The organism is Gammaproteobacteria bacterium, assembly GCA_016705365.1.
Lineage (GTDB): Bacteria > Pseudomonadota > Gammaproteobacteria > Pseudomonadales > UBA5518 > UBA5518.
The window spans coordinates 1-55,776 of record JADIYI010000005.1; the positions used below are offsets into that span (position 1 = coordinate 1).

The window sequence follows — 55,776 nt, forward strand, 5'->3', positions numbered from 1 at the left end:
CCCTTTATTATTCATTGAATCCCGTCAGGAACTGCTCCAACAGGGATGCCGAGTAGGCAAAAGCGTCCTCTCGATGCCTTACCCCCTTGGACATATCAACTTTCAACCGATCGATGGTGCCTTTGCGCTGGGTTATTGCGCGGACTTTGCTTCGGAGAAAAGGGGAGAAAAGGGGACACATTTATTTACGTATTTACGGAGAAAACAAACCGGAAAAATAAATCTGTCCCCTTTTATTACGTTTTTGCCAAAGCCAGACGCTAACTCGTTGATTGCAAATGATGTTTATGGGGATACATCAGAGTTCATCCCATTTTTGTTGGCCTCCGGCCAACGGGAAGCTCGAATTTCAATCCGACTGATTTCCAACAATTAGTTGTGAATTTGACCCATATGGGTCATGACACAAGTCCTGTTGCTGCGTTAGCGTGGCATCAGCGGGTAAACAAGTCGTATCGCTCGCCATGCAAGGGGATATCAAGATGAACAACCAGTCGGCCGTGCGCGCCCTGGTTCTTGGGTTTGGTATGGCGTTTATGCCGTCGCTGGTGATGGCAGACGTCATTTATACGAGTTTTGGCAGTTTGCCCCAAGGCGTGCCGCCGGCAACGTTTGGCGGATCCGGCAATCCCCGCCGATGCGATTGCGGCGACCAGCGTGATAGTCGACGGTAACAAGACGGTGACGGTTGCGCTGTCCGCCACCCCGCGCTACTCGAATCCGGCGCTGACCAATAACGGAGCCGGAACGTTCTACGCGCAAACCGGCAGCAATACGGGCGGCAACAACGAAAGTGCAACCACCGGTGCGCTCTGGAACTTCAGTTATTACGTTAACGTGTCTGGTCCCGGCGCCGATCTCGGGGATTATGCGTTCACCCTCTATTACGACTTCAATCCAGCGCCTGCAACGTTGCCTGGCGCCATGGGCAGCATCAACCTGAATGGCGGGATCATGGGTGCGGGCGGCAATCCATCCTCGATGACCAATGTGCAGGGTTCGGAGAATTTGTTGTTCAGTTATCTTCAAACCAACGTTTCGGGTATCGTCACGCCGCCACCGTCGGGATCTTTCAATCCGCTGGCGAACGGCGAGTACAGCTTCATTCTGCGTGCGGACAATGCATTCGGTACCTTGGGCAGGGTTGGAATCAACGTCAACGCGGTACCATTGCCCGCAGCCGCTTGGCTGTTCGGCTCCGCATTGCTTGGCCTCGGCTGGGCAAAGCGATCGCGCCGCCAGCAGCAGGAAGTCCTCTGCGCCTGAATCCCCGTCCTGATCCGGCCCCTGAAAAGGGGACTGAAAAGGGGACAGATTTATTTTCTCCGTAAATAAATCCCCTTTTATTCATGAGCGGCAACGTAAGCGGTTCCAGCGGACGGTCCTCGCGCTGCGCGCTCGGCCCGCCGCTGAACCACGGCGTTCGGCGTCAAAGAACCTGCAGATAGGCCGTTGACATGCTGTAGCCACATGACTACAGTCCAGTATGGAGATCCGCAAGACCGATACCTTTGTCACCTGGCTCGATAGTCTTCGCGACTTGCGTGCTCGAGCAAGAGTTCAGGCGCGGATTGAGAGACTGGCAGGTGGTAACCCGGGTGATATGAAGCCCGTCGGCGAGGGCGTGTCTGAATTGCGGATCGACTATGGGCCGGGATACCGGGTGTATTTCCTGCGCCAACGGCGCGAACTGGTGATACTGCTGGCGGGCGGTGATAAATCTACGCAGGCTGCAGATATTCGGACCGCGATACGTTTGGCCCGTGAACTGTTGTAGTGAGGGCAACTTATGGGTAAGAGCAAGACTTCCAAGTACGACGTCGCCGAGCATCTTCGGACCCCCGAGGAAATGGCTGCATACCTCGAAGCCTGCATGGAGGAAGCGGACGGGGATGCAACATTTATCGCAAAAGCGCTTGGAGACATCGCCCGTGCCAGGGGTATGTCGCAAGTTGCTCGGGATGCCGGACTTTCTCGTGAAAGTCTGTACAAGGCTTTGTCTGGGGACCGTGCTCCAACCTTCGACACAATTCTGAAGGTCGTCAACGCGCTTGGTCTAAAACTGCATGCCGAGGCGGTGGAGCATTGACACCGAACCAATCGCGGCAGCAGACGTCAGTCTCGTCGCTTCGCTCCTCGGCCGCCGCGGTTTGAAAAGGGGACAGATTTATTTACGAAAAAAATAAATCCGGGAAAAATAAATCCGTCCCCTTTTATTCGAAGCACTGGAAAACTATGCCCGTTTCGGGTATGGTTTGGAGGTCAAGATGACACGCATCCTCAAGCGGAAGGACTTTGCACGGTGGCAGGTGAGTGAGAGCTTGCCTGATGCCGCCTTGTGCAAAGCGGTTCAGGAAATGGAAAGCGGTCTGATTGACGCGGACTTGGGTGGCTTCCTCTACAAGAAGCGGGTTGCCCGCTCCGGCGGCGGCAAGAGCGGCGGCTATCGCACGCTGCTGTCGGCCCGGATCGGTGGCCGCTACGTGTTCCTGCATGGGTTCCCCAAGAGCGACAAGTCGAACATCACGCAGGACGAGAAGAAGGCGCTGCAATTCGCCGGCAAGGTGTTCCTGGAACTGTCCACCGAGGCTTTGTCGAAGGCGCTGCAGTCGGGCGTGTTATTGGAGGTGCATTGTGAGCAAAATCATTGAATCCCTGCGTGGCGACCTGGCTGCGCTCCGCGAAGCAGGAGCGATCAGCAAGGTGACGATGCGCGAGTTCGACGCGATCTGTCCGCCGCCGGTGCGGGAGTTCAGCGCTACCGACATCAAACGTCTACGCGAAACCTTGAAGTTCAGCCAGCCGGTGTTCGCTCTTCATTTACACACGTCGGCCTCGACCGTGCGCAAGTGGGAGCAAGGCGAAACCCATCCCACCGGGCCGGCGCTCAAGCTGCTCAACGTCATCGCCGACAAGGGCCTGCAGGCCATCATCTGACGCTTGGTGAGCGAGACTGGCATTGGCGACGCGAATCGACCCTTTCAGCTCACAGCATCTTGAAGCTGCGTGCCGCGTGCTCGCCGATACCGTAAAAGGGGACGGATTTATTATGCGTAAAAGGGGACGGATTTATTTATGGAGAACGTGAAAAGGGGACGTGAAAAGGGGACGGATTTATTTATGGAGAAGGAGACAATAAATCCGTCCCCTTTTATGCCTTTTATGCCTTTTATGCCTTTTATGCCTTTTATGGTCCTTACGCCGCCAGTTCAACCCGCACGGTACGGCCAAGACGGGCCTCAAGAGTAATGAGCATCTCAAGGCTGAATTTCTCCCACTTGCCGCGCACAAGATCCGACACCCGCGACTGGCATGCCAAGACGCTTCGCTGCTTCGGCCTGGGTCAGCTTCTCTTTCTCGATGTACGTGTGAAAAGGGGACTGTGAAAAGGGGACAGATTTATTTTCGGTTTGAAAAGGGGACAGATTTATTTACGAAAAAAATAAATCCGGGAAAAATAAATCCGTCCCCTTTTATTCCTTTTATTCGTCCCCTTTTATTCGCTAGTGAGTCCGAATGATTGGTTAGGGCGCCTGCGGATCTTGCAGGCGCGATAGGGCAACATCGTAAACTTCGTTGCGATCACGCTTGCCTACAGCGATTACTATCACGGTTATGGTTTTGTCTTCAACCGAATAGACCAGGCGGTAACCGGCTTGGCGCAACTTGATCTTGTAGATATTTGTGGCACCGGAAAGGGCGGCGCTGGGTACGTGCGGGTTCTTGAGGCGTTCGGCGAGTTTCTTCTTGAACTGTTCTTGAACGGTGTGCCCGAGTTTCTTCCATTCCTTCAGTGCGGAGGTTTTGAAGGCGAGCTCATAGGTCATCGATCGACACCCTGACAGACTTCTCTTGTTGGCGCTTCTTCACCAGCTTGAGCAGTTCCAGGTCGTCAACCATTTCCATCATGGCTTCGTAGGCGTTAGCCGGTACGCAGTAGAAGGCTGGCTCATTGCGGTTAAGCACCACGACAGGCATACCATTGCCGCTGGCCACGACCTTCATGGGGTTGGCCTTGAGTTCCGAGATACTGGCGGCGGTCTCGGCAAGTAGTTGATGTGTCATGGGGTCGGCCTATGGCGGGACTCTGAAGACCAGATAATAGGTCTCTTAAGTAGTCTCATGCAATGCCTGAAAAGGGGACTGCCTGAAAAGGGGACAGATTTATTTTCTCTCGGTGGGGTATATGCTTGGATCGGCTGGCTGGAATTATTGATGTTCACAGGGAGGGCCGAGCGATGCCAAGGATGGCGCGAGTCGTGTTACCCAATGGTCCGCACCATGTGGTACAGCGTGGTCACAATCGGCAGGTGGTATTTGCCGCCGAGGAGGACTATCAGCGGTACCTGGAGGATCTGCGCGAGTTGAAGGAACGGTTTGGTGTTCGGGTTTATGCGTACTGCCTGATGACCAATCACGTGCATCTGTTGCTCGCGCCGGGAGAGTGCACCGCCGGGCTGTCGCAGCTCATGAAAGCTCTGGCTGCACGCGCTACCCGGTATCGGGTGAAAAGGGGACGGATTTATTTATGGAGAAGGAGAAAATAAATCTGTCCCCTTTTATGGTCCTTACGCCGCCAGTTCAACCCGCACGGTACGGCCAAGACGGGCCTCAAGAGTAATGAGCATCTCAAGGCTGAATTTCTCCCACTTGCCGCGCACAAGATCCGACACCCGCGACTGCGCAATGCCAAGACGCTTCGCTGCTTCGGCCTGGGTCAGCTTCTCTTTCTCGATGTACGCGCGCAGATCACCCATGAGTTTGGCGCGCATTTCCAGAATTGCGGCCTCGGCCGGTTCAAAGCCGAGATCCAGGAAGACGTTACCGCTTCCCTTTTTGCTTTGCTTTTTCATATACCTCGACCTCTTTGTAGCGTGCTTGGGCAAGCTCAATGTCAGCCTGCCGGGTTTTCTGCGCCTTCTTTTCGAAGGCATGCAGAGAATATCCGGAAAAGGGGACGGATTTATTTTCTCCGTAAATAAATCCGTCCCCTTTTATTCCTTCATGTGGATGAGCCAGAACCTGACCAATTCTGACGGCGCTTGGTCGCATCCCGAAACCCTCAATTTGCCAACGACAAATGCCGTCCTCGCGACAGATCAATAGCTTGGGACGGCGCACCGAATGACTCGCGTTGCATCCCTGTATACTCGGGGGTATCGTGCCAATGCGATCAGGACGCGAACATCGTTAGAGTACGGACTCACTGGAAAGAGCGGGGATCGGGAGATGATGAAATGCTACAGACCATAGAGGTCGAGATCGACAAGGATGGACATATCCTGCCCTTGGCTCCCGTTGGCCGGCTTCCTGCTGGCCGCGGGTTGTTGACGTTGTTGACCCCACCTGCGGACGAAACCGCTTTGCTTGCCGAAGCGTCTTTGGCCGAGGATTGGCTCAGACCGGAGGAGGACGAGGCATGGGAGCATTTGCAGCCGGGCAGGTAGTCGTTCTTCCGTTTCCGTTCTCTGATCTTTCGCGCAACAAGTTTCGTCCTGCACTTTTGCTCGGGCACTCGGGCAAGGGCGATTGGATCGCCTGCCAGATAACCAGCAATCCCTACGCAGACAGATTTGCAGTGACTATCGAGGAGGCGGATTTTCTTGACGGAAATCTTGCGCGCATCAGTTTTGCCCGCCCGGGCAAGTTGTTTACGGAAAAGGGGACCGGAAAAGGGGACAGATTTATTTACAAGGTAGAGGGGACGAGAAAATAAATCTGTCCCCTTTTATTAGTCCCCTTTTATTACGCGTCAGTTGCCAGACCTGCGATACGCCGGGTCGTTGTCCCACAGGCGTGTAGGCGTGTTCAGCAGTGTGCGACGGGTTTCGTCGCAGCTGCCGTCACCACGACAATCGCGCTTTTCAGTGACGTTGACGCCGAAGCTGATTGGCGTTGTCTGGTAGCTCATCCACCATTCGAGCTCGGCTTTCTCGCGATCCTTGCTGGGTATCTGCGACAGCCATCGGTAGCTGATGTTCTGGTTCTGTCGATAGGCGATCGGAATCGTGAAGCGTTGCCCTGCGTCCATGTGCTCGATGTGCACGTGGGTGGTTTCCAGCAGATCACCGCTGTTGCTGACCGAGAGCGTAAAATCGTCGGCGGCGTTGGGGCCAGCATTGCGTATGGTGATTTCGAAGTAGGGCTCGGAAGTGTAGCTCCTGCACCACTTGCTTTCTCGACGCTGCTGTTCGGCCAGCTTGTCCGCGGTTTCCAGCAGCGCCTGCCTGGTGCGCTGGCGGATTTCCTCGCGAGCTTCACCGACCGCCATCTCGGCCAGTGCGCCGGATGCTGGTATCGGAATCTGTTCGGCCATCTGGGTGGCCAGGTAGTCGGCACCGCCACTCATGAGCTGGTCGACGTTGGGGATGGAGGGCGGCACGCCGGCCGCCGCCATGGCCGCATCCAGCGCGATGGAAATCACCGACTCGGGCACGAACGGCAGCAGTGCGGCGACCACCGACACGGCAATTTTCTTGATATCTCTGTACGCGTCGGACGCCCAGTTGACCAGGTCCACCACGGCACCGGGCGCTTCGCTGATCACATCGAGGGCGTCCTTGCCTTCGTCGCGCGGTATCGGCGTACAGCCACGCGGCCATTGCTCGATACGCACGGTCGGAACATAGCGGAATTCGACCAGGCGAATGTCGAAGTGCTGGCTCGACACCGTGTTGAAGGTGCTCATGTCGGTATCGGGATCCGGCTCTTCGGCCATGATCAGCTGCAGCGGCAAAGACGGTTTGCCGACGATGGCCTTGCGCTGCGTGTCATACGGAATCACCCGCACGTAGAAACTGGCGGGTGGCAGCGGTGTCGCCAGCTCGATGCTTTGGCGGACACCGGCATGCAGCTGCACCGGTCGGGCCGGTTCAGTGCGTTGCATCGATGGCGCGGTCTGCAGTCGATGCAGCGTCGGCTTGTCACCATTTTCGGGCTGCTCGCGCAGCTGCTTCTGCGGTGCATTGCGCACGCCGGTGCCTTGCAGCGCTGGCCGCTGATAGAACGTATCGACTTTGAGGGTGAATACGCGGTCATCCGTATGGCCGCTGGCGACCAGGCCGACCGGTTTGTCGAGCGGGCCGTAGAACGGCGCGCGGCTGACCTGCCACAGCAGGTGCCGAATGTGCGGCTCGCGCCCGAGATTGGTTTTGAGCTCGACCTCGGTAACTTTGCCGGGCGGGAGGTATTTGCGATCCGATTTGTTCGGGATGTCGCCGCGACTGTAAAAGCGGAGCGTCGCCTGGGGAACTGCGGCCTGCAGCATGCCGGGCGCAACGCTTTGATTGAGACGCAGCGACTGCTTTGGCGGTTCACCCGCGGCTGCAACGAACGTCAGCAGCCACAGCAGCAGAACCAACCGTGGTCTGGCGACGGCGATCTCCGGCCATCGACGACGACGAGCCAGGAGAGATGGCGCCACACAGCGAGAGTGCCTGCAGGCGAAATCATGGCCACACCGAGCCGTGTCGCAATGACGTGCTGCATCGTGCCCGTACATGGCAAGGCCCTCATTTGTGATGTGCGTATCGCGGCTAAACAGCCAATTGATAGCGATTCAGTCGACAACCAGCTGCTGCGCCGTGCGTAAGTATAGGAAACACATGCAGACGCAGCTGCACACTAATTGGTTGGGTGCCGGGGCGGCGCCTGCTCGAACTCGGCCCGAGCGCGCAGCAGCAAAAGGGGAAGCAGCAGCAAAAGCAGCCAGCAAAAGGGCAAAAAGGGGACGGATTTATTTACCGGAGCAAAAAGGGAACGGATTTATTTACAAGGAAGAGGGGGCGAGAAAATAAATCTGTCCCCTTTTTTGCTTTTTTGGAACGTTATGGCTCACAGACCACACACTTGAGGCCCAGATGCTCGGCGAATGGATCGAAGTCGCGATCGTGATGAAGCAACTCGTATCCGCTGAGGATGCAACGCGTGGCGATTATCGTATCAATCGTCTTGCGCACCGTAATCCCGAGTGCCCGCAGCCTGCGGAAGTTCCGGGCTGCCTCGATAGCCACGTCTGCACCGCCGAGTACCACGAGCTCGATCGCGGCAAGCTGTTGGCGAACGTCATTGAACTCCTTGTCGCCGGGGCATCCCTGCAACACTTCGGTCAAGATCAGGTCCCCGATGGCCAATGGAACTGTGCCAAGAAGCGAATCCAGCTTGTTGGCAGGTGGTGTGGAAGTGCCGCGCAGATAATCGATCCACACACTGGAATCAACAAGGATCACGCGTCACGCCTCATTGCATCCAGATCGCCTTGCCATTCGATTTTTCCCCGAAGACGCTTGATTTGACCCTGGCGTTGAAGACGCACCAACGTTCGCAGCCCAAGCTCGACGGCCTCTCGTTTCGTGCGGGCGCCTGATGCTTTGAGCGCATCTGCCATGAGCTTGTCGTCGATAACAATATTCGTGCGCATGTGCATACTCCAAATAAACATACACATTCTATTCTTGGACGTCGCGCTGTTCAATATGCGACCCGAAAGGCGGCACGGAAAAGGGGACCGGAAAAGGGGACAGATTTATTTACGACCGGAAAAGGGGACCGGAAAAGGGGACAGATTTATTTACCGGAAAAGCGGAAAAGGGGACATATTTATTTACGGAAAAAATAAATCTGTCCCCTTTTATTGGTCCCCTTTTATTCGCATAGTCACGCTTGTCGTTAATCACGCGGAACGTTACTATTCTGCATGATCAAATCTTTCCGCTGTCCTGACACAAAGGCCCTTGCCAGAGGCAACCGTGTCAAACAGTTTGTAAACATCTAATCTGTTGCCAGACGGAAGCTTCGGCAGATAGAGATTGCGTCCCGAATGGATGACCTGAAGTTGCCTCCGGGGAATCGGCTGGAAGTTCTCAAGGGAAAAAGAGCCGGTCAATACAGTATTCGCGTCAATGATCAATGGCGAGTCGGTTTTCGATGGACCAACAGTCTGTTTTCGATGGACGGGGTCAGGCGCTGAAGCCGTCGAGATCGTTGATTACCACTGAGGTGAACATCATGAGCAAGCTTGATCCAATCACTCCCGGGGAACTCCTCGTTGAGGAATTCCTGACGCCCATGGGTATCAGCCAGTACCGCCTGGCCAAGGAAATAAATGTGCCCGCGCAGCGCATCAGCGCAATCGTCTCGGGCAGGCGCGCTGTCACTGCTGATACCGATTTGAGGCTATGCCGATTCTTCGGGCTATCCAGTGGCTACTGGCTGCGTGCTCAGGCTGCGCACGATACGGAGGTCGCCGAGCGCGAGCTTGGCGCAGCGCTGAAGCAGATAAAGCCATGGGCAAGAAATGCAGCGGAACAAAGCGGTGCAACCGACTCCACTTCGCGGCGCGAATGATCGACCCAGGCAGCCGAGGGGACCGGCAGGAAAAGGGGACAGATTTATTTTCCGGGGCAAAGGAAAAAGTTTTTCCCCCGCCGCCCGGACCCGCCCGCGGCCCGGTCCCCCCCCCTCCAAACCAATCCGCCGGGGGGGGGGGGGCTCTTGGGGCCGGGCGCGCGGCCCCCGGCGGCCGGGGGGGGGGGGGGGTGTCTCGGGCAGGGCGGCCAGGGGGGGGGGACGGTGCCGCCAGTTTCCAGGGCGAGGACTCATGGTTGGGAAAAGGGGACAGATTTATTTTTTTCGCCGCAAATAAATAAATCTGTCCCCTTTTTGCGGTCCCCTTTTTGCGGTCCCCTTTTTGCGGGAGACAAGTACCGTGCATCGATTCACTACTCTTTCCATCGCGATTCGTGGCCTGCTGCTGACGGGCGCGAGCCTGTGCACTCTGCCTGCGTTCGCCGGTTACGATGTCATCTCGAGCGACGAGACCAGGCTCACCTTCAACCTTGACGCTGTTGCCGCCAGTTTCCAGGGCGAGGACTCATGGTTCGGCGAGTCGAAGTCGTTCAACGGCGAACCCACCAACAGTTGGGGTGAGTTCGGCGTGGAACCGCGCCTTACGCTCGAGACGGGCCTCGGTGGCGGCACCTTGTTCGGGCAGCTCAGCACGGTCTACACCGCGACGCACAGCGACGATGCCTCCGGTCTCACGATCGGCACGGGCGATTCCGAGGACCTGAATCTGGAGCAGAGCCACGTGGGCTGGAAGACCGGGCAGTGGCTGGACGGCTACACCACCTCCTTCAGTATGGGCCGGCAGGACTACCAGATCGGCTCCGGCATGCTGATCGCGGACGGCACCAGCGATGGCGGCGGCGAGTACGGCGGCTGGTACATCGACATGCGCAAGGCATTCATCGAAACCGGGATCGCGCGCATCGAGGGCAAGGGCCTGCTGCTGGAAGGCTTTCGCATCGAGTACCGTCCGCGCCGTGGCGGTACCCGCGCCCATGCCGACGGCGGCAACGCGGAATACACTTTCTTCGAGACCACCAGGCTCGGTGCCACGTACCTGGTCGTCGATGCCCAGACCCCGGGCGTGGACGATCTGCAGGTGTGGGACGGCCGCCTGGACTGGAACGGCAAGGGTGCGCTGGAGGGCTTCGGGCTGCGTGGCGAATACGCGCACGAGGACAGCAAGCAGATCGAGGCCGACGGCTGGTTCGCCGAAGCGAGCTACCAGGCGAAAGAATTGTGCTGGACACCCACTTTCAGCTACCGCTATGCACACTTCGACGGTGACGATCCCGCGACTGCGAAGGATGAGCAGTTCCAGGAGATCGCCTACGGCTTCGACGACTACGGCACCTGGTTCCAGGGCGAAATCACGGGTAACTACCCGCTGGCGAACGGCAACCTGGACAGTCACCGCTTGCGCGTGAAGCTGCAGCCCGGCGCAAGGGTCACATTGAATGTGATGTACTACGACTTCACCCTGGACCAGGAGCAGATCCGGGGCGATCCGGTCAGAAGTGACGACTGGGGCCAGGAGATCGATTTCACCGTCGACTGGGCCGTCACGGACAGCGTAGCCGTCATCGGCGTGCTCGGAAACCTGATGCCGGGCGATGCCGCGAAGCAATGGACCGGCGGCGACAAGGACTGGCTGTATTCGATGATTTACGTGTCCTATGGCTACTAAAAAAGGGGACTAAAAAAGGGGACCTAAAAAAGGGGACAGATTTATTTACGGAGAAAATAAATCTGTCCCCTTTTTTTGTCACTTTTTGTTGGAGAAAATAAATCTGTCCCCTTTTTGGTCGTCCCCTTTTTGGTCCCCTTTTTGGGAATTGTTGCGTATGTGACCCATATGGGTCATGACATTGCCACTGCTGCTGCGTTAGCTTGGCGTCAGCGAGTAAACAAGTCGGATCGCTCGCCATGACTGGACCTGAAATTCTTATGCCGCGATCTTCCCGTTCCTTGCTCCACATATTTCTGGCTCTCTGCCTTGCCACGCTGGTTGCCTGCACCGGTGGCGAGGAGCGCCAGGCGCAATACCTCAAGCGCGCGCAGGAGCACTTCGATGCCGGTAATTTCGACAAGGCGATGGTCGAGGCGAAGAACGTCCTGCAGATCAATTCGGACAATGTGGCGGGCCGCTACCTGCTGGCGCAGTTGCACGAGCAGGAGCAGAACTGGGAGCAGATGTTCGCCAACCTGAAGCTGGTGATCGATCTCGATCCCAAGCATGTGCCGGCGCGCATCAAGCTGGGCCAGATGTTCTATGCCAACGCGTTGTATGATGAGACCCTGGAGCAGGCCGACGCGGTACTCGCGTTGCAGCCCGACAATGCCGATGCGCACACCCTGCGCGGCAGCGTGTTCTACAAGCAGGGCAACAACACCGCGGCCGAGGCCGAGGCCGAGCTGGCGCTGAAGACCGAGCCCACCAACGTCGGTGCGATCTCGGTGCTGAGCGCGGTCTATGGAGATACTGACCCCGAGCGCGCGCTCGCGATCATCGGTGACGGACTTGCGCGCCAGACGCAGAACGCCACGCTGCAACTGCTGAAGATCCGTGTGCTGGAGCAGAACCATCGCGAGGAAGAAGCGCTGGCGGTGTATCGCGAACTGGTCGAGGCCTACCCCGACAATCTCTTCTATCACTACCGCCTGGTGCGTTATCTCGAGGAGCACGGGCGCACCGACGAGGCCGAGGCGGCGCTGCGCAGCATCGTCAACACCAGCCCCGACAACGTGCAGCTGAAACTGTGGCTGACCCAGTTCCTGGCCAACAACCGCAACCCCGAGCTGGCCGAAACCACGCTGAAGAGTTTCATCGAACAGCAGCCGAAGCTCTACGAACTGCGCTTTGCGCTCGGCAAGCTCTACACCGCGATGGTGCGGGTGGCGGATGCGCGCGCGGTGTATCAGCAGATCGTGGAGCTTGATGGCAACGGCGCGGATGCGCTGCTCGCGCGCAACAAGCTGGTCGAGCTCGCGCTTGCCGAGCAGGACCAGGCGGGCGCCGATGCGCTGCTGGCCGAGATCTTCGCGGTCGAACCCGAGAACAGCGAGGCCCTGATCACCCGCGCGCGGATCGCGTTGCTGGCGCGCGATGTGAAGACCGCGACCGGCGATCTGCGCACGGTGCTGCGCAATGCCCCCGACAACGTCGTCGCGCTGCGCCTGCTGGCCGGTGCCCACGAGAGCGAGGGCGCGCTCGATCTCGCGCTCGACAACTACCGCCAGATTCTCGGGGTCGTGCCCTCCGATCACGAGGCCGCGTACAACGTGGCGCGCCTTGCGCTGGCGCAGGGTGAAACCGATGCGGCGCAGCTGACGCTCGAGAGCCTGACCGAGGCCAAGCCCGATTACGTGGATGCGCAGCGGCTGCTGATCGCCACGCTCGGGCACCAGGAGAAGTGGGACGTGGCGCTGGCGCGCACCGAGGCGCTGATCGCGAACCCTGACACCAAGGCGATGGGGCTGTATCTGCGCGGGCGTATCCAGTTCGATCGCAAGCAGTATGCCGAGTCAGCGGAATCGATGGAGCAGGCGCTGGCGCTGGAGCCGGCCATCGTCGAGGCGCTCGGTTTCGTGGTGAATGCGCGTCAGCAGCTCGGCGAGCCCGCCGTGGCGCTGGCCTATGTGCAGGCGCATGTGGCCGCGCATCCGGAGCATGCGCATGCCTATGAGTTGCTCGGTGCGCTGCAGCAGCAGGCGGGCGATGTGGCGGGTGCGCAGGCTTCGTGGCGCCGTGCCATCGAACTGGCGCCGGCGCAGCTCGGCTCCTACAGCCGCCTCGCCACGCAGCTCGCGCGCAGCGATGATTGGGACGGTGCGACCGCGGTGCTGCAGGCTGCGATTGACGCCAACCCGCGCAGCGCCGATCTGCAGGTAGCGTTGGGCGAGCTACTGCTCGAACGCCAGAAGGTCGATGAGGCCCTTGCCGCCTACGAAGCCGCGCTCAGGCTGCAGCCGAACATGCCGGTCGCGGCCAACAACCTTGCCGCGATCATCGCCGACCACCGGACCGATGAGCCCAGCCTGCGCCGTGCGCTGGCGCTGGCCCAGCCCCTCGAGGAGCTGCAGCAGCCGGCCTTTCTCGACACCCTGGCCTGGGTGAATTACCGGCTCGGTAACAGCGCTCGCACCGTGAGCCTGCTGAACGCCGCGATCGGGCTCGGCGGCGATGCGCCGGTCTACCACTACCACCTCGGCATGGCCTACCACAGCCAGAACCAGCTCGAACTCGCCCGCGAGCATCTCAGCCTCGCCGTGGCCACCACCGGCGCCGCGTATCCGGGGCGGGAGGAGGCGGAGCGGGTGTTGAATACGCTCTAGCGGGTGCCCCTAAAAGGGGACAGATTTATTTCAACATAAAAGGGGACAGATTTATTTTATCTCTACATAAAAGGGGACAGATTTATTTTATCTCGGTAGGGTATATGCTTCGGTCGGCTGACTGAGAATGATGTTCACAGGGAGGGCTGAGCGATGCCAAGGATGGCGCGAATCGTGTTACCCAATGGTCCGCACCATGTGGTGCAGCGTGGTCACAATCGGCAGGTGGTATTTGCGGCCACGGAGGACTATCAGCGGTACCTGGAGGATCTGCGCGAGCTGAAGGAACAGTTTGGTGTTCGGGTTTATGCGTACTGCCTGATGACCAATCACGTGCATTTGTTGCTCGCGCCGGGAGAGTGCACCGCCGGGCTGTCGCAGCTCATGAAAGCCCTCGCTGCACGTGCTACCCGGTATCGGAACCGGCTCGAGCGACGCACCGGCACTTTGTGGGAAAGCCGCTTCAGATCAAGCCCGGTACAGACCGAGCAATATTTGCTGGCATGCACACGCTATGTCGAGTTGAACCCGGTTCGTGCGCGGATAGTGTCCGACCCGTTGGAGTACCCGTGGTCGAGCTACGCATCGCGGATGAATCGTCTGGAAGCGTGCTGGCTGGATCGCGATCCCTGCTACCTGGCGCTCGGCGAGAGCGAGATTATCCGTCGTATGCGCTACCAGGAATTCGTGCACCAGGCGATCGCCCCTGATGAGTGGGGGCTGATCCGCGAAGCGCTACAGCGCGGCCAATTGACGGGGAGCGAGCACTTCGCAGCAGACGTGCAACGCATTCTCGGATTTCGCGTGGAGCGGCGGGGACAGGGTCGGCCCAAGCTTGATGAGCGCGATGTGCGATCGGGTGGAGACTGAATGCATTCGGGAAAAATAAATCTGTCCCCTTCACACGGGAAAAATAAATCTGTCCCCTTTTTCACATGCGCATTTTTTCATGGCGCCACGCCATCCGGCGCCCAGGATGAAGCTCCTGTTTCCAACGGCAGTTCCGTGCTTCGGGCAATCTGCGAAATCATTGTCCACGCACCAATGGAAGCAACCAGGTCGAGGCAGGCTTCTTCGCTGCCCACCTCCTGGCGACATTGCCGCCAGGTCGGTTCGCTGATTTTTCCGACGGCCAGGGTTTCATCCGTTGCCGCCAGCACGGCTTTCTCCCGCGCACCAAAATGTGAGGCATTCTGCCAGTCACGCACCGCCGCCAGGTCTTCTTCCGTGCAGCCAAACGCACGTACCGCAACGCCGTAGTGCTGGGTCCATTCATAATCTGAACCGCTGACCCAGGCGATCCGCATGATCACCAGCTCGCGCAGACGATCATCCAGTGCGGCGCCGTACAGCAGCGAGTACAGCAACTCATTGACGGCTTTCGCCAGTGTGGGCCGGCGCAGCAACAACCTGAAAATATTCCTGTCCGCCAGAATGGCGGGAATACCCAGCTGCTCGGTCAGTTGAACGCTGCGCTCGAGGGTGACCAGTTCTATACGACCCTGCTGCTCGCTCATGCTTCATCCTTCGAGAAATCCACACTTTCCTGCTTGCTCAACTGCGCCAGCAGATTCGGGGAAACCGGTACCGATTTGTGCGTTGCCTGGTCGGCGTTGACCCAGATGATTTCGGCACGACTGAACAACTGCTGGTCGCTCTTTTTGGTGGCGATCAGCTCAAAGGTGATACTGGATCGGCCGACGCGGGCAGTACGGGCATGAATCTCGACTTCCTCGTCAGCGGGAATCGGCGAAGAAAAATCCACGCTCAGCCTGACGGTATGAAAATCCGTGCCCTTGTCCTGAGTGTTGGCATCGTATCCGATCACCCTGAAATATTCCTGCAGTGCGGTCTGGAAATACACCACGTGGTTGGCGTTGAACACAAAGCCCTGCATATCAACCTCGGAATAACGAACCCTCAGATAATGGCTGAAATGAAATTGTCCGGTAGCTGGCATGAAAATGGCTCTCCGTGATTCGTGCGGATGATCATGCTAAACGTCGGTGATGAGCAGGTCGAGAGCGGTGGTGATTTCCTGCCGATGGGAGAAAAAGTCTGCGATTTTCACACCCACATGCTGTTTTCGGCTGCCTGCCAATTGCGGCGTCAGCAGCGCATATTGCTTCCCATCAACCTGAAACACAGGGGCAAGTGTCTGAGCGCACCGCCGGGATGTCACTGCTCGTGAAAGCCCTGGCTGCACGCGCTACCGCGTGGCCAGTTGACGGGGAGTGAACGCTTCGTGGCACGCATTCTCGTAAAAGCGTAAAACGCGTAAAAAAAAGGGGGGAGCCTTTTTCTACATTCAGGGAAAATAAATCTGTCCCCTTTTTCTTTTTCTTTTTCTACATTCAGGGAAAATAAATCTGTCCCCTTTTTCAGTCCCCTTTTTCATTTTCATTCAGGGAAAATAAATCTGTCCCCTTTTTCAGCGCTCCAGCAGTTTCAGCTTGCGGGGCACTCCGTCCCATTCCTCGGCATCGGGCGCAGGCGGCCTCATTTTCGAGATGTTGGGCCAGATCTTTGCCAATTCCGCATTCAGCCGGATGAAGGACTGCTGATCCCTCGGAACATTTCTCTCTTCCACAATGGCACCTGCCGGGCATCGCGGCGGACATAGCGCGCAGTCGATGCACTCGCCCGGATGAATCACCAGAAAATTGGGGCCCTCACGGAAGCAATTGACCGGACATACATCCACGCAGCTCGTGTGCTTGCAGTTGATACAGTTTTCGGTAACGACAAACGGCATTGCAGGGCTCGCAATAGGCGGGAAGCAGCCGGGTGCCCGATTTGCCACGACCGCCACGGCTTGCTGAAACTCTCGTCAGCATTGTTTTGCAAAATCAGAACGATTGGTATCCGTCATTTGACTGATGGGGAGGCGAGCGGGTTCTGCCTAGAATATCGCGGAGGTACGCCATGGTCCTGTTCGCAGATTTATGCGCTCCAGTCATCGGTTGGCTCGGGTGATCGGTATGGCGGAGCAATGCTTCCAGGCATGTTCAACGGGATTTCTGTCCGCTGTTGCTGGCGCAACGACGAATCGATCGGAGGCTCCTTGAAAGTACGACGAAGAGGACGAAATGAATATTAGGATTCCTTCCTGGTTGAAGGTTCTCCTGAGAAGCGATCGTCCAGCCGAGCCATTGGCATCATGCGCCGAGCATGGCCATTCGAGCGCTCAATCGGACTGCGACGCAACCATCAGGGATGAAACGGAGGATGGTTCAGGCGAGAGTCACTTCGAAACCGGGCAGTTGAAACTCAATGGCAAGCACAACGAAATCAGGCTGGAGGGATTTCACAAGAACGCGCAAGTGCCGCAACCGCAGGCCTGTCAGGAGGATACGAAAAACGGTGCCTGGGAACTCTTCCATAAAAACGGACAGTTGCGATCCAGGGGAAACTACCAGGACGGCAAACGGTGTGGCCACTTTGAAGTCTTCCACGCCAATGGCCAGTTGAGGTCCAGGGGGAACCATAAGGACGATACCCGAGACGGCCACTATGAATCGTACTTTGAAAATGGACAATTGGAATCCAGGGGCATCTATGTTGAAGGAGAAAAACATGGCTCCTGGGAACAGTTCTACGAAAGCGGCCAGTTGAGATCAAGCGGCAGTTACAGTCACGGCAAGCGAGATGGTTGCTTCGAGGAGTACCGTGAAAACGGTCGGCCAAGCATCAAGGAGTGCTACAGGGACGATAGACGGGATGGTCCCTACCAATCGTTCGACAAAGAGGGTCGGTTGAAAACCAGCGGGAACTACAAAGATGGCGTGCTGCACGGCGCCTGCGAGTTGTATGATGACAACGGTCTGGTAATGGAAATGGCGGACTACAAAGACGGAGTCCGTCAAAAGAAGACGAAGAAGCGAGCGACGCGCTAGCGGCGTGTCGGAATCAACCCCATGATTAGCCCGTCCCGACCCAAGCGTGACGAATTAGCCTTGCATTGATCATTGCCGACAAATCCGCCGGCCATAAACAAGGAGCAGCAAGATGCCCGCATTTACGCATCGTCATACCCGATATCGCGCCGGATCCACGCTTGGCGAGCGCTTCGGCAACTGGGCTTTGTTGATTTCCTTGGTTGTTGCAACCATGCCGGCAGTGGCGGCGGGCACAGTTGCAGACGCTGCGGCGCGCCCGAATATCCTGGTGATTCTGGCTGATGATCTTGGCTATTCCGACCTCGGCGCCTTCGGCGGCGAGATCAACACTCCCAACCTGGACAAGCTCGCCGGCGAGGGGCTGCGGATGACGCAGTTCCATACCACGGCGACCTGTTCGCCTACCCGCTCCATGTTGATGACGGGTGTCGATCACCATATTGCCGGCATTGGCAATATGGTCGAGCTGCTGACGCCCGAACAAAAAGGGCACCCGGGTTATGAGGGCTATCTGAATCGACACGTGGTCACACTGCCACAATTGCTGCGTGATGCCGGTTACGAGACGATCATCAGCGGGAAGTGGCACCTTGGCGTCGAGCCGGACCAGGATCCGGCGGAGCGTGGATTTGAACATTCATTCGCGTCCTTGCCTGCCGGAAACAATCATTTCGGCCTGATGAACAGCCCCGGCGTGAACAACAAGACGATGCGGTATGCATACACCGAAAACGGCAAAACGGTGGATTCCCTGCCGGCAGATTACTATTCATCCGATTATTTCACGCAACGACTGATCGGCTTCATGAAAGAGCGGGACCGCAACCGCCCGTTCTTCGCCTACTTGCCCTTTACCGCTCCGCATACGCCGCTGCAGGCACCGGCGGAAATGATCGCCAAGTACAAGGGGCATTACGACCAAGGCTGGAACGTGCTGTGGCAGCAGCGCCTCGAGCGCCAGCGCAAGCTCGGTGTATTGCCGCTCAATGCCGCGGCGCAAGAGCCCGCCACCTTGTTGAGCTGGGATGAGCTGAGCGCGGAGGATAAACGCTATTCCGCGCGCAATATGGAAATTTATGCGGCGATGGTCGATCGTATGGACTGGAATATCGGCAGGGTACTCGATTACCTGCGTGATACCGGGGATTTGGACAACACCCTGGTGATATTCCTGTCCGATAACGGTGCCGAAGGGGCCAATATCATCCAGCAGACATTCATGGCGGTGGGAATACGCATTCCTCCGACACCCTTCGAGCAGCTTGGCAGTGCCACTTCTAAGACCGGCTACGGTCCTCATTGGGCACAAGCGAGCACCATGCCGTTCCGGTTGTTCAAGGCAAACATGACTCAGGGGGGCCTGGTTTCACCCACAATCATTCGCTATCCGCGCTTCGAGCGGCAGGGGCAAATCGATCCTGCCTTCGCCACCGTGATGGATATCGCGCCCACCGTCCTCGATTTGGCGAGTGTCGAACACCCGGGCACGAAGTATCGTGACCGCGATGTTGCGCCGCTCGATGGGCGCTCGATGCTGCCGTATCTGCAGGGTCGCAGTGACCGCGTTCACGGTGTGGACGAGGCCGTTGGCTGGGAGTTGTTTGGCCAGCGTGCACTGCGCCAGGATCACTGGAAAATAGCCTGGATCAGCAAGCCCAATGGTTCCAGTGACTGGGAACTGTACGATCTGGAGCGGGACCCGGGCGAGCGTCATGACCTGTCCGAAGATGATCCGCAACGCTTGCGCAACATGATCAGGTTGTGGGATCAATATGCCAGGGACAAGGGCGTCATCCTGCACGAACAGATGGTCAGTCCGTATAACGCCCCGGTGATCTGACCCCGATCCGTATAGATGGCTGATCCTGAGCACCTGATTTTAGTGAGAAATAATGGCTCGTTGACAATGGAGCGGGAATGATCGGAGAGGAGCTTCCCCCGCTGAATCCCGCAGACGACGATCAGCGATGGATGACGCGGGCGCTCGAGCTCGGAGCCGAGGCCGCTGCTGCCGGCGAGGTGCCGGTTGGCGCGGTCGTGGTGCTCGAGGGCAAGCTGATCGGCGAGGGCTGGAATCAGCCCGTTGCAAGCCATGATCCGAGCGCCCATGCGGAGATCGTGGCGCTGCGCGCGGCGGCCCGGGCGATCGGAAACTACCGTTTGAGTAGCGCTTCGCTGTATGTCACGATCGAGCCGTGCGCGATGTGTGCCGGGGCGCTGGTCCATGCGCGTGTGGCGCGCCTGGTGTTCGCGGCCCGGGAGCCACGCGCCGGCGCGGTGATCAGCAACCTCGGCTTGCTGGAGCGCGGGTTCCTCAACCATCGCGTGGCCTGGAGCGAAGGGGTATGCGAGCAGGCGGCCGCGCAGTTGATGAAAGACTTCTTTGCGCGCCGTCGCGCGAGTGCCTCAGGATCTTTCGGGTGAGAGATAGGAGCCCGCGCTGCTGCCGCCCAGGGCGAGCTGGAACAGTTCGCCACCGTCGTTGTGATGCAGCAGGAAACGGTGGTACTGGCGGATCCGGTTGACGAAACTCGCCGTCTCGAAGCCGCGTGCATAGCCATGCCTGGTGCGTGAATGCCACTCGCGCTTGCTGAGCAGCGGCAGTTGCTGTTCCACATCGGCCCACACGTCGGGGTTGGCGCCGCGCAGCGTGGCGAGTTTGCGCGCGTCCTCGACGTGTGCAGGCCCGATGTTGTAGGCCGCAAGCGCAAAAAGCTCGCGGTCGGGTTGTGCGATTTTCTCGCTGACCTGGGCAAGCAATTCGCGGAAGTAGCGCGCTCCGCCGCGCAGGCTCTGTTCCATGTTGCGGCGATCCGACACGCCCACCTCGGCGGCGGTCGCCTTGGTCAGCATCATCATGCCGGCCACACCGGTGCGTGAGACTGCCTGCGGGTTCCAGTGCGATTCCTGGTAGCTGATGGCGGCCAGCAGGCGCCAGTCGACATCCTCTTCGCGTCCGATGCGGCGCATCAGCTTTTCCAGTCGCGGCAATTGACGCTCGGCCCGTTCGGCAAAGGCATTCAGTGCCCGGCGGTTGATTTCCGGCAGGTAGCCAAAGAATCGCTCGCGCAGCAGATCGAGATCACCGCTCGCCTCGTAGGCGCTCAGAAAGCTCTGCATGGTGTGGTACAGGCGGCTGTTCTGGCGCTTGCGTGCCGTTGCCCAGGACAACTGCTCGGACTGCTCGATTTCGAAAGCGACCTCGAGACCGGGAAACAGGCCCTGGTGCATGAAGAACTCGTTTGACTTGACGACCGCGTAGTCGATCTCGCCATCGAGAATTTTCTTCAGCATTTCGAAAGTCTCGATGCGGGTGGCTTCCTGCCAGCTGAGCGCGGGGATGGCCTGCTGCGCGTCGTGCAGCGCATCCGCGGAACTGGTCTGCGCCAGAACCATCACCCGCGCACCCACCAGGTCTTTCATGGAGGAGGGGCGCGGGGTACCGCTGCGATAGACGATCTGCTGGCTCACATCGAGATAGGGAGAACTGTAGAGATAGCTCAGTCTTCCCTCGTCCCTCGCGGTGAGGCCGGATGCGGCGATATCCGCGGTACCGCGGTCCAGCGCTGCGTAGGCATCGCCGGTATTCGCCGCCGGCAGCATCTCGAGTTCGACACCGAGATGCGCGGCGAACGCGCGCGCGAGTTCGTACTCGATCCCTGAAGGTCCGTGCTCGTTGACGACGAAGGTGGCCGGGTTTACCCGGCTGACGACACGCAGCGTGCCGCGCGTCATTACCTCGTCAAGGGAATCCTTTGGAAGCCTGGACTCGTGTGCCTCGAATGCCGCGTTCGGATACGCGCTGAGTACCGCACACAACAGGCCCGTCAGGATGCCCCTAACATGCGGGCTGACGAACCTGGTCCTGCTTTCCATCGTTCCAGTAGTTGCTGTGATCGACATCGGTCACACTCTTGCTGTACGTGGCGAGGGCGATTCTAAGCGCGACCAGCGCCATGACCGAGTGAACCGAGCGGCAATAATCCCCGTTTTTTTTGAACCGGAACTCCAACGGCCGTTGATTGTTAGTGACTGCATACTCCGCAAGGCTTTATCTGAGTGGAGTTGGCAGTACGGCTGGTAGGCAATTGTTGCTTAGCCAGAGTACCGGCCGTACGTTAGAATCCGCGCCTCCGAGAACCTCCCGGGAAGCAAATGAGCGGCAATCGACCAGCTATCGAACCAGCAATATTGACTCTCGATGGTGCGCCGGCGCTGTCGCCGTTTCGCCTCGGCAGATTGCTGACACGATTGCGCGCGGTGTGCGCGGAGCTGATTTCCGTGCAGGCGCGGTATCTGCATTTCGCCGAGATCGATGCGCCACTCGATGCGCCCGCGCAGGAAAAATTGCACCGTCTCCTGCAATACGGCCCGAGCCGCGTTGCACAGCGTTGCGAAGGCACGCTGTTTCTGGTGGTGCCGCGCCCGGGTACGCTGTCCCCGTGGTCGAGCAAGGCAAGTGATATCGCGCGCAATTGCGGGCTGGACAGCGTGCGGCGCATCGAGCGCGGGATCGCGTACCACGTTGCCTGCCAGACGCCGCCGGATGGCGCCACCCGGTTGCGGATCGCGGCGCAATTGCATGACCGGATGGTGGAAAGCGTGCTCGACGATATCGGTGATGCGGCGCGGCTTTTCGCGCACGCGGAGCCACGCGAACTGCGTCATGTCGATATCCTCGGGGGTGGACGCGAAGCGCTGGTGCAAGCCAATCGACAGTTCGGCTTTGCGCTGGCCGAGGACGAGATCGATTATCTGTGCGCGAGTTTCATTTCACTCGGGCGCGACCCCAGCGATGTCGAGCTGATGATGTTTGCCCAGGCCAACAGCGAGCACTGCCGGCACAAGATCTTCAACGCGAGCTGGAACATCGACGGCGAGCCCCAGTCGCGCAGCCTGTTCGCGATGATCCGCAATACCCACGAGCGCGCCGCCGATGCCGCGGTGCTGAGTGCCTATTCCGACAATGCGGCGGTGATCCGCGGCCACGTCGCGGGCCGCTTCTTTCCCGATCCCGAGACCCGGCGCTTCGGCTTTCAGCGCGAGCCGGTGCACATCATGATCAAGGTCGAGACGCATAATCATCCCACCGCGATCGCGCCCTATGCGGGTGCCGCGACCGGTTCCGGTGGCGAGATCCGCGATGAGGGTGCGGTTGGATGCGGAGCGCGCCCCAAAGCCGGGCTGGTCGGGTTCAGCGTGTCGAATCTTCGCGTGCCGGATTTCGTGCAGCCCTGGGAGATCGATCATGGCAAGCCCGGGCGCATTGCCTCGGCACTGCAGATCATGCTCGAAGGGCCGCTGGGCAGCGCGGCCTTCAACAACGAATTCGGCCGTCCCGCCATAGCGGGTTACTTTCGCAGTTTCGAACAACTGCACGATGCCGAGGTGCGCGGTTATCACAAGCCGATCATGATCGCCGGCGGCATGGGCAATGTGCGCGAGGGGCATGTGCTGAAAAGCCCCCTGGATGGCGGCGAGCGACTGGTGGTGCTGGGCGGCCCCGCGATGCTGATCGGGCTTGGTGGCGGCGCCGCGTCGTCGATGAACTCGGGGTCGAGCGACGCGGAACTCGATTTTGCCTCGGTGCAGCGCGATAACGCCGAGATCGAGCACCGTTGCCAGGAGGTGATCGATCGCTGCTGGCAGCTCGGAGAGCACAACCCCGTGCGCTTCATTCACGATGTGGGCGCCGGCGGGCTGTCGAACGCACTACCCGAGCTGGTAAAGGACGGTGGCTGCGGCGGACGCATCGAGTTGCGCAGCATCCCCAGCGCGGATAGCGGTCTGTCGCCGCTGGAACTGTGGTGCAACGAGGCGCAGGAGCGCTATGTCCTGGCGATTGCGGAACACGATCTCGAGCGCTTCCGTGCGATCTGCGAACGCGAGCGCTGCCCGTTCGCGGTGGTCGGGATCGCGACCAGGGAACCGTTGCTGCAGTTGGTCGATGCGAACAACGCCAGTCTGCCGGTGGATCTGCCGCTGTCGGTGCTGTTCGGCAAGCCGCCGCGCATGCAGCGCGAATTCCGGCGCACCCGCAAAAGCCTGGCGGCGCTGAACCTCGAGGGCGTCGAACTGGGCGCGGCGTTGCACCGGGTGCTGCGTCTGCCCGCGGTGGCGAGCAAGTCCTTCCTGATCACGATCGGCGATCGCAGCGTCACCGGCCTGGTGAGTCGTGACCAGATGGTCGGACCGTGGCAGGTGCCGGTCGCGGACGCCGGAGTCACGCTCGCCAGCTTCGACTCCTGTGCCGGCGAGGCGATGGCCATGGGCGAGCGCGCACCGCTGGCATTGATCGATGCCCGCGCCTCGGCGCGCATGGCGGTAGCCGAGGCGCTGACCAATATTGCATCGGCACCCATCGGCGCGCTGTCACAGGTGAAGCTGTCGGCCAACTGGATGGCGGCCGCCGGACACCCCGGAGAAGACCAGGCGCTGTTCGATGCGGTGCAGGCGGTGGGCATGGAACTGTGCCCCGCGCTTGGCGTCGTGATTCCGGTGGGCAAGGACTCGATGTCCATGAGCACGCGCTGGAACGAGGGCGGAACCACCCGTGCGGTCACCGCGCCGCTGTCATTGATCGTCTCGGCCTTTGCTCCGGTTGCGGACGTGCGGCTGTGCGTCACGCCGCAGATCGATCGCGATGCGCCGGATTCGCTGCTGTTGCTGGTCGATCTCGGTCGCGGCAAGAACCGGCTGGGTGGATCGGCGCTGGCGCAGGTCTATTCGCAACTGGGAGCGGTTGCGCCGGACCTCGACGAGCCCGCGCTGCTGGCCGGGTTCTTCACCGCGGTGCAGAACTGTCTTGCCGAGCGTCTGCTGCTCGCCTACCACGATCGCTCCGACGGCGGCTTGTTCGTGACCCTGTGCGAGATGGCCTTTGCCGGGCGCAGCGCGCTCGATATCGATATCGGCGGCATTGCGTCCGATCCGTTCGGTGTGCTGCTCAACGAGGAACTCGGCGCGGTACTGCAGGTGCGGGCCCGGGATCGGGAAGCAGTGACAGGTCATTTTGCCGCGGCGGGTCTCGCGGCGCATGTGCATCTGCTGGGACGAGCGGGGCGGGGCGCGGACATCTGCCTGCGCAGTGGCGAGCGCGAACTGTTCCGGGAGTCTCGCGTGGCGCTTCACCGCCGGTGGTCGGAGCTGAGTTATCGCATGCAGGCACTGCGCGACAATCCGCGGTGTGCGGAGGAAGAATACCTTGCCCTGCTCGATGAGGACGATCCGGGCTTGTCGGCACGATTGTCCTTTGCGCCGCACGAGGATGTGGCGGCACCCTGGATCCATGGCGCAACCGCGCCGCGGATCGCGATCCTGCGTGAACAGGGCGTGAATGGCCAGTATGAAATGGCCGCTGCCTTCGAGCGCGCCGGCTTTGCCGCGATCGATGTGCACATGAGTGACATCCTTTCGGGCGCGGTCGAGCTCGGCAGTTTTCGCGGGCTTGCCGCCTGTGGCGGCTTTTCCTACGGGGATGTGCTCGGTGCCGGTGAGGGCTGGGCCAAGACCATTCTGATGCATGCGCGGGCGCGCGATCAGTTCCAGGCTTTTTTCGAGCGCCCGGACACGTTCACATTCGGCGTCTGCAATGGTTGCCAGATGCTGTCGAACCTGCGCGATATCATTCCCGGTGCGGGTCATTGGCCGCGTTTCGTGCGCAATCTGTCGGAGCAATACGAGGCACGCGTGGCGATGGTGCGGGTGGAGCACACGGCGTCGGTCGTGCTCGCGGGGATGGCGGACTCGCTGATACCGATCGTGGTTTCGCACGGTGAAGGGCAGGCGGAATTCCGGGCCCAGGCGCTCGAGCGCCTCGAGCAGGACGCGCGGGTGGCGCTGCGTTATGTCGATAATCATGGAGCCCCCGCGGCTCGCTTCCCCGCCAACCCCAACGGTTCGGCCGGGGCGGTGGCGGGTGTGTGCAGCGAGGACGGGCGGGTAACGATCATGATGCCGCACCCCGAGCGGGTGTTCCGGACCGTGCAAAACTCCTGGCAGCCACCTGGCTGGGGAGAAGACGGTGCCTGGATGCGACTGTTCCGCAACGCCCGCGCCTGGCTGGCCTGAGTGATGGCAGCATTTGGCGCGCTCACGGCATCTGGCTATAATGCCCCGCCCTACGTTACCCCGGGCGCCCTGTCAGGGCGCATTCTCCACGCTACGGACGCCTGCTGAAGCATGCTGAATCGTTATCCGCTCTGGAAAAACCTTCTGGTCGCCTTTGTCCTGGTGCTGTCTGCCATCTATGCGCTGCCGAACATCTATCCGCCGGACCCGGCGGTCCAGGTGTCGGGATCGAGCAGCGCGCTCGAGATCGATCAGGCGACGCTCGACAAGGCGACCGACGCGCTCGCCGCAGCGGGCATCGCGGTGCGTGGCAGCGAGTTCAGTGCGCGCAACGCGCTGTTGCGCCTCGATGATGCCGAGCAACAGTTGCGCGCCAAGTCGGTGATCAAGCGCGCACTCGGTGATGATTACGTGGTCGCGCTCAATCTTGCCCCCACCACTCCCGACTGGTTGCTGGCAATCGGCGGCTCGGCGCTCAAGCTCGGTCTCGATCTGAGTGGCGGCGTGCATTTCCTGCTGCAGGTCGATACCGCGGCGACCGTCGCGAAGCGACTCGATATCTATGCCACGGACGTGAAGAAAAAATTGCGCGAGCAGCGCATCCGCGGCCTGGTGACGGTCGCTGACGCGGGTCATATCGAGCTGGATTTTGCGAGCGCCGAAGTGCGCGCCAGGGCCGCGGAGGCAATCCAGGAAGCGATGCCCGAACTGCAGCGCCTCAGCCTCGAGAGCGACGGCAAGTTCCGGTTGCAGCTGGCACTCACCGAGGCGCAGATCCGCGAGATGGAGGATTACGCGGTAAACCAGAACCTCACCACGCTGCGCAACCGGGTGAACGAGCTTGGCGTGTCGGAGCCCCTGATCCAGAAGCAGGGCCGCAACCGCATCGTGGTCGAGCTGCCTGGCGTGCTCGATACCGCCGAAGCCAAGCGTATTCTCGGCAAGACCGCCAACCTCGAATTCCGCCTCGAGGCGCGCTTCGATGACGAGGGCGGTTCGGGCAAGGAGGAATTCGAGTTCCGCAATCCCGGCCCGGGCGAACGGCGCGCCTGGCTGGAGCGCGACATCATCATCGCCGGTGACCGGGTCACCAGCGCGCAGTCCAACTACGACGAGAACGGCAGACCACAGGTCAACATCGGTCTCGACAGCCAGGGTGGCACGATGATGAATCGTGCCACGCGCGACAACATCAAGCGCCGCATGGGCGTGCTGTTCATCGAGCGCAAATCGCGCACCATCGGTTACGAGAAGGACGCCGACGGCTATGAAACGCCGATCACCGAGAAGTACGAAGAGAAAAAGATCATAAGTCTCGCGACCATCCAGTCGGCACTCGGCACCCAGTTCCGCATCACCGGGCTCGACAGCCCGGCGGAGGCCGCGGAGCTCGCGTTGCTGCTGCGCGCCGGCGCGCTTGCCGCGCCGCTCGATTTCGTGGAAGAGCGCACCGTCGGGCCCTCGCTCGGCGCCGACAATATCGCGCTCGGGCTGCGTTCCATCCAGATCGGATCGCTGCTGGTGATCGGCTTCATGCTGCTGGTCTATCGCGTGTTCGGGATCTTCGCGATCCTTGCGCTGGGTTTCAACGTGATGTTGCTGCTGTCGCTGATGTCGATGCTCTCGGCCACACTGACACTGCCGGGCATGGCAGGCATCGTGCTCACGATCGGCATGGCGGTCGATGCCAACGTGTTGATCAACTCGCGGATCCGCGAGGAGCTGGCCAATGGCTTGACCCCGCATGCGGCGATTCATGCCGGTTATGAGCGCGCCTTCCTGACGATCATCGACTCGAACCTCACCACCTTGCTGATTGCGGTGATCCTCTACGCGGTGGGCACCGGTCCGGTGCGCGGTTTCGCGGTGGTGTTGTCGCTGGGAATCCTGACGTCGATGTTTACCGCCGTGATGGGCACCCGCGTACTGGTCAACCTCGTCTATGGCGGCCGGCGCCAGATCAAACTCTCGATATAGCGCTACAGGAGCCCCTCATGGCGGCCGAAGAACGGGTAATTGACTTCATGAAGACGCGGCTGCTGGCCGGCGTCATCTCGATCGTGCTGGTGCTGGGAGCGTTGCTCTCCCTGGTGGTCAATGGTCTCAACCTGGGGCTGGATTTCACCGGGGGCACCCTGGTCGAGGTGGGCTTCAGCGCACCGGCGCCCCTGGCGGAGGTGCGCGAGAGCCTCGCCGAGGCGGGCTTCGGGCGCGCCACCGTTGCGCATTTCGGTTCGGATAGAGAGGTGCTGATCCGCCTTTCAGTCGCCGATTCCGCCAAGGTTGGCGAACAGATCGCGGCCAAGCTCTCGACCGGGAGCACCGGTGAGGTGAGCCTGCGCCGAACCGAATTCGTCGGCCCGCAAATGGGTGACGAACTGCGTGATCAGGGTGGCCTCGCGCTGCTGACTTCCCTGCTGGTAGTGATGCTGTATGTGTCGGTGCGCTTCCAGTGGAAGCTGTCGGTGGGCGCGGTGGTCGCGCTGGTGCACGATGTGATCATCACGCTCGGGGCGTTCTCGCTGTTTCACTGGGAGTGCGATCTGACGGTGCTGGCGGCATTCCTGGCGCTGATCGGCTACTCGATCAATGACACGATCGTGGTGTATGACCGCTTGCGCGAGAATTTCCGCAAGATGCGCCGCATGGACCGCTTCGGGATCTGCAATGCCTCGCTGACCCAGACGCTCGGGCGCACCCTGATGACTTCCGGGGTGACGTTCCTGGCCGTGGCCGCGCTGCTGATTTTCGGTGGCGAGGTGTTGCGCGGCTTTGCGCTGACTCTGAGTATCGGCATCATCGTCGGCACGTATTCGTCCATTTACGTGGCGACCAATTTCGCGCTCTGGCTGGGGCTCGACCGCCAGGACCTGATGCTGCCGGTCAGGGACGACAAGGAGATCCAGGGCTCGCCCTGAGCCTTCGCTCAGGGTGTTTTCAGCGCCGCGCTCCCCAGGGCGGGTCGGATCGACTGCAACATCGCCTTGAGACATTTGGGGTTGGCGGCCACGATATTGCCGCTTTCGAGCCAGTTGCTGCCGCCGTCGAAATCGCTGACCAGGCCGCCCGCTTCCTGCACCATCAACGCGCCGGCGGCGATATCCCACGGCTGCAGGCCCATTTCCCAGAAGCCGTCGAGACGTCCGGCCGCGACATAGGCGAGGTCGAGCGTCGCGGCGCCTGCGCGGCGGATGCCCGCGCTGCGGCTGGCGAATTCGCGCAATACCTTCAGATAGGCGTCGATGTGTTGCAGCGCGGGATCGCGAAACGGAATCCCGGTGCCGAGCACTGCTTCCTGAGATGCGGAGCGGCTGCTGACACGCATGCGTCGGCCGTTCAACTGCGCGCCGGAACCGCGCGTGGCGGTGAATTCCTCGCGCCGTATCGGATCGACGATCACGCCGTGCTCCAGTCTCCCGTCCTTCAGGCAGGCAATGGAAACCGCGAAATGCGGAATTCCGCGCATGAAGTTGGTGGTGCCGTCGAGCGGGTCGATGATCCAGTGGAAAGGCGAGTTCCCGATATCACCGGTCCAGCCGCTTTCCTCCGCGAGCACCGCATGATCGGGGTAAGCCTTGCGCAGCTGGAAGATGATCTCGCGTTCGGCGGCGAGATCGGTCTCGGTCACGAAATCGTTGTCACTCTTGCGGCTCACTTCGACCAGATCGAGTCGGTCGGCGGCCCGCGCAATCATCTCGCCCGCCTTGCGGGCGGCGGCGAGGGCGATGTTGACCATGGGATGCATCGACGGGGGTCTCCTGTTGCGCGGCCGGCTTGAAAAGGGGCGTGATTGTAGCAGACCCCCTTGCGCTGCCCGGCGCTGCGTATAGTGCAATAGTGACCGGGCAGCGAGCCTCCGGTTGCGGGTCGCGGTTTGCGCGCCATCGCCATGCTGGCTAGTCTAGGCGGCATCGCGTCGCGGCGGGTGTCTGCCACCGGCCGCGCGCAGGCAGCCGGGGATTGGAGCATATCGTGACGACCGATTTGACGGATGATGAGCGGGTGGACGATCTGCTGCAGCGGGTGCGTGTGGTGCTGGTCGGGACGGTGCATTCGGGCAATATCGGCTCCGCCGCGCGGGCCATGAAGAACATGGGGCTGCGGCATCTGGTTCTGGTGGCGCCGCTGGATTTTCCGCATCGCGAGGCGAGCTACCGCGCGGTGCAGGCGAGCGATATTCTCGATGCGGCACGGGTGACGGACACGCTGGAGCAGGCGGTGGCGGATTGCGCGCTGGTGATCGGCACCAGTGCCCGCGAACGTCGCATCCAGTTGCCGCAGCTCAGCCCGCGCGAATTGGGCCCACGCTGCATGGCGATGCCTGCCGGGGAGCAGATCGCGCTGGTGTTCGGGCGCGAGGACTCGGGCCTCGACAACCAGGAGTTGCGCCTGTGTCATGCGCATGTCCATATCCCGACCAGCGCGCGATATACCTCGCTGAACCTCGCGGCCGCGGTGCAGTTGTTGTGTTACGAGCTGCGGATCGCGGCGCTGGCCACGGTTGCGGATCAGGCCGTCGCGAACACGCCGGCCTGGGACGAGCCCCTGGCAACGGTGGAGGGGATGGAGCGCTTCTACGAGCATCTGGAGATCACGCTGACGGAGATCGGATTTCTCAATCCCGCGGCGCCAAGACAGTTGATGACGCGCTTGCGACGATTGTTCAACCGCGTGCATATGGACCAGATGGAGCTGAATATCCTGCGCGGCATGCTCACCGAGATACGCAAGCGTATTCGGGTGGGGCAAGGCAATTCTTGACTGAAACGCTTGGGAACAGAATACTGCCCTTGGACATATCTTCGCGGGAGCGTCGGGTCATGCGACTGACAACCAAGGGCCGCTATGCGGTAACCGCCATGCTGGATCTCGCGTTGCACGAGGATTGCGGGCCGGTGAGCCTGGCGGATATTTCCGCTCGCCAGGAGATTTCGCTGTCGTACCTGGAGCAGTTGTTCGCCAAGTTGCGCCGTGCCGGGCTGGTCAGCAGTGTGCGTGGTCCTGGCGGGGGTTACCGCCTGAAACGCGAGGGATCGACCATTTTCATGGCCGAGATCATCGATGCCGTGAACGAAAACACCGACTCGACCGCTTGCCAGGGCAAGGAGGGCTGTCACCACGGTGAAACCTGCCTCACCCACACCCTGTGGAACAACCTGAGTGCGCAGATCCACTCGTTTCTGGGCCAGATCAGCCTGGCGGAGCTGGTTGCGCGTGGCGAAGTGCAGCGCGTCTCGAAGCGTCAGGACGAACGCGATCCCCGTGGGTCGCGCCATCGCGCGCTCGGGGATATAGCCCTCACCCCGCTCGGCTGAGGCTGACGAGCCATGCGTCTGCCCGTGTATCTGGACTATTTCGCGACCACGCCGGTCGACCCAAGAGTTGCGGCACGCATGACGGAGTGTCTCACCCTCGAGGGCAATTTCGGCAATCCGGCATCGCGCTCGCACGTCTATGGCTGGCGCGCCGAGGAAGCCGTGGAGCATGCCCGCCGCGAGGTGGCCGATCTGTTGCACGCCGACCCGCGGGAAATCGTCTGGACCTCGGGCGCAACCGAGTCCGACAATCTCGCGATCAAGGGCGTGGCGCACTTCCATCGGCGCAAGGGACGCCATCTGGTCACCTCGCTGATAGAACACAAGGCGGTGCTCGACAGTTGCCGGCAGCTGGAGACCGAGGGCTTCGAGCTCAGTTATCTGCGCCCCGATGCCGACGGTCTCGTGTCACCCGATGCGCTGCGCTCGGCCTTGCGCGAGGACACCGTGCTGGTCAGCATCATGCACGTGAACAACGAGTTGGGCACGATCAACGATATTGCCGCGCTCGGCGCCGTGTGCCGGGAGCGAGGGGTCCTGTTTCACGTCGATGCCGCGCAGAGCGCGGGCAAGATGGCGCTCGATCTGCAGCTGCTGCCGGTCGACCTGATGTCGCTGTCGGCGCACAAGATGTACGGCCCCAAGGGCGCGGGGGCGCTGTACGTGCGGCGTCTGCCGCGGGTCGGGCTCGAGGCCCAGATGCACGGGGGCGGCCATGAGCGCGGCATGCGCTCGGGCACGCTCGCCACGCACCAGGTGGTCGGAATGGGCGAGGCGGCACGCATTGCCGTCGCCGAAATGGACCAGGATGCGGCGCGCATCGGCGCATTGCGCGAGCGCTTGTGGCAAAAGCTGCGCACGATCGATGGCGTGGCCCTGAACGGACACCCGGAGGCGCGCCTGGCGGGTGCGCTCAATCTGCGTTTTGCCGGGGTGGAGGGTGAGACCCTGATCATGGCGATGAAGGATCTTGCGGTCTCCTCGGGCTCGGCCTGCTCCTCGGCGAGCCTCGAACCCTCCCATGTGCTGCGGGCCATCGGGCTGAGCGACGAGCAGGCGCACGCCTCGATACGCTTCAGCCTGGGTCGCTACACCAGCGAAGCCGAGATCGATATTGCCGCTGCCGCGATCGGCACGGCGCTTGCGCGGCTGCGCGAGGTTCCCGGGTCCGCACCACCTGGAAGTGAAAAAAATGCGCGGAATGCGGCATTTTGAGTGACGCCCGCCCCTTACGGTGAGCTCGGCCAAACCCGTATAATGCTGGTCCTTTTTTACATTCACCGGCTGCGGAGCATTTGGCACATGGGCATAGAGCGCACACTTTCGATCATCAAACCCGACGCGGTGGCGAAAAACGTGGTAGGGGAGATCTGCACGCGCTTCGAGAAGAACGGTCTGCGGATCGTCGCGGCGCGCATGATGCAGCTTTCGGCGGCTACCGCCGGCGGTTTCTACGCCGAGCACAAGGCGCGCCCGTTCTACCCGGCGCTGGTTGAATTCATGAGTTCCGGGCCGGTCGTGGTGCAGGTGCTCGAAGGGGAAAACGCGGTTGCCAGGAACCGCGAACTGATGGGTGCCACCAATCCCAGGGAGGCTGCTGCAGGCACCATTCGCGCGGATTTTGCCCGGAGCATCGACGCCAACGCGGTCCACGGTTCGGATTCCCTCCAGTCGGCGGCGCGCGAAATCGCCTATTTCTTTGCCAGCCTGGATCTGTGCGAGCGGGCCTGAGCGAGTTCCCGCAAGCATGAGTGCCCCGATGATTGCCACCGATTCGGTTGCCGTGCCCCGGCGCGTCAACCTGCTCGGCATGCCGGCGGTCGAGCTCGAGGCGTTCATGGTCGGGCTGGGTGAAAAGCCCTACCGCGCCCGGCAACTGCTCAAATGGATCTACCACCAGGGTGTTGACAGCTTCGACAGCATGAGCGATGTCGGCAAGAGCCTGCGCGAGCGGCTGGCCGACTGCGCGGAAATACGTGCGCCCGAAGTCGCGCAGGAACAGATCTCCGCCGATGGCACCCGCAAATGGCTGGTGCGCGTGACGGGCGGCAGTTGCGTCGAGACCGTATTCATCCCGGAGGACGGACGTGGCACCCTGTGCGTGTCCTCGCAGGTCGGCTGCGCACTCGATTGCAGCTTCTGCTCCACGGGCAAGCAAGGCTTCCAGCGCGACCTCAGCGCGGCCGAGATCATCGGCCAGGTTTGGATCGCCGCGCGCTCCTTCGGATTGCCGAAAAAGGGCGGACAACGGCGCATCACCAACGTGGTAATGATGGGTATGGGCGAACCGCTGCTAAACTTCGACAATGTCGTGGCAGCAATGAACCTGATGATGGATGATTACGTCTACGGTATCTCCAAGCGCAGGGTAACGCTCAGCACCGCCGGCGTGGTGCCGGCGCTCGAGCGCCTGGCCGCGGTCAGCGAGGCTTCGCTGGCGATTTCGCTGCACGCGCCAAACGACGAGCTGCGCAGCCAGCTGGTACCGGTCAACCGCCGTTATCCCATCCGCGAACTGCTCGATGCCGCGCGCCGCTACCTGCAGGCGCAGTCCGACACCAAGCGCGTGGTCACCATCGAATACACACTGCTGAGCGAGGTGAATGACCGCCCCGAACATGCGCGCGAGCTGGCGCGGCTGTTGGCCGATTATCCGTGCAAGATCAATCTGATTCCGTTCAATCCGTTTCCGCACTCCGGTTATCGGCGTCCCGGTCGCAATGCGGTGAGCCGCTTCTGGAACATCCTGACCGAGGCCGGGCTGCGGGTGACCGTCCGCAGCACCCGCGGTGAGGATATCGACGCGGCCTGCGGACAGCTGGTTGGCCAGGTGCAGGACCGCACCCGGCGCAGCGAGCGCCATCGCGCCGCAACACGGCAACACCCGTCAGTCACTGCCGATGCGAGTTCCAGACCATGATGCAGCTCCCGCTTTCGATGTCTCCGTTGCGTGCCCTCGCGCTGGCGCTGCTGTTTGTCCAGCTGCTCCTGCAGGGCTGTGTCACGACCGTCACCGGGGACTTCACCGCCGACAAGAAAGCCGAAGTGCAGCGCCGTGTCGAGGCTGCCGACGCCTATCTGCAGAAAGGCAGCACCGAGCAGGCGATGTTTCATCTGCGCCGGGCACTCGAGCTGGACCCGAACGATGCGTCGATCCATGAGTCCATGGCACGTGTGTTCTGGCAGACAGGAGAGTACGACCTCGCGGACGAGCATTTCCGGCGAGCCATCGCGCTGGATCCGAAACTCTCGCGGGCCCGCAACAATTATGCCTCGCTGCTCTACGAGCGCGGCGATGTCGAGGGCGCGATCCGGCAACTCGAGGTCGTGAGCGAAGACACGCTCTACGATGGCCGTGCGGCAGCGTTCATGAATCTCGGCAAGGCCTACCAGAAGGCCGGAAAGGCCGACAAGGCGGAAGCGACCTTCGTCAAAGCCGCAAAAATGGATCGCCGCCTGTGGCCGGCGATGCTGGAAGTCGCGGCAATCAATTTTGCGCGCGGTGATTATGCGCCGGCGCAGCAGTACTACGAGCAGTTCCGGCGCCAGGCGCCGCAACAGACGCCGCGCAGCCTGATACTGGGCATTCAGCTTGCCCGGATTGCGGGTGATCGCAATGCCGAAGCCAGCTATGCGCTGCAATTGAAGAGCATGTACCCGGATTCGGATGAAATGCGGGAATATTCGCAGATGTCAAAAGGAAGCTGATGCCATGGTTCAGGAAGAGGAGAAGGGCAAGGATCAGCGCAGCCCCGGAGCGTTGCTGCGCACGGGACGCGAGTCCGCGGGACTCAGCATAGAACAGGTCGCCGACAAGCTTCACCTGCTGCAATCGGTGATCAGTTCGCTGGAAACGGATTGTTACGATCGCATTCGCGGCGACACCTTCGTGCGCGGTTATATGCGCAACTACGCGCGCCTGCTCGGGATCAATGATGACGAGGTGGTGGCGCGCTACAATGCCGGCAAACCGGCACATGGCCGGGGAGAGTCGCGCTTTGCGCGCCGGCGCGACAACTGGCGTGGCTCCGCAGGAGCGGGCCGTGTGGGCGTGGTGCTGGCGCTGATGGCGATCAGCGTGCTGGTGATGTTCTACAACCGCCAGCCGCCAACCGTGGCAACGCAGGATGGCGTCGAGGCGGTGACCGTGGAGACTGCCCGGGGCATGCACGTGGTGCCGCTGGCGGGACCCGTGAGACGGGTGCAGCAGTAGCAGGACGGATCGATATGTTACACCCCTCCTCCATCACCCGCAGACGCTCGCGCCAGATCATGGTGGGCGCGGTTGCGGTCGGCGGGGACGCGCCGATCTCGGTACAGAGCATGACCAACACCGAGACCTGCGACGTGGCGGCAACCGTGCGCCAGGTGCAGGCGCTGGCGGATGCGGGCGCCGATATCGTGCGGGTATCGGTGCCGAGCCTGGATGCGGCCGATGCGTTTGCCAGGATTCGCGCGCAGGTGAGCGTGCCGCTGGTGGCCGACATCCATTTCGATCATCGCATTGCGCTGAAAGTGGCGGCCGGTGGCGTGGACTGCCTGCGCATCAACCCCGGCAATATCGGCCGCGAGGACAAGATCCGCGCGGTGGTCGATGCAGCCCGCGATCACGGTATCCCGATTCGCATCGGCGTGAATGCCGGTTCGCTGGAAAAGGACCTGCAAAGCAAATACGGCGAACCCACCGCGGACGCGCTGGTCGAGTCGGCGCTGCGGCACATAGATATCCTCGATCGCCACGATTTCCAGAATTACAAGGTCAGCCTGAAGGCTTCCGATATATTCATGACGGTCGAGGCCTACCGGAAGATTGCCGGCCAGATCGAGCAACCCCTGCACCTCGGCATCACCGAGGCGGGCGGGCTGCGTTCGGGCACGGTGAAGTCGGCGATAGGCCTTGGCATGCTGCTGATGGACGGGATCGGCGATACGATCCGCATTTCGCTGGCGGCCGATCCGGTCGAGGAGGTCAAGGTCGGCTGGGACATGCTGAAAAGCCTGCGGTTGCGCAGCAGGGGCATCAATTTCGTGGCCTGTCCGAGCTGCTCGCGGCAGAATTTCGACGTGATAGCGACCATGAACGAACTCGAGCGGCGCCTCGAGGACGTGCGTGCACCGCTCGATGTGGCGGTCATCGGCTGTTATGTCAACGGGCCGGGCGAATCGCGCGAGGCGGATGTCGGAGTGACCGGGGCGAACCCGCGCAACCTGATTTTCGTCGGCGGCAAGCCGCATCACAAGATCGAGTCGGGCTCGCTGATCGATGACCTCGAGCACACCATACGCAGCGCTCTTGCCGAACAGGCCGCGGCCCTGGAATCGGAATCCGGGAACTTGATTGCCAAAGCCTGAGCCAGGCTTTACCTTGCACTGTTTTTCGCGCAGCACCCCCCGGCCGATCGAGGGCAGAGTTGCGTTCATGTTGTGGAGAGCTTCGCGTTGCAGCAACTCAGGGCCATCAGGGGCATGCCCGATATCCTTCCCGACCAGACTCCGCTCTGGCGGCACGTGGAGCGCTGCATCCAGGAACTGCTTGCGGCATATGCCTACCGCGAGATCCGGCTGCCGGTGCTCGAGCCGACGGAGCTGTTCCAGCGCTCCATCGGCGAGGTCACGGACATCGTCGAAAAGGAAATGTACAGTTTCGTCGACCGCAATGGCGACAGCCTGACCTTGCGTCCCGAGGGAACCGCGGGTTGTGTGCGTGCGGTGCTGCAGAACGGCCTGCTGAACACGCTGCCCCAGCGTTTGTGGTATATCGGGCCGATGTTCCGCCACGAACGCCCGCAGCTCGGGCGCCAGCGGCAGTTCTGCCAGTTCGGCGTCGAGGCATTCGGTTTGCCGGGAGCCGATATCGAGGCCGAGCAACTGCTGATGCTGGCGCGCCTGTGGTGTCGTCTGGGCGTCGATCACCTGCTGCGGCTGGAGATAAACTCGCTCGGTTCGGCGCCCTCGCGCGAGCGCTATCGCCAAGCGCTGGTGGCTTATCTGCTCGAACACCGGGACGCGCTCGACGAGGACAGCCGGCGGCGCATCGGGAGCAATCCGTTGCGGGTGCTCGACAGCAAGCATCCGGATACCCGCGCAGTGCTGAACGGCGCGCCGTCGCTCGCGGATCACCTGGATGAGGAATCGCTCGAGCACTTCGCCACGCTGCGCACCCTGCTGGATGCCGCGGGTGTTGCCTACACCATCAACCCGGGGCTGGTGCGCGGCCTCGATTACTACAGCAAGACGGTCTACGAGTGGGTGACCGAGAGCCTCGGGGCACAGGGCACGGTGTGCGGAGGCGGGCGTTACGATGCGCTGGTGGAGCAGCTGGGGGGGCCTGCCTCGTACGGTGTCGGTTTTGCGATGGGCCTCGAGCGCCTGGTGCTGTTGCTCGCAGCCGCCGGCCGCACGGAGGGCGTCGATGAAAGCCCGCATGTCTACTGGGTGCTGGCCGATCAGGATGCGCACCGCTTTGCACTGGTGCTGGCGGAGCGCCTGCGTGATCAATTACCGTCGTTGCGTATGCAACTCCATTGTGGCGGAGGCTCGCTCAAGAGCCAGATGAAGAAGGCGGACCGCAGCGGCGCGCGGCTCGCGCTGATCGTGGGCGAGACCGAACTCGCGGCGGCGCAGGTCTCGGGCTGATATCAGGGAGATAACGTGGATTCCTACGGTACCGAAGAAGACCAGATTCGTGCGATCCGGCAGTGGTGGGAGCGCAATGGCCCCTCGACGCTGATCGGCGTGGGGCTCGCACTTGCCATCGTATTCGGTTCGCAATGGTGGCAGGAGCGGCAGCGCAGCACCACCGAGCAGGCGAGCATGCTCTACCAGCAGCTGTTGCAGGCGACGGAGCAATCCACTGCCGACAAGGTGCAACAGACGACTGCGGAGCATCTGGCCAGGGAGCTGCTCGATTCGCAGGCCGGCACCCGTTACGGCGATTATGCGAGCCTGCTGCTGGCACGCCTGCAGGTCGATAAAAACGAGCCGGCCGCGGCCGCAGCGGAGTTGCAGGCATTGCTGGAGCGCCAGCCCGATGCCGCTGTCGGTGCGCTTCGGGCATGGTTCAACGGTTTGCTCGGGCGGCACCTGGATTCTCAGCTCGGTGCGCTTGCCCGGGTGCGCCTGGCACGGGTGCTGTTTGCGATGGGACGTTCGGACGAGGCGCTGGCGGCCCTGGATGCGGCCGGCACCGAGGATTTCGCGCTCGAGAAACTCGAGCTGCGCGGCGATATCCTGCGCGCAAACGGTGACACCGGCGGCGCGCGCAAGGCATATGCGCAAGCGCTGGAAATCGCGTCCGGGAGCGCGAGCATGGGCGGGACGCGGCTGCTGGAACTGAAGCAGCAGGAGCTCGATTTGCCGGGGCAGAGTACGCCGCAGGCGACGCAGGCAGCGGAGGAAACACCATGATGGGCAAAATGCAAGCGCTGGGCACGAGGGTGCTGCGGATTCTGCTTGGCGGCGTGCTGCTGCTGTCGCTCGGTGCGTGTAGCGTGATGAACATATTCGATGACGAGGAAGACGAAGCGCAGAAGCCGATGGAACTCGCTGACTTCGAGCCGGAATTGCGCATTCGCAAGGATTGGAGCATCGGGGTAGGCAATGGGCAGGGCAAGTTGTACAACCGTCTGCAGCCGGCGCTTTACGGTGAGGCCATATTCACTGCCTCGGCCAACGGAAGCGTGCAATCGATAAACGCAAGCTCCGGAAAGCGGTTGTGGAAAGCCGACGTCGACACGGAAATTTCCGGCGGTGTCGGCGTCGGCGGCGATCTGGTGCTGGTCGGTACCGCAAAGGGCGGGGTGATCGCGCTCGACAGCGCCAGCGGCCGTGAACTGTGGCGCGCGCAGGTGAGCAGCGAGGTTCTTGCGCCTCCGGCTGCCGATTGGGACGTGGTCGTGGTGCAGACGCTCGATGGCAAGCTGACCGGCTTCGATGTGTCGAGCGGTGCGCGCCGCTGGACCCAGGACAGCAGCATGCCGCTGCTCACGCTGCGCGGTACCGCTGCGCCGCTGCTGGTCGAGGGCGTGGTGTATGCGGCGCTCGCCAACGGGCGCATCGTCGCGCTGAAGGCGGACTCCGGCACCTTGCTGTGGGATGGCCGGATCGCGACCCCACAGGGGCAATCCGAGATCGAGCGCACGGTGGATATCGAGGGTCAGCCGCTGATCGTCGGCAGCGGCATTTACGCGGTGAGCTACCAGGGCAAGCTGGGTGCGCTGAACCTTGCCAACGGTCGCGCGATGTGGGCCCGCGATGCCTCGAGCTATGAGGGAATTGCCGAGGGTTTCGGCAATCTCTACGTGTCGGAAGCGAGCGGTGTGCTGAGCGCCTACGAGATCGCCGGCGGTGCGTTGCGCTGGCAGAACGACCAGATGCTGCGGCGCCAACTGAGTGCGCCGGCCACGGTCGAGAGCTATGTTGCGGTCGCCGACCTCGAGGGCTATGTGCATTTCCACTCGCAGGCCGACGGTCACCTGATGGGACGCGTGCGCGCTGACTCCGACGGCGTTCGCGCGGACATGATCGCACGGGGCGAGCGGCTGTATGTTTTCGGTAACGGCGGTTCGCTGATTTGCTACAAGGTCGAGAAGCTTTGAGGCGTGTCGGTTCGTGATTCCGGTCATCGCCCTGGTCGGGCGTCCCAATGTCGGCAAGTCGACGCTGTTCAATCGGCTGACGCGCAGCCGTGATGCGCTGGTTGCCGACATCCCCGGATTGACCCGTGATCGCCAGTACGGCGAGTTTCGCGCCGGCGAGCGGCGCTTCATCGTCATCGATACCGGCGGGCTGAGCGGGGCCGAGGATGGCATCGATTCGGAAATGGCGCGCCAGTCGCTGGCAGCGGTCGCGGAGTGCGACCTGGCATTGCTGCTGGTCGATGCCCGAGCCGGCATCACGCCGGTGGATCGCGATGTGCTCGCGCGGCTGCGTTCGAGCGGCAAACCTTTCCTGCTGGTGGTCAACAAGATCGACGGTGTCGATGAGCACCAGTTCAGCGCGGAGTTCCACGAACTCGGAGCAAGCAGTCTATACGCCGTGAGCGCCTCGCACGGGCGCGGCACCGCGCAACTGGTCGAGGCGCTGGAGGCATATTTTCCGGCGCGACCCGAGGCCGAGGAGGCGGCGGATGATCCCAGCCGGCGGGTCAAGGTGGCCATCGTGGGACGCCCGAACGTGGGCAAATCGACCCTGGTGAATCGCATCCTCGGGGAAGAGCGGGTGGTCGTCTATGATCAGCCCGGCACCACGCGCGACAGCATTTATATCGCCTTCGACCGCGCGCAAAAACACTACACGCTGATCGATACCGCCGGCGTGCGGCGCAAGCGCAGCGTGCACGAAACCGTGGAGAAATTCTCGATCGTCAAGACCCTGCAGGCAATCGCCGATGCCAACGTGGTGCTGATGCTGGTCGATGCCCACGACGGGCTGGTCGAGCAGGACGTTCACCTGCTGGGGCACGTGATCGACAGCGGCCGCTCGCTGATCATCGTGTGCAACAAGTGGGACGGGCTCGATCATGACCAGAAGAAGTCCGTCCGCAGCGAACTCGACCGGCGGCTGATGTTCGCCGATTTTGCGGAAGTGCATTTCATCTCGGCGCTGCACGGCTCCAACGTCGGCCAGCTCTATGCCGCCATCGACCGCGCCTACGCCAGTGCGCGCGCCAAGGTGCCCACCAACCGCCTGACCGCCTTGCTCGAGAGCGCCGTGGCCGCGCATTCGCCGCCGCTGGTGCACGGGCGACGGATCAAGCTGCGCTTCGCTCACCCGGGCGGCAGCAACCCGCCGGTGATCGTGGTGCATGGCAACCAGACCGAGCGCGTGCCGGATCATTACACGCGTTATCTCGAGAAATTCTTCCGCCGCGAACTGAAACTGGTGGGAACGCCGCTCAGGATCGAGTTCGTGACCACCGAGAATCCATTCGCCGGCAAGCGCAACACGCTGACTCCGCGCCAGGAATTCAAGCGCAAGCGGATGATGAAACACATCAAGAAGACCCGTCGCTGAGACGGTCGCCGCGTCATGGACCCGCGACCCGATCTCGACAGCCCGGAACGGATCCGGACGTTCATCGAGGCGTTCTATGCGCGAGTGCTGGCCGATCCGCTGCTGGCGCCGATATTTCTCGATGTGGCGGATATCGATCTGTCCAGGCACATCCCGATCATCTGCGCGTACTGGGAAAAGCTGATTCTCGGCGCTGACGGCTACCGGCGTCACACCATGAACATCCACCGCGCCCTGCACGCGAAACGCCCCCTTGACCCGCAGGCCTTCGAGCGCTGGCTGAGGCTGTTCCACGAGGCACTCGATGCGCAGTTCGAGGGCCCGCTGGCGCAGCGGGCGAAGTCCGTGGCAGCGCGCATCGCGCACAACATGCAGGCGCTCCTCTGAGCGCCGGATTGGGCCATTGTCATTTGCTCGCCCCGCCGGTCTCGCTTATTCTGCCAAGCCCGTTGTCGGTATTCTGGAGAAACTGCCCATGCCTGCTCCGCACTTCAATATCGCGGATATGTTCGAGCTGGTCGCGGATGCGGTAGGCGAGCGCGAGGCGCTGGTTTGTGGCGAGCGACGCCTGCGTTACGCGGATCTCGAGCAGCGTGCGAACCGGCTGGCGCATTTTCTCGCGGCGCGGGGCGTCGGCGTCGGCGACAAGGTCGGCCTGTACCTGTACAACGGTAACGAGTACCTCGAGGGAATGCTGGCCTGCTTCAAGATCCGGGCGGTGCCGGTCAACCTGAATTACCGCTATGTCGACGAAGAGCTCGAGTACATGTTCCGCAACTCGGACATGGTTGCGTGTGTGCACCATCGCGAATTCGGACCGCATATCGCCGCGGTACATGCCCGCGCGCCGGCGCTGAAGACGCTGGTCGCGGTCGAGGACGACAGCGCGGCCCCGATCGAGCCGGGTACCACGCGTTACGAAAATGCGCTCGAGCAGGGCGCACCCGGGCGCGATTTCGCCGAACGTTCCGATGAGGACCTGTTCATCCTGTATACGGGCGGTACCACCGGTTCACCAAAGGGCGTGATGTGGCCGCACAAGGCCGTGTTCTTCGCGGCAATGGGCGGCGGCGGACATTTTCATCCCGCCGGACCGATCAAGGAACCCGCGGATATCGTGGTGCGCGTCACCGAGGGGCATCCGATCGCCGGGATGGCGCTGGCACCGCTGATGCACGGTGCCTGCTGGTGGTATGCCTGCATACAGTTGCTGGCGGGCAACAAGCTGGTATTGAACCCGCACCGTTCGCTCGCTGGTGAGCAGGTGTGGGACATCATGGAGCGCGAGAAGGTCAACGCGCTGACCATAGTCGGTGATGCGATGGCCATTCCGCTGCTCGATTCGCTGGATGCCAATCCGGGCCGCTGGGACTTGTCGGCGGTTTTCAGCGTCGGGTCAGGGGGCGCGGTATTCTCGGAATCGAAGCAGGCGAAATTCCGCGAATATTTCCCGAATGTGTTCATCACCAATTCTTTTGGCTCCTCCGAATCGGGGCAGATGGGCATGGATAGCGGCCAGCGCAAGGGCAGCGATGGCAACGGGCTCGGCAATGTGACGCGAAGCCCGTTCATGGATGTGATCGTCGAAGAGGAGCTGCGTCATGCCGGGGCCGGCGATATGGGTATTTTCGCGCGCTCGGGACATATTCCGATCGGGTATTACAATGACCCGGTCAAGACCGCGAAGACCTTTGTCGAGATCGACGGCAAACGGTGGTTGCTGACCGGTGATTCCGCGCGTCTCGAAGCGGATGGTTCGATCACGGTGTTCGGCCGCGGCTCCAATTGCATCAACAGCGGCGGCGAAAAGATTTTCCCCGAGGAAGTCGAGCAGGCGCTGAAGGCGCACCCGCAGGTATTCGATGCGCTGGTGGTCGGTACCCCCGACGAGCGCTGGGGGCAGAAGGTGACCGCCGTGATCGCCGGGCGTGAAGGCAGCAGACCGACACTCGCATCGCTGCAGGAAGAGGCCCGCAAGCATATCGCCGGCTACAAGGTGCCGCGTGAACTGCACATCGTCGACGCAATCCCCCGCGCGCCAAGCGGCAAGCCCGATTATTTGCGGGCCCGCGATATTGCGCTTTCGGGCCGGTACCAGGCCTAGCGCTCGGGCGTGGCACCTGGCCACCTGAGCATGGCGCGACGCCTGGCCAGGAAGCCGGAAACATCAATCAGGGAGTCCGATATCATGGAACAACTTTCCATAAGCACCAGCAGCTGCCTGGTCGCGCGCACCGGCCACACGCTGGTCGTGACGCTGAACAGGCCCGAGGCAAAGAACGCGTTCAACCCGCCGATGCTGGTCGGCATGTATCGCGCCTGGCGCCTGCTCGATGCCGATGACACGCTGCGGTGCGCGGTGCTGACGGCGCGCGGCGACACTTTCTGCGCCGGCATGGATCTGAAAGCCGGTCCGGAGGGTGGCGACGACGGGGGGGAGATTCAGGCGTTGATGAAGGATGTCCCCAACCTCCATTGGCAGGCCCTGTTGCGTGACAACCGCCCCGGCAAGCCGCTGATTCTGGCGGTCGAGGGCTTTGCGCTGGCAGGCGGTACCGAGATCCTCCAGGGAACGGATATCCGCGTGGGCGCCGAGGACGCGGTATTCGGGGTCACCGAGGTCGCGCGCGGGCTCTATCCGATGGCCGGCTCGACCATTCGCCTGCGGCGCCAGATACCGTATTGCATCGCCGCGGAAATTCTCCTGACCGGACGCCATGTCAGCGCACAGGAAGCACTTGCCTGGGGCCTGATCAACAAGGTGGTGCCCAAGGGGAAGACACTCGAGGCAGCGCTCGAGATTGCCGCGCAGATCGGGCGCAACGGTCCGGTTGCCGTCAGGGCGGTCATGAAGTCGTTGCGCGAACACCAGGAGTGCCTCGACGAGGCAGATGCCATGCTGCGTTCGGATGAGGTGGGCTGGCCGGTCTTTGCCACCGAGGACGCGCGCGAGGGCATGAAGGCGTTCAAGGAAAAACGTCCGGCCGAATTCAAGGGGCGCTGAATCATGGAAATAGCGACCGACAAGTGCAGCACGGGCGGCGATTGCCTGGATTTCGACGCGGCGGTCCGGGCGCGGCGCTCGGTGCGCGCGTTCCGGCCCGAGCCGGTTGCGCGTGAATTGCTCGAGCACGTTTTCGAGCTTGCCAATCATGCCCCGTCGAACTGCAACACCCAGCCCTGGCACACCGTGATCGCCAGTGGCGCGGCGTGCGAGCGCTTGCGGCAGAAATTCCAGCAATCGCTCGCGCAGGGGCAATATGCCATGGATTTTCCCTACGAGGGCCGCTACGCCGGCGTGTTTCGCGAGCGGCAATTCGATGCGGCGGAGCGACTCTATGGCGCAATGGGTATCGCGCGCGAGGACAAGGCCGCACGGGGCACCGCGTTCATGCGCAATTTTGCGTTTTTTGACGCCCCGCACGTCGTGTTCCTGTTCATGCCCGAGTGGTGCGGAATTCGCGAGGCCGCCGATGTCGGCATGTATGCACAAACCCTGATGCTGGGCCTGAGCGCGCATGGGCTGGCCAGTTGTCCGCAGACCGCGCTCAGCTTCAACGCGGACATGGTGCGTGAGGAACTCGGAGTCGACGCCAGCTATCGTCTGCTGTTCGGTTTGTCGCTGGGATATGAAGACACCGCACATCCCGCCAACGACAGCCGCATCGGGCGCGCAGCGCTCGGCGAGGTGCTTCGTTTTGTCGATTGATGCCGCCAGCGGAAATGGATACGGGGATCAAACATGAGCGCTACCGTGATCAGCAGACTCGAAGACGGCGTGCTTGCGCTGACGCTGAACCGCCCGGCCCGCAAGAATGCCTTCAGCCGTGAACAATGGAACGCATTTGCCGATGCGCTGGAAAGTGCCCGCGATGACCGTCGGGTCGCGGTCGTGGTGTTGACCGGCGCCGGCGGAAATTTTTCCTCGGGCACCGATCTTCACGAGTTCAATACGGACGATGGCGAGCATCCGTTCGGACGTTGCGCGCGTATCGTGTGCGAGTTCGACAAGCCGCTGATCGGTGCGGCGTGCGGTATCGCGCTCGGTGGCGGTGCCACGCTGCTGTTTCACTGCGATATCCTCTATGTGGGCGAGAGCCTGCGAATGCGTCTGCCGTTCGTGAATCTCGGGTTGGTGCCGGAGTTCGGCAGCAGCTACCTGTTGCAGGCCAATATCGGCGCCAGGCGTGCGGCCGAGCTGTTTTTCACCGCGGAGTGGATCGATGCCGCACGGGCGCTGGAAACCGGAATAGCGACCGCCGTGATACCGGATGCACACCTGCTCGGGCATGCGCTGGCCAAGGCGCGCGAGATCGCGGCGTGGCCGACCAGCGCTCTGCAGGAAACCAAGCGCACCCTGAAGCAGGCGAACCGCGCCGGTCTGCAGGCGGCATTGCAGGTGGAGTCCGAGGGCATGGCGCGCACCGCCGGCTCGCCGGAAAACATCGAGGCCATAACGGCGTTTATCGAGAAACGCGCACCGGATTTCAGCAAGTTCCGCTGAGCGCAATCAGCAGTCTGCGCGTCGCAGGCGTGGCGTGCGCCAGAGGATGACGGCAAACGTGATGATCGTGAGCGGCAGCACGAACGCGATCATGGCGTTACGGTAATCATTCAGTGCGTCGTGCGCGGTTGCCGTCAGTACCAGGTACGTGGTGTAGGCGATGTAGTAGAACAGGAACAGGCCGCCTTCCCAGCGCGAGATCAGGTGTTTGCGGAAGAAAACCGGCAGGCAGGCGATCGCGACCGCGGTCATGACCGGGATATCGAACTTCAGCGCCGCCTCGGCGACATGGACACCCTGCGGCGCCACCAGCGCAGTGAATCCCAGCACCGAAAAAATATTGAAGATGTTGCTTCCGATCACATTGCCCACGGCAATATCGCGCTCGCCCCTGAGACTGGCCAGCACCGATGTCGCGAGTTCCGGCAGCGATGTGCCCGCTGCGATGATGGTCAGTCCGATCAACAACTCCGATACGCCCAGCGAGCGCGCGACGCCGGTGGCGCCGATCACCAGGCCGCGCGAGCCGGCGACCAGCAACAGCAGTCCCGCGCCAATCCAGGCGAGGTTGCGGGCGATGCGGGTCGCCTCATGTGTGGCTGTCAGCCCATCGACGGGAGTTGCACTGGAACCCCGGCCCGTGCGGATCTGGAAAGCAATGTAGAGACCGATAATGGAGGCGAGCACGGCGCCCTCGAGGCGACCGAGGTGATTGTCGAGCGCCAGAACCCACAGCAACACCGAACCCGCGATCATGATCGGCACATCGAGACGCACCAGTTGTGCCGAGACCGCGAGCGGCGCCGCCAGCGCGGACAGCCCGAGAATGAGCAATATGTTGAAGATATTGCTGCCGACCACGTTGCCGAGCGCGATATCGGGCGATCCGCTCAGCGCCGAATCGAGGCTCACCGCGAGTTCGGGCGCGCTGGTGCCGAAGGCGACGACCGTCAGACCGATCACCAGCGCCGGTATGCCGGCTGCCGCGGCGAGACGCGAGGCCCCGCGCACCAGCAACTCGGCGCCGAACACGAGTACCGCGAATCCGCCAATCATGAGAAGAATGTTGATGATCATGCCGGGTGCGGGTCAGAACGCGGGAACTGCATAAACGACGCGCCGCGCAGGATAACGCAGCCTTGAATCACGCGACAGGCTCTCCCCGCCTGCCGCCCGCGCCAAACCGGGGCCCTGCGCACTGTGCGATTCAGCACACTCAGAGGAGCTCGATCGCAACCGCGGTCGCTTCGCCCCCGCCGATGCACAGGCTTGCGACGCCACGCTGCTTGCCGTGCCGGCGCAGCGCATACATCAGGCTGACGATGATGCGGCTGCCGCTCGAACCGATCGGGTGACCCTGGGCGCAGGCGCCGCCGTGCACGTTGACCCTGGCCTCGTCGAGACCGAGTTCGCGGATCGCGAGCATCGTGACCATCGCGAAGGCTTCGTTTATCTCGAACAGGTCGACGTCGTCCTTGCTCCAGCCGGTTTTGGCGAACAGCTTCTGCATCGCACCGATCGGTGCCGTGGTGAACAGGCCCGGTTCGTGGGAATGGCGCGCGTGCCCGAGGATGCGTGCCACGGGTGCGAGACCTCGACGCAGCGCCTCGCCGGCAGTGGTCAGTACCAGCGCCGACGCTCCGTCGGAAATCGAACTCGAGTTGGCCGCGGTGATGGTGCCGTCCTTCGCAAAGGCCGGTTTGAGGTGGGGAATCTTTTCCGGCCTGGCGCTGAGTGGCTGCTCGTCCACGTCGACGACAGTCTCGCCCTTGCGGCTGGTGACGGTCACCGGGACGATTTCGGCCTTCAGCGCGCCGCTCTCGATGGCCTTGCAGGCACGGTTCAGCGACTGGATCGCAAACGCGTCCATCTGCTCGCGCGTGAGGCCTTTTTCATTGGCGGTTTCCTGCGCAAACGAGCCCATGGCGCGCCCGGTATAGGCATCTTCCAGCCCGTCATAGAACATGTGGTCCTTGAGTTCCGCATGCCCCAGGCGGATGCCCTGACGGGCGTTCAGCAGCAGGTGAGGGGCGCCGCTCATGCTTTCCATGCCGCCCGCGACCATGACGCTGTTGGTGCCGGCCTTCAATTGGTCATGCGCGAGGATCACCGCCTGCATACCGGAGCCGCACAGCTTGTTGATGGTTGTCGCGCCGGCCGATTTGGGGATGCCGGCGGCAATGGCCGCCTGGCGTGCCGGGCCCTGCCGCACGCCGGCTGGCAGCACACAGCCCATGATGACCTCGTCGATATCGCTGGCGGCGAGTCCACTGCGCTCGATTGCCGCGGCTATTGCCGTGGCCCCGAGCTGCACCGCGCTGGTGCCCGCAAACACCCCGTTCATGCCACCCATCGCGGTGCGCGCACCGCCCGCAATCACCACTGTCATGTCGTCCATCTGTCGGCCTCCGCAATCTGCAACTGCTGTCCGGCGCGGTTTTTTCCACCGCAGGGCGCGCATTTGGCCATACCCTGCGCGGGGCGGCAAGCGTTCAGCCCGATCCGGAGGCGCCGAACAGCTTGCCACGCGCACGGCGCCGGTAGTCCTGCGGCGAGCTGCCGACGTGGGTGGTGAACGCGCGACTGAAACGGCTCAGCTCGGAATAGCCGCAACGATGGCCGATTTCGCTGATCGACAGATTGCTCTGGCGCAACAGGTCGCGTGCCAGGTTGAGCCGCGCACGTTGCAGGAATCCATGCGGCGAGACCCCGAACGCAGAACCGAAACGGCGGCTGAAACTGCGTGCGCTGAGTCCCACGTGCGCGGCGATCTGCGCCATCCGCAACGGCTCATCGAGCCGTGCCAGCATCCAGTCCTGTGCCACCCACATCAGTTCGTCGGGATGCGCGCCGGCCGCGCCCTCGACAATGCCGTGAGGTTCGAACGGGCGGCGGATCTCGGGCGAGAACTGGCTTTCCACCTGGTGGGCGTCGGCGGCGCTGAACAGCTCGCGTATGAAATGGAGCATCAGGTCCGCCACCGAATTCACGCTGCCCGCGCAATAGAACGACCCCGAATGGGTGATCAGATGGCGTCGCTGCAGACGCACCTTGGGGAAGCGCGCGGCGAAATCATCGAAAAAGGACCAGTGCGTGGTGGCAGGCCGGTCGTCGAGCAGTCCGGCCGCTGCCAGGAAATAACTTCCGGTGCCCACGGCACACAGGCGCGCGCCGCTCTCGGCCAGGCGCGCCAGGGAGGCGCTGATGCCGGGATGGCGATCCACGCTGTTCACCGGCGCACGCCACAGGGAAGGAATGATCACGAGCTCCGCGCGCTCAACGGTGGCTGCTGCCGTGTCGGCCAGAAGTGTCAGTGCGCCCGACATCCGCACCGGAGCGCCCTGTTCCGACACCAGGGAAATCCGCAGTGAGCGACCGCGGCGGGTGTGGGCGACATGATGCTGCCGCGCGGCGCGCAGCATCTCCAACGGCAAGGCGATGCTGGAGGCAAGCGCGTCATCGATGGCAAACACGACGATTTCCGGCATGCTGGAACCTCGACTCGACTGGCTGTAAATGGAAAGTGTATGGCTGAAATTGGCTAATACCAAGCGTTGGCTCCGCCTAGACTGGGTCTACCTCAGTAATCACCAGGCCGGCGTGGCCACGCAGCGAGCGGTTTCGATGTCCAGACTCCCCGTGATCACCGGTTTCGGCGGCTTTTCGCCCGCGGGGCGCAGCTCCGCTCATCATGGTTACCGGCGCCTCGTGATCGATGCGTTGCCCGCGGCGCTTGCCGATGCCACCTGGCAGAGTCTCGCCAGCCTGATGAATCTGCCCGACAGCCGCTCGCCCGGCGCGCGCCAGCAAATCCGCGCGCACACCCTGGTAAGGCGCATCGAAAGCGCGCATTTCGACAGCGAGCGAATTCCCTGGCAGCGACGCATGCACTGGTCAGCCGCTGGCGCCGAGGGGCTGCATATCCGCGTCGGTACTTCGCAGTTGCCCGACCCGTTGCCACCCGGCTGGCAACTGCTCTCGACCCAGGGGCGGGAGAGCGAGATCCGCATCGACGGCGCGACCGAGGTACTGGTCCCGACCGAACGCCGCTCGGAGGTGAATGCGGCCGGCCAGTTGCCGAGCGGGTTTGAACCCGCAAGCCTGTATCCGGCCCGCAGTCACCCGCGCGGTCTGCAGATGACGGTGTGCGGGGCGTCCGATGCCTTGCTCTCGCTTGGCATTGATTGGGAGCGGGTGCTGGAGCGCGTGCGACCCGATCGCATCAGTGTGTATGCCGGCAGCGGCATGGGTCAGCTCGATGGCCATGGCAATGGCGGCATGGTGGCCTCGCGGCTACAGGGCAAGCGGGTCAGTTCCAAGCAGTGCCCGTTCGGTTTCGCGGAAATGCCGGCCGATTTCATCAATGCGTATGTGCTCGGCAGTCTCGGCAACACGGGCACCAGCATGGGCGCCTGCGCCTCGTTTCTCTACAACCTGCGCATGGGGGTGAGCGATATCCAGAGCGGTCGTGCCCGCATCGCGATAGTTGGCAACGCGGAAGCGCCGATCACGCCGGAAATCATCGAAGGCTATGCCGCGATGGGTGCGCTGGCGACCGACGAGGGCTTGCGGGCACTCGACGGGCTCGGCGCCGATGCGCTACCGGATCACCGGCGTAGCTGCCGCCCGTTCGCCGCCAACTGCGGGTTCACGATCGCCGAATCGGCACAGTTCGTGGTGCTGATGGACGATGCGCTGGCACTGGAGCTCGGTGCCAGCGTGTACGGTGCGGTTGCCGATGTGTTCGTGAACGCCGACGGCTACAAGAAATCGATTGCCTCGCCGGGCGTCGGCAACTACCTGACCATGGCACGTGCCGCGGCACTGGCGCGCGCGATCGTCGGCGAGGAGGGGTTGCGGCAGCGCTCGTTCGTGCAGGCTCACGGTACCGGCACGCCGCAGAACAGGGTGAGCGAATCTCACATTCTCGATGAAACGGCACGGGTCTTCGGTATTCGCGACTGGCCGGTATGTGCCCTGAAAGCCTATCTCGGGCACTCGATCGGTGCCGCGGCCGGTGACCAGCTGGTGATGAGTCTCGGCGTCTGGGCCGACGGGGTGCTGCCGGGCATATTGACCGCGGACCACTCGGCCGACGATGTGCACAGCGCGCATCTCGATATCCTGCGCCGGCACAGCACGCGCGACCCGCGTGAGCTCGATGTGGCGCTGATCAACGCCAAGGGTTTTGGCGGCAACAACGCGAGCGCCACGGTGCTAGCGCCGCATGTGACGCAGCGCATGCTGGCCGCGCGTCATGGTCGCGCGCAGCTCGACGCCTGGGCGAAGCGCAACGAGGCCGTGCGCGCCGTCGCCAGCGAGTACGATGCGCGCGCGTGCGCCGGCGCGACTGCGCCGGTCTACCGCTTCGACCACGGCGTGCTGCATGGCGAAGACCTGCAGTGGGATGCGCATACACTGCGCGTTCCGGGTTACGCGCAGGCGATCGATCTCGACCTGCGTTCGCCCTACGAGGATATGCCAGCGGATGGAGACCGCCAATGAACAATGCGGCCGAATATCGTGTGACCATCGCGATGCCGCGGGCGCGCGCCTGGGAAAAGCTGCGCGACCTGGGGCTGGCGCACAATTATGTGCCGGGACTGGTGCGTACCGAGATCACCACCGGCGCGCGGACCGGTGTGGGCGCGAGCCGCCGGGTGTACCAGAGCGAGACGCGTTTCCTCGACGAGACGGTGATCGATTGGGGCGAGGGACACGGTTTCGTGATCCGTCTGCACCGGGGGAACAATGGCGCGCCCGCGCCATTCAGCGAGGCGACATTTCGCTACTGGCTGGATGATGCCGAGGACGGAAATACGAGCCTCTGCACCACACTGGCGTACACGGTGCGCTGGGGGCTGCTCGGCAAGCTGCTCGATCGCCTGGTGTTGGCGAAAGCCATCCGCAGCTCGACCCGCGATGTGGCGATCTGTCTCAAGGATTTCTACGAGCGTGGCGTGGCGCTCGATCCGGCGCGGTTGCGGGAATTGAAACAACACCGAGCCTGATCGCGCTGAACAGCCGTTGCAATGTGCGGGGCTGCTTGGCACAGTACCTCCACTTCCCGCCATCAAGACCTTGCCATGGATGCGCTCACCGCCCTGCTCAGCCGCAGTTCCGCCAGCCGTCTCGTCGAACCTGCGCCGCTGGGTGAGGCGCGCGAGCGCATTTTCCGTGCCGCGCTGCGGGCCCCGGATCACGGGCACCTGAGACCCTGGCGGTTCCTGGTCGTGGAGGGCGAGGGGCGTGCCCGTCTTGGCGCCGCGCTGGCGAGAGCAATGCAGCGTCATGCGCCGGATACCGCGCCGCAGGCGCTGGACAGGCTGCGGGCCAATCCGCTGCGCGCGCCGCTGCTGGTCGTGCTGGTGGCGCATCTCGGGGCGCATCCGAAAGTACCCGAGATCGAACAGTTGCACTCGCTCGCCTGTGCCGCCGGATACATGCTGCTGGCAGCGCACGCCGAAGGCTTTGGCGCCATCTGGCGTACCGGCGAGATCAGCTATACGGCCGAACTGCGTGCCGAACTGGGCCTGGCGGAGAACGAGCGTGTGCTCGGCTTTCTGTATCTCGGCACCCCGGAGGGTCCGCCGAAGCCGCCGGAGGAATTGCCGCTCGAGGCGCATTTCCGCCCCTGGCCGCAAGCCTGAGCAACCCTCATTATTCTGCAAACGGAAGCATGTGCATGGACAGTCCGCAATTCGAAACCCTGGTGCTCACGCTGGACGAGTGCGTCGCGCTGGTCGAACTGAATCGGCCCGCCAAGGCCAACTCGATGAGCGCCGCGATGTGGTCCGATCTCGATGCCTGCTTTCGCTGGTGCGACAGCGAGAGCGCAGTGCGGGTGGTGGTGCTGGCGGCGCGCGGCAAGCACTTCTGCGCCGGAATCGATCTGCAGATGTTTGCCGCGCTCGATGACCAGCAACTCGAGGCAGCGCGTCGCGCCGAGCAGCGGCGAAACACCATAGAGCGGCTGCAGGCCAACCTCGGCGCGATCGAGCGATGCCGCAAGCCCGTGCTGGCGGCGATCCAGCACACCTGCATCGGCGGCGGCGTCGACATGGTAAGTTGCTGCGATATGCGCTATTGCACCCGGGATGCGTATTTCTCGATCAAGGAAATCGAACTCGGGATGGTGGCCGATGTCGGCACCTTGCAGCGTCTGCCACGCCTGATCGGCGACGGTCTGATGCGCGAACTCGCCTACACCGGGCGGCGCATGAATGCCGACGAGGCGCAGCAAAGCGGCCTCGTGAATCGCGTCTACGCCGATCGCGAACAGATGCTCGGGGAAGTCATGACCATTGCTCGCACCATCGCCTCGCACTCGCCGCTGGCGATTCGCGGCACCAAGGAAGTGTTGCTCTACGGGCGCGATCACAGCGTCGAGGAAGGCCTGCGTTATATCGCGAACTGGAACGCCGGCATGTTGAGCGCCGATGACCTCATGCGCTCCGTGGCGGCAGCTGGCAAGCGCGAGGATCTGCGGTTTCCGGACTGAGTGCAGCCGCTTCCCGCCCGAGCATCGCCAGTTTGCGGGTTCGCCCCCAGCGGTATCCGCCGAATTCTCCCATGCCGCGGATCACGCGGTGACAGGGGACCAGGTAGGCGATGGCATTGCGACCGACCGCCTGGCCGACCGCGCGCGCGGCGCGTGGCTTGCCGATTGCCGTGGCAATGTCGCCGTAGGTGCACAGTCGTCCTTCGGGTATGCGCAATAAAGCCTCCCATACCTGCAATTGAAAATTGGTCCCGCGCAGCAGCAGCGCAAGCGGTTTGCCGTCGCTTGGCAAGCCGCCGAATATCCGGCCCGCAAGCGCCGCGCTTTCGTGTTCGTGCGCGGCCAGGCTCGCATTGGGCCATTCCGCGCGCAGCGCTTGCAGCATGGCGTCGTGATCGTGTTCGTGCGCGAAGGCGAGATGACAAATGCCGCGCGGCGTAAACCCGAGCAGGCATTCTCCGAACGGCGTGGGCGGAAAGCCGTAGCGGATCTGCAGCCCGGACCCACTGCGGGCGAGTTCTCCCGGCGTCACTGCCCAGGTGTTGACGACCAGGTCGTGCAGACGCCCGCCACCGGACAGCCCGAGTTCGTCGGCGACTTCCAGTATCGGGCGTTGCTCCAGCAGCAGTTGCCGCGCGTGTTGCTTGCCCAGGAATTGCAGGAATCGCTTGGGACTGACCCCCGCCCAGCGCGTGAACAGCCGCTGGGTCTGAAATTCGCTCAACCCGAGTTCGTGGGCCAGCGTCGGCAGTTCCGGTTGTTCCCGCCGGTGTGTCTGCAGGAAATCCAGTGCAGCTTCGATCCGCCGGTAATCGTCGCAGTCGGCGCGCAGGTTCATGTTTGATGGAGCCTCTCGGGTAATTCTGCAGCCATGATACCGGGCGGCGCGCGGATGGCGACCCGATTGTTGCATCGTGCGCCAGCGTGGAGCAGCGCGCAGCCGGGCGGTACGCTATTTGCTGAGCAACGAACAGTTTCGGGGCAATTCGCGGTATTGGCGTGATAACGCCGTGCCGATGCGCGCCAACATGGTGCGTAGCCTCGAAGTCGTGCACGGTATTGATGCAATTATTGAATTCGGGACAGGAGAGACTCATGCTGCGATCCAGGCCAGTCGGTGCCATTTTGTCCATGGCCTTCATCGCTCTCGCGACCGGCGCCAGGCCCCTTTATGCCGATGGTGGCGCGCCCGATGCGGCAAACTCCGCCTGGATTCTGAGTTCCACGGCACTGGTGCTGTTCATGACACTGCCCGGGCTGGCACTGTTTTATGGCGGACTGGTCCGCTCCAAGAACGTGCTGACGATACTGATGCAGTGTTTCTCCATTGCCTGCATGGTGTCGATTCTCTGGTATGCGCTGGGTTTCAGCATCGCGTTCGGCGAGGGCAATGCCTGGTTCGGAGGTTTCCAGCGAGTGTTCCTGGCCGGGATCAGTGAATCCTCGCTCAATGGCAGCCTGCCCGAGTCTGTATTCGTGATGTTCCAGATGACCTTCGCGATCATCACCCCGGCGCTGATCATCGGGAGTTTTGCCGAGCGGATGCGTTTTTCGGCGGTCATGATCTTTTCCGCGCTGTGGCTGCTGCTGGTCTATGCACCGGTCACGCATTGGGTTTGGGGAGGTGGCTGGCTGCAGCAGATGGGACTGCTCGATTTCGCCGGGGGCACGGTGGTGCATATCACCGCGGGCGTGGCGGCACTGGTTGCGGCGCTGGTCATCGGCAACCGCAACGGATTCGGGCAGACCGCGATGCCGCCGCACAACATGACCATGACCGTGACCGGTGCCGGCATGCTGTGGGTCGGCTGGTTTGGTTTCAACGCGGGCAGCGCGCTGGCGGCCAATGGCGATGCCGGCATGGCGATGCTGGTCACGCATCTTTCCGCCGCGGCAGGCGCTTTCACCTGGATGTGCGTCGAATGGCTCAAGTTTGGCAAGCCGAGCGCGCTGGGTGTGGTGACGGGAATGGTGGCTGGCCTTGGAACCATCACACCGGCCTCGGGTTTCGTGGGGCCTGCCGCCGCCCTGGTCATTGGCACGACCGCCGGACTGGTGTGCTTTTTCGCGACCCTGACGTTGAAGCGTACCCTGAAGATCGATGATTCCCTCGACGTGTTTCCGGTGCATGGCGTGGGGGGGATACTCGGCACGCTTGCCGTCGGCGTCTTCGCCAGCAGCGAACTCGGTGTGTTCAGCGGCCAGGGCCTTGCCGAGGGTGTATCGATCGGTCACCAGCTCCTGGTGCAGATCGGCGGCATCCTCGCGGTGGGTCTTTACACGGCATTGCTGACCTGGGGACTGCTGCGCCTCACCGGGATGCTGGTGAGTCTGCGGGTCAGCGTCGAGGAAGAAACCGAAGGGCTGGATATCGTGCTTCACAACGAGCGTGGCTATGACCTCTGAGGCAAGGGTGCTGTTGCTCTACCACACCGCCGGATGCCATCTCTGCGAACAGGCCGAGGCGCTCGCGGCACCACTCACGGTCGAGCGCGGCTGGGTGTTGCGGCGGATCGATATCGCCGATGACGAGGCGCTGCTCGAGCGCTACGCGACGCGCATCCCGGTACTTCGCGACCCGCGAGGCGAACGTGAACTGGGGTGGCCGTTCGATGCGCAAATGGTGCTCGATCTGCTCGCGGGTTAGCCGCCTCAGGACTGCTCGAGCGCCGCCAGCGTTTCGCCGACCCATTGCAGGCTGTCGAGGTATGCCTGTTCGACGCTCACCTGGTCCGAACCCAGACGTTCGAGCGCTTGCCACGGCACCTGTTCCCAGGCCGCGGTCTCGAAGGC

Annotated in this window: 59 protein-coding genes and 2 pseudogenes (1 of these 61 only partly in view); 43 read left to right on the plus strand and 18 right to left on the minus strand. The window is 62.2% G+C overall.

Annotated features, from left to right (window positions below):
* Nucleotides 1-482: 482 nt before the first annotated feature.
* The 6 genes from IPF49_03695 to IPF49_03720 all read left to right on the plus strand — a co-directional run bounded on the left by IPF49_03695 (nt 483) and on the right by IPF49_03720 (nt 2,937).
* Nucleotides 483-674 carry a hypothetical protein gene (locus IPF49_03695; GenBank protein ID MBK6286744.1) on the plus strand — a complete coding sequence of 64 codons (192 nt, stop codon included), beginning with the start codon at nt 483-485 and terminating at the stop codon, nt 672-674.
* Nucleotides 675-681: 7 nt separating this feature from the next.
* Nucleotides 682-1,266, plus strand: a complete 585-nt coding sequence (locus IPF49_03700; protein MBK6286745.1) for a VPLPA-CTERM sorting domain-containing protein — start codon at nt 682-684, stop codon at nt 1,264-1,266.
* 220 nt (nt 1,267-1,486) lie between these two features.
* Nucleotides 1,487-1,777 carry a type II toxin-antitoxin system RelE/ParE family toxin gene (locus tag IPF49_03705; protein ID MBK6286746.1) on the plus strand — a complete coding sequence of 97 codons (291 nt, stop codon included), beginning with the start codon at nt 1,487-1,489 and terminating at the stop codon, nt 1,775-1,777.
* 12 nt (nt 1,778-1,789) lie between these two features.
* The gene (locus IPF49_03710) at nt 1,790-2,089 is read left to right on the plus strand and encodes a putative addiction module antidote protein (protein ID MBK6286747.1); all 300 of its coding nucleotides are present in this window, start codon (nt 1,790-1,792) and stop codon (nt 2,087-2,089) included.
* Nucleotides 2,090-2,267: 178 nt separating this feature from the next.
* Nucleotides 2,268-2,651: a type II toxin-antitoxin system RelE/ParE family toxin gene (locus IPF49_03715; GenBank protein ID MBK6286748.1), complete on the plus strand. Its 384-nt coding sequence runs from the start codon at nt 2,268-2,270 to the stop codon at nt 2,649-2,651.
* Entirely contained in the window at nt 2,635-2,937 is a 303-nt protein-coding gene (locus IPF49_03720) for a DNA-binding transcriptional regulator (protein MBK6286749.1), read from the plus strand. Before IPF49_03715 ends, IPF49_03720 begins: the two co-directional genes overlap by 17 nt.
* 587 nt (nt 2,938-3,524) lie before the next feature.
* Here the strand turns inward: IPF49_03720 and IPF49_03725 are convergent.
* Both IPF49_03725 and IPF49_03730 read right to left on the minus strand, forming a co-directional pair.
* On the minus strand, nt 3,525-3,827 hold the full coding sequence (locus IPF49_03725) for a type II toxin-antitoxin system RelE/ParE family toxin (protein MBK6286750.1): 303 nt from the start codon (nt 3,825-3,827) through the stop codon (nt 3,525-3,527).
* Nucleotides 3,817-4,065, minus strand: coding sequence for a type II toxin-antitoxin system Phd/YefM family antitoxin (locus IPF49_03730; GenBank protein MBK6286751.1), 249 nt, complete (start codon nt 4,063-4,065; stop codon nt 3,817-3,819). Before IPF49_03730 ends, IPF49_03725 begins: the two co-directional genes overlap by 11 nt.
* A 173-nt stretch (nt 4,066-4,238) precedes the next feature.
* Here IPF49_03730 and IPF49_03735 point away from each other — a divergent pair.
* Nucleotides 4,239-4,505: pseudogene (locus IPF49_03735) on the plus strand (transposase).
* Nucleotides 4,506-4,568: 63 nt separating this feature from the next.
* On the opposite strand, the gene IPF49_03740 reads toward IPF49_03735, so the two are convergent.
* On the minus strand, nt 4,569-4,853 hold the full coding sequence (locus tag IPF49_03740; GenBank protein ID MBK6286752.1) for an XRE family transcriptional regulator: 285 nt from the start codon (nt 4,851-4,853) through the stop codon (nt 4,569-4,571).
* Nucleotides 4,822-5,052 (minus strand): type II toxin-antitoxin system RelE/ParE family toxin, encoded by a 231-nt coding sequence (locus IPF49_03745; protein MBK6286753.1) that lies wholly within the window; start codon nt 5,050-5,052, stop codon nt 4,822-4,824. Before IPF49_03745 ends, IPF49_03740 begins: the two co-directional genes overlap by 32 nt.
* 185 nt (nt 5,053-5,237) lie before the next feature.
* Here IPF49_03745 and IPF49_03750 point away from each other — a divergent pair, with 185 nt between their 5' ends.
* Nucleotides 5,238-5,447, plus strand: coding sequence for a hypothetical protein (locus IPF49_03750; GenBank protein ID MBK6286754.1), 210 nt, complete (start codon nt 5,238-5,240; stop codon nt 5,445-5,447).
* Complete coding sequence (locus IPF49_03755) at nt 5,420-5,716, plus strand: MazF family transcriptional regulator (GenBank protein MBK6286755.1); 297 nt, start codon at nt 5,420-5,422, stop codon at nt 5,714-5,716. Before IPF49_03750 ends, IPF49_03755 begins: the two co-directional genes overlap by 28 nt.
* Before the next feature lie 36 nt (nt 5,717-5,752).
* Here the strand turns inward: IPF49_03755 and IPF49_03760 are convergent, their stop codons facing one another.
* The 3 genes from IPF49_03760 to IPF49_03770 form a co-directional block, all read right to left on the minus strand.
* The gene (locus tag IPF49_03760; GenBank protein ID MBK6286756.1) at nt 5,753-7,360 is read right to left on the minus strand and encodes a hypothetical protein; all 1,608 of its coding nucleotides are present in this window, start codon (nt 7,358-7,360) and stop codon (nt 5,753-5,755) included.
* 466 nt (nt 7,361-7,826) lie between these two features.
* Entirely contained in the window at nt 7,827-8,228 is a 402-nt protein-coding gene (locus IPF49_03765) for a PIN domain nuclease (protein ID MBK6286757.1), read from the minus strand.
* Nucleotides 8,225-8,419 carry a type II toxin-antitoxin system VapB family antitoxin gene (locus tag IPF49_03770; GenBank protein MBK6286758.1) on the minus strand — a complete coding sequence of 65 codons (195 nt, stop codon included), beginning with the start codon at nt 8,417-8,419 and terminating at the stop codon, nt 8,225-8,227. The genes IPF49_03765 and IPF49_03770 overlap by 4 nt, the downstream gene beginning before the upstream one ends.
* Nucleotides 8,420-8,695: 276 nt before the next feature.
* On the opposite strand from IPF49_03770, the pseudogene IPF49_03775 reads away from it, so the two are divergent.
* The 5 genes and pseudogenes from IPF49_03775 (at nt 8,696) to IPF49_03795 (ending at nt 14,550) form a co-directional block, all read left to right on the plus strand.
* Nucleotides 8,696-8,968 (plus strand): annotated as a pseudogene (locus IPF49_03775) (type II toxin-antitoxin system RelE/ParE family toxin).
* 38 nt (nt 8,969-9,006) lie between these two features.
* Nucleotides 9,007-9,345: a HigA family addiction module antidote protein gene (locus IPF49_03780; protein ID MBK6286759.1), complete on the plus strand. Its 339-nt coding sequence runs from the start codon at nt 9,007-9,009 to the stop codon at nt 9,343-9,345.
* Nucleotides 9,346-9,706: 361 nt separating this feature from the next.
* Complete coding sequence (locus IPF49_03785) at nt 9,707-11,032, plus strand: alginate export family protein (GenBank protein ID MBK6286760.1); 1,326 nt, start codon at nt 9,707-9,709, stop codon at nt 11,030-11,032.
* Between the two features lie 281 nt (nt 11,033-11,313).
* Nucleotides 11,314-13,680, plus strand: a complete 2,367-nt coding sequence (locus IPF49_03790; GenBank protein ID MBK6286761.1) for a tetratricopeptide repeat protein — start codon at nt 11,314-11,316, stop codon at nt 13,678-13,680.
* A 153-nt stretch (nt 13,681-13,833) separates the two neighbouring features.
* A complete protein-coding gene (locus IPF49_03795) occupies nt 13,834-14,550 on the plus strand; it encodes a transposase (GenBank protein ID MBK6286762.1) in 717 nt (238 codons plus the stop codon).
* Between the two features lie 77 nt (nt 14,551-14,627).
* Here the strand turns inward: IPF49_03795 and IPF49_03800 are convergent, their stop codons facing one another.
* The 4 genes from IPF49_03800 to IPF49_03815 form a co-directional block, all read right to left on the minus strand.
* Nucleotides 14,628-15,197: a carboxymuconolactone decarboxylase family protein gene (locus IPF49_03800; protein ID MBK6286763.1), complete on the minus strand. Its 570-nt coding sequence runs from the start codon at nt 15,195-15,197 to the stop codon at nt 14,628-14,630.
* The gene (locus IPF49_03805) at nt 15,194-15,640 is read right to left on the minus strand and encodes an acyl-CoA thioesterase (protein MBK6286764.1); all 447 of its coding nucleotides are present in this window, start codon (nt 15,638-15,640) and stop codon (nt 15,194-15,196) included. The genes IPF49_03800 and IPF49_03805 overlap by 4 nt, the downstream gene beginning before the upstream one ends.
* Nucleotides 15,641-15,676: 36 nt before the next feature.
* Complete coding sequence (locus tag IPF49_03810; GenBank protein ID MBK6286765.1) at nt 15,677-15,862, minus strand: CcdB family protein; 186 nt, start codon at nt 15,860-15,862, stop codon at nt 15,677-15,679.
* Between the two features lie 249 nt (nt 15,863-16,111).
* The gene (locus tag IPF49_03815) at nt 16,112-16,435 is read right to left on the minus strand and encodes a ferredoxin family protein (protein ID MBK6286766.1); all 324 of its coding nucleotides are present in this window, start codon (nt 16,433-16,435) and stop codon (nt 16,112-16,114) included.
* A 334-nt stretch (nt 16,436-16,769) separates the two neighbouring features.
* On the opposite strand from IPF49_03815, the gene IPF49_03820 reads away from it, so the two are divergent.
* The 3 genes from IPF49_03820 (at nt 16,770) to IPF49_03830 (ending at nt 20,003) form a co-directional block, all read left to right on the plus strand.
* Nucleotides 16,770-17,576, plus strand: a complete 807-nt coding sequence (locus IPF49_03820; GenBank protein ID MBK6286767.1) for a toxin-antitoxin system YwqK family antitoxin — start codon at nt 16,770-16,772, stop codon at nt 17,574-17,576.
* A 214-nt stretch (nt 17,577-17,790) separates the two neighbouring features.
* A complete protein-coding gene (locus tag IPF49_03825; protein MBK6286768.1) occupies nt 17,791-19,419 on the plus strand; it encodes a sulfatase-like hydrolase/transferase in 1,629 nt (542 codons plus the stop codon).
* 131 nt (nt 19,420-19,550) lie between these two features.
* On the plus strand, nt 19,551-20,003 hold the full coding sequence (locus tag IPF49_03830) for a nucleoside deaminase (protein MBK6286769.1): 453 nt from the start codon (nt 19,551-19,553) through the stop codon (nt 20,001-20,003).
* Here the strand turns inward: IPF49_03830 and mltF are convergent.
* A complete protein-coding gene (mltF, locus tag IPF49_03835) occupies nt 19,986-21,455 on the minus strand; it encodes a membrane-bound lytic murein transglycosylase MltF (GenBank protein MBK6286770.1) in 1,470 nt (489 codons plus the stop codon). The genes IPF49_03830 and mltF overlap by 18 nt on opposite strands.
* A gap of 312 nt (nt 21,456-21,767) precedes the next feature.
* On the opposite strand from mltF, the gene purL reads away from it, so the two are divergent.
* From purL to secF, 3 genes are all read left to right on the plus strand, one after another.
* Nucleotides 21,768-25,649, plus strand: a complete 3,882-nt coding sequence (gene purL, locus IPF49_03840; GenBank protein MBK6286771.1) for a phosphoribosylformylglycinamidine synthase — start codon at nt 21,768-21,770, stop codon at nt 25,647-25,649.
* Nucleotides 25,650-25,760: 111 nt separating this feature from the next.
* Nucleotides 25,761-27,626 (plus strand): protein translocase subunit SecD, encoded by a 1,866-nt coding sequence (secD, locus tag IPF49_03845; GenBank protein MBK6286772.1) that lies wholly within the window; start codon nt 25,761-25,763, stop codon nt 27,624-27,626.
* A gap of 17 nt (nt 27,627-27,643) precedes the next feature.
* Nucleotides 27,644-28,567, plus strand: coding sequence for a protein translocase subunit SecF (gene secF, locus IPF49_03850; protein ID MBK6286773.1), 924 nt, complete (start codon nt 27,644-27,646; stop codon nt 28,565-28,567).
* Nucleotides 28,568-28,575: 8 nt separating this feature from the next.
* On the opposite strand, the gene IPF49_03855 is transcribed toward secF, so the two are convergent.
* A complete protein-coding gene (locus IPF49_03855) occupies nt 28,576-29,394 on the minus strand; it encodes an inositol monophosphatase (GenBank protein MBK6286774.1) in 819 nt (272 codons plus the stop codon).
* 257 nt (nt 29,395-29,651) lie between these two features.
* Here IPF49_03855 and IPF49_03860 point away from each other — a divergent pair, with 257 nt between their 5' ends.
* From IPF49_03860 to IPF49_03940, 17 genes are all read left to right on the plus strand, one after another.
* Nucleotides 29,652-30,410 (plus strand): RNA methyltransferase, encoded by a 759-nt coding sequence (locus IPF49_03860; GenBank protein ID MBK6286775.1) that lies wholly within the window; start codon nt 29,652-29,654, stop codon nt 30,408-30,410.
* A gap of 59 nt (nt 30,411-30,469) precedes the next feature.
* A complete protein-coding gene (gene iscR / locus IPF49_03865; protein MBK6286776.1) occupies nt 30,470-30,964 on the plus strand; it encodes a Fe-S cluster assembly transcriptional regulator IscR in 495 nt (164 codons plus the stop codon).
* 12 nt (nt 30,965-30,976) lie between these two features.
* Nucleotides 30,977-32,179, plus strand: coding sequence for an IscS subfamily cysteine desulfurase (locus IPF49_03870; GenBank protein MBK6286777.1), 1,203 nt, complete (start codon nt 30,977-30,979; stop codon nt 32,177-32,179).
* A gap of 87 nt (nt 32,180-32,266) precedes the next feature.
* A complete protein-coding gene (ndk, locus tag IPF49_03875; protein MBK6286778.1) occupies nt 32,267-32,695 on the plus strand; it encodes a nucleoside-diphosphate kinase in 429 nt (142 codons plus the stop codon).
* Nucleotides 32,696-32,711: 16 nt separating this feature from the next.
* A complete protein-coding gene (gene rlmN / locus IPF49_03880) occupies nt 32,712-33,884 on the plus strand; it encodes a 23S rRNA (adenine(2503)-C(2))-methyltransferase RlmN (GenBank protein MBK6286779.1) in 1,173 nt (390 codons plus the stop codon).
* Nucleotides 33,881-34,672, plus strand: a complete 792-nt coding sequence (gene pilW, locus IPF49_03885) for a type IV pilus biogenesis/stability protein PilW (protein ID MBK6286780.1) — start codon at nt 33,881-33,883, stop codon at nt 34,670-34,672. The genes rlmN and pilW overlap by 4 nt, the downstream gene beginning before the upstream one ends.
* A gap of 4 nt (nt 34,673-34,676) precedes the next feature.
* Nucleotides 34,677-35,177, plus strand: coding sequence for a helix-turn-helix domain-containing protein (locus tag IPF49_03890; protein ID MBK6286781.1), 501 nt, complete (start codon nt 34,677-34,679; stop codon nt 35,175-35,177).
* Nucleotides 35,178-35,191: 14 nt separating this feature from the next.
* Nucleotides 35,192-36,316 (plus strand): flavodoxin-dependent (E)-4-hydroxy-3-methylbut-2-enyl-diphosphate synthase, encoded by a 1,125-nt coding sequence (gene ispG, locus IPF49_03895; GenBank protein ID MBK6286782.1) that lies wholly within the window; start codon nt 35,192-35,194, stop codon nt 36,314-36,316.
* Nucleotides 36,317-36,403: 87 nt separating this feature from the next.
* Entirely contained in the window at nt 36,404-37,600 is a 1,197-nt protein-coding gene (gene hisS, locus IPF49_03900) for a histidine--tRNA ligase (protein ID MBK6286783.1), read from the plus strand.
* A 15-nt stretch (nt 37,601-37,615) separates the two neighbouring features.
* A complete protein-coding gene (locus IPF49_03905; GenBank protein ID MBK6286784.1) occupies nt 37,616-38,371 on the plus strand; it encodes a tetratricopeptide repeat protein in 756 nt (251 codons plus the stop codon).
* 8 nt (nt 38,372-38,379) lie between these two features.
* Nucleotides 38,380-39,561 (plus strand): outer membrane protein assembly factor BamB, encoded by a 1,182-nt coding sequence (gene bamB / locus IPF49_03910; protein MBK6286785.1) that lies wholly within the window; start codon nt 38,380-38,382, stop codon nt 39,559-39,561.
* Between the two features lie 13 nt (nt 39,562-39,574).
* Nucleotides 39,575-40,978 (plus strand): ribosome biogenesis GTPase Der, encoded by a 1,404-nt coding sequence (gene der / locus IPF49_03915; protein ID MBK6286786.1) that lies wholly within the window; start codon nt 39,575-39,577, stop codon nt 40,976-40,978.
* A 15-nt stretch (nt 40,979-40,993) separates the two neighbouring features.
* On the plus strand, nt 40,994-41,365 hold the full coding sequence (locus IPF49_03920) for a group III truncated hemoglobin (GenBank protein MBK6286787.1): 372 nt from the start codon (nt 40,994-40,996) through the stop codon (nt 41,363-41,365).
* Between the two features lie 88 nt (nt 41,366-41,453).
* Nucleotides 41,454-43,082, plus strand: coding sequence for an acyl-CoA synthetase (locus tag IPF49_03925; GenBank protein ID MBK6286788.1), 1,629 nt, complete (start codon nt 41,454-41,456; stop codon nt 43,080-43,082).
* Nucleotides 43,083-43,166: 84 nt separating this feature from the next.
* Entirely contained in the window at nt 43,167-43,982 is an 816-nt protein-coding gene (locus IPF49_03930; GenBank protein ID MBK6286789.1) for a crotonase/enoyl-CoA hydratase family protein, read from the plus strand.
* A 3-nt stretch (nt 43,983-43,985) separates the two neighbouring features.
* The gene (locus IPF49_03935) at nt 43,986-44,687 is read left to right on the plus strand and encodes a nitroreductase family protein (protein MBK6286790.1); all 702 of its coding nucleotides are present in this window, start codon (nt 43,986-43,988) and stop codon (nt 44,685-44,687) included.
* A 33-nt stretch (nt 44,688-44,720) separates the two neighbouring features.
* Nucleotides 44,721-45,482 (plus strand): enoyl-CoA hydratase, encoded by a 762-nt coding sequence (locus IPF49_03940; protein MBK6286791.1) that lies wholly within the window; start codon nt 44,721-44,723, stop codon nt 45,480-45,482.
* Between the two features lie 6 nt (nt 45,483-45,488).
* Here the strand turns inward: IPF49_03940 and IPF49_03945 are convergent, their stop codons facing one another.
* From IPF49_03945 to IPF49_03955, 3 genes are all read right to left on the minus strand, one after another.
* The gene (locus IPF49_03945) at nt 45,489-46,559 is read right to left on the minus strand and encodes a calcium/sodium antiporter (protein MBK6286792.1); all 1,071 of its coding nucleotides are present in this window, start codon (nt 46,557-46,559) and stop codon (nt 45,489-45,491) included.
* Between the two features lie 139 nt (nt 46,560-46,698).
* A complete protein-coding gene (locus tag IPF49_03950) occupies nt 46,699-47,880 on the minus strand; it encodes an acetyl-CoA C-acyltransferase (protein MBK6286793.1) in 1,182 nt (393 codons plus the stop codon).
* A 94-nt stretch (nt 47,881-47,974) separates the two neighbouring features.
* On the minus strand, nt 47,975-48,970 hold the full coding sequence (locus tag IPF49_03955; protein ID MBK6286794.1) for a helix-turn-helix domain-containing protein: 996 nt from the start codon (nt 48,968-48,970) through the stop codon (nt 47,975-47,977).
* Nucleotides 48,971-49,106: 136 nt separating this feature from the next.
* On the opposite strand from IPF49_03955, the gene IPF49_03960 reads away from it, so the two are divergent.
* The 4 genes from IPF49_03960 to IPF49_03975 all read left to right on the plus strand — a co-directional run bounded on the left by IPF49_03960 (nt 49,107) and on the right by IPF49_03975 (nt 52,983).
* The gene (locus tag IPF49_03960) at nt 49,107-50,987 is read left to right on the plus strand and encodes a beta-ketoacyl synthase (GenBank protein MBK6286795.1); all 1,881 of its coding nucleotides are present in this window, start codon (nt 49,107-49,109) and stop codon (nt 50,985-50,987) included.
* Nucleotides 50,984-51,493, plus strand: a complete 510-nt coding sequence (locus tag IPF49_03965; protein ID MBK6286796.1) for an SRPBCC family protein — start codon at nt 50,984-50,986, stop codon at nt 51,491-51,493. The genes IPF49_03960 and IPF49_03965 overlap by 4 nt, the downstream gene beginning before the upstream one ends.
* Nucleotides 51,494-51,568: 75 nt before the next feature.
* A complete protein-coding gene (locus tag IPF49_03970) occupies nt 51,569-52,132 on the plus strand; it encodes a nitroreductase family protein (protein MBK6286797.1) in 564 nt (187 codons plus the stop codon).
* A gap of 35 nt (nt 52,133-52,167) precedes the next feature.
* On the plus strand, nt 52,168-52,983 hold the full coding sequence (locus tag IPF49_03975) for a crotonase/enoyl-CoA hydratase family protein (GenBank protein MBK6286798.1): 816 nt from the start codon (nt 52,168-52,170) through the stop codon (nt 52,981-52,983).
* Here IPF49_03975 and IPF49_03980 read toward each other — a convergent pair.
* The gene (locus IPF49_03980; GenBank protein MBK6286799.1) at nt 52,928-53,821 is read right to left on the minus strand and encodes a methylated-DNA--[protein]-cysteine S-methyltransferase; all 894 of its coding nucleotides are present in this window, start codon (nt 53,819-53,821) and stop codon (nt 52,928-52,930) included. The two genes, IPF49_03975 and IPF49_03980, sit on opposite strands and share 56 nt — an antisense overlap.
* A gap of 293 nt (nt 53,822-54,114) precedes the next feature.
* Between IPF49_03980 and IPF49_03985 the strand changes: the two genes are divergently transcribed.
* Both IPF49_03985 and IPF49_03990 read left to right on the plus strand, forming a co-directional pair.
* Nucleotides 54,115-55,389 carry an ammonium transporter gene (locus IPF49_03985; protein ID MBK6286800.1) on the plus strand — a complete coding sequence of 425 codons (1,275 nt, stop codon included), beginning with the start codon at nt 54,115-54,117 and terminating at the stop codon, nt 55,387-55,389.
* Nucleotides 55,379-55,630, plus strand: a complete 252-nt coding sequence (locus IPF49_03990) for a glutaredoxin family protein (protein MBK6286801.1) — start codon at nt 55,379-55,381, stop codon at nt 55,628-55,630. Before IPF49_03985 ends, IPF49_03990 begins: the two co-directional genes overlap by 11 nt.
* Nucleotides 55,631-55,635: 5 nt before the next feature.
* Here IPF49_03990 and IPF49_03995 read toward each other — a convergent pair whose 3' ends face one another.
* A protein-coding gene (locus tag IPF49_03995) for an HDOD domain-containing protein (GenBank protein MBK6286802.1) crosses the window boundary here: on the minus strand, nt 55,636-55,776 show its end. It continues 1,083 nt past the right edge of the window; the window shows 141 of its 1,224 coding nt (coding positions 1,084-1,224); the start codon falls outside the window, past its right edge; its stop codon occupies nt 55,636-55,638.

Excerpts from the sequence above, each read along its gene's own strand:
- IPF49_03695 (MBK6286744.1), top strand. The coding sequence starts at position 483 with ATGAACAACCAGTCGGCCGTGCGCGCCCTGGTTCTTGGGTTTGGTATG.
- IPF49_03705 (MBK6286746.1), top strand. The coding sequence starts at position 1,487 with ATGGAGATCCGCAAGACCGATACCTTTGTCACCTGGCTCGATAGTCTT.
- IPF49_03710 (MBK6286747.1), top strand. The coding sequence starts at position 1,790 with ATGGGTAAGAGCAAGACTTCCAAGTACGACGTCGCCGAGCATCTTCGG.
- IPF49_03715 (MBK6286748.1), top strand. The coding sequence starts at position 2,268 with ATGACACGCATCCTCAAGCGGAAGGACTTTGCACGGTGGCAGGTGAGT.
- IPF49_03725 (MBK6286750.1), bottom strand. The coding sequence starts at position 3,827 with ATGACCTATGAGCTCGCCTTCAAAACCTCCGCACTGAAGGAATGGAAG.
- IPF49_03730 (MBK6286751.1), bottom strand. The coding sequence starts at position 4,065 with ATGACACATCAACTACTTGCCGAGACCGCCGCCAGTATCTCGGAACTC.
- IPF49_03740 (MBK6286752.1), bottom strand. The coding sequence starts at position 4,853 with ATGAAAAAGCAAAGCAAAAAGGGAAGCGGTAACGTCTTCCTGGATCTC.
- IPF49_03745 (MBK6286753.1), bottom strand. The coding sequence starts at position 5,052 with ATGCGACCAAGCGCCGTCAGAATTGGTCAGGTTCTGGCTCATCCACAT.
- IPF49_03750 (MBK6286754.1), top strand. The coding sequence starts at position 5,238 with ATGCTACAGACCATAGAGGTCGAGATCGACAAGGATGGACATATCCTG.
- IPF49_03755 (MBK6286755.1), top strand. The coding sequence starts at position 5,420 with ATGGGAGCATTTGCAGCCGGGCAGGTAGTCGTTCTTCCGTTTCCGTTC.
- IPF49_03770 (MBK6286758.1), bottom strand. The coding sequence starts at position 8,419 with ATGCGCACGAATATTGTTATCGACGACAAGCTCATGGCAGATGCGCTC.
- IPF49_03780 (MBK6286759.1), top strand. The coding sequence starts at position 9,007 with ATGAGCAAGCTTGATCCAATCACTCCCGGGGAACTCCTCGTTGAGGAA.
- IPF49_03795 (MBK6286762.1), top strand. The coding sequence starts at position 13,834 with ATGCCAAGGATGGCGCGAATCGTGTTACCCAATGGTCCGCACCATGTG.
- IPF49_03800 (MBK6286763.1), bottom strand. The coding sequence starts at position 15,197 with ATGAGCGAGCAGCAGGGTCGTATAGAACTGGTCACCCTCGAGCGCAGC.
- IPF49_03805 (MBK6286764.1), bottom strand. The coding sequence starts at position 15,640 with ATGCCAGCTACCGGACAATTTCATTTCAGCCATTATCTGAGGGTTCGT.
- IPF49_03815 (MBK6286766.1), bottom strand. The coding sequence starts at position 16,435 with ATGCCGTTTGTCGTTACCGAAAACTGTATCAACTGCAAGCACACGAGC.
- IPF49_03820 (MBK6286767.1), top strand. The coding sequence starts at position 16,770 with ATGAATATTAGGATTCCTTCCTGGTTGAAGGTTCTCCTGAGAAGCGAT.
- IPF49_03825 (MBK6286768.1), top strand. The coding sequence starts at position 17,791 with ATGCCGGCAGTGGCGGCGGGCACAGTTGCAGACGCTGCGGCGCGCCCG.
- IPF49_03830 (MBK6286769.1), top strand. The coding sequence starts at position 19,551 with ATGACGCGGGCGCTCGAGCTCGGAGCCGAGGCCGCTGCTGCCGGCGAG.
- mltF (MBK6286770.1), bottom strand. The coding sequence starts at position 21,455 with ATGGAAAGCAGGACCAGGTTCGTCAGCCCGCATGTTAGGGGCATCCTG.
- secD (MBK6286772.1), top strand. The coding sequence starts at position 25,761 with ATGCTGAATCGTTATCCGCTCTGGAAAAACCTTCTGGTCGCCTTTGTC.
- secF (MBK6286773.1), top strand. The coding sequence starts at position 27,644 with ATGGCGGCCGAAGAACGGGTAATTGACTTCATGAAGACGCGGCTGCTG.
- IPF49_03855 (MBK6286774.1), bottom strand. The coding sequence starts at position 29,394 with ATGCATCCCATGGTCAACATCGCCCTCGCCGCCGCCCGCAAGGCGGGC.
- iscR (MBK6286776.1), top strand. The coding sequence starts at position 30,470 with ATGCGACTGACAACCAAGGGCCGCTATGCGGTAACCGCCATGCTGGAT.
- IPF49_03870 (MBK6286777.1), top strand. The coding sequence starts at position 30,977 with ATGCGTCTGCCCGTGTATCTGGACTATTTCGCGACCACGCCGGTCGAC.
- ndk (MBK6286778.1), top strand. The coding sequence starts at position 32,267 with ATGGGCATAGAGCGCACACTTTCGATCATCAAACCCGACGCGGTGGCG.
- rlmN (MBK6286779.1), top strand. The coding sequence starts at position 32,712 with ATGAGTGCCCCGATGATTGCCACCGATTCGGTTGCCGTGCCCCGGCGC.
- pilW (MBK6286780.1), top strand. The coding sequence starts at position 33,881 with ATGATGCAGCTCCCGCTTTCGATGTCTCCGTTGCGTGCCCTCGCGCTG.
- IPF49_03890 (MBK6286781.1), top strand. The coding sequence starts at position 34,677 with ATGGTTCAGGAAGAGGAGAAGGGCAAGGATCAGCGCAGCCCCGGAGCG.
- ispG (MBK6286782.1), top strand. The coding sequence starts at position 35,192 with ATGTTACACCCCTCCTCCATCACCCGCAGACGCTCGCGCCAGATCATG.
- bamB (MBK6286785.1), top strand. The coding sequence starts at position 38,380 with ATGCAAGCGCTGGGCACGAGGGTGCTGCGGATTCTGCTTGGCGGCGTG.
- IPF49_03920 (MBK6286787.1), top strand. The coding sequence starts at position 40,994 with ATGGACCCGCGACCCGATCTCGACAGCCCGGAACGGATCCGGACGTTC.
- IPF49_03925 (MBK6286788.1), top strand. The coding sequence starts at position 41,454 with ATGCCTGCTCCGCACTTCAATATCGCGGATATGTTCGAGCTGGTCGCG.
- IPF49_03930 (MBK6286789.1), top strand. The coding sequence starts at position 43,167 with ATGGAACAACTTTCCATAAGCACCAGCAGCTGCCTGGTCGCGCGCACC.
- IPF49_03935 (MBK6286790.1), top strand. The coding sequence starts at position 43,986 with ATGGAAATAGCGACCGACAAGTGCAGCACGGGCGGCGATTGCCTGGAT.
- IPF49_03940 (MBK6286791.1), top strand. The coding sequence starts at position 44,721 with ATGAGCGCTACCGTGATCAGCAGACTCGAAGACGGCGTGCTTGCGCTG.
- IPF49_03945 (MBK6286792.1), bottom strand. The coding sequence starts at position 46,559 with ATGATCATCAACATTCTTCTCATGATTGGCGGATTCGCGGTACTCGTG.
- IPF49_03950 (MBK6286793.1), bottom strand. The coding sequence starts at position 47,880 with ATGGACGACATGACAGTGGTGATTGCGGGCGGTGCGCGCACCGCGATG.
- IPF49_03955 (MBK6286794.1), bottom strand. The coding sequence starts at position 48,970 with ATGCCGGAAATCGTCGTGTTTGCCATCGATGACGCGCTTGCCTCCAGC.
- IPF49_03960 (MBK6286795.1), top strand. The coding sequence starts at position 49,107 with ATGTCCAGACTCCCCGTGATCACCGGTTTCGGCGGCTTTTCGCCCGCG.
- IPF49_03965 (MBK6286796.1), top strand. The coding sequence starts at position 50,984 with ATGAACAATGCGGCCGAATATCGTGTGACCATCGCGATGCCGCGGGCG.
- IPF49_03970 (MBK6286797.1), top strand. The coding sequence starts at position 51,569 with ATGGATGCGCTCACCGCCCTGCTCAGCCGCAGTTCCGCCAGCCGTCTC.
- IPF49_03975 (MBK6286798.1), top strand. The coding sequence starts at position 52,168 with ATGGACAGTCCGCAATTCGAAACCCTGGTGCTCACGCTGGACGAGTGC.
- IPF49_03980 (MBK6286799.1), bottom strand. The coding sequence starts at position 53,821 with ATGAACCTGCGCGCCGACTGCGACGATTACCGGCGGATCGAAGCTGCA.
- IPF49_03985 (MBK6286800.1), top strand. The coding sequence starts at position 54,115 with ATGGCCTTCATCGCTCTCGCGACCGGCGCCAGGCCCCTTTATGCCGAT.
- IPF49_03990 (MBK6286801.1), top strand. The coding sequence starts at position 55,379 with ATGACCTCTGAGGCAAGGGTGCTGTTGCTCTACCACACCGCCGGATGC.